Here is a 54,178-nt window from a genome sequence, read left to right on the forward strand (position 1 = left end):
CGTTCAAACTTTTCCTTAGCCATTGCTTAGGCGCCCTTTTGAAATGAGGGGTCGCTTGCCGACCCGGTTTCCTCTGCGCCGGCGGATTATTTGGTTTGCCGGCAAAAATCAACCCGTTCCTGCTTGACAGGGGCGGTTTTCGCGCGCCTCAGCCAGCCGGTTGCGTCTCTGCCGCAGCCGCGTCTGCGCCGGCGCTGGATTCCGCCGCTGCACGCGGGGCAAACCAGCCTTCCGCCTCGTGCTGCTCGGCCATCCACTCCTCGACCTTGTCGGCGATATTTATGGCAAGGCCCTGGATCTGCTCCTGCTTGGTGCGGGCATGGCCGGAGCCCAGCACCGCGCTTTCGCCGGTGGTGCTTTCGAAGATCTGCATCTGGTGCTTCTTGGCGAGGAATTTCTTCTGCGCCACGTCATAGACAAAAACGTTCACCACCACCGCGCTTTTGGGGGAGAACAGCACCGGCACGCCGGGGGGGGCCAGCATGAAACCTTCGAGCGTCACCGCGACGTCGTACTGCTGGGCGCCGTCATAGCGGCGCAGGCGGGTGTTCAGCGCGTTTTCGATCGGCGCAGTCCATTCGCTGTGCTCGGCGTCGCGCGACAGCGGCCATTGCAGCGCTTTCTCGGTGTAGACATGGGTGACGCGGGCCTGGAAGGCGCCCAGATCCTCCGGCGCTTCGTTCAGCTGGGTTTCGCCGCAGGCGGCGAGCAGGGCCAAAGAGGCAAGCACGGAAAGAACGCGGATCATGGAAGTCCCCCAAGAGAAAGTCGGTCCCGCCCAGATAGCCGGGGGCGGCGGCCAGGGTAAAGAGGCGGAAACAGCAACCCCCGCGCGGGTGGCGCGGGGGGCACAGGCAGGCGGCAGGTTTCTGCTGCCTTACTTGAACTTGTAATTGCGCGGGAAGCCGTGCGGCGGGCGCTTGCCCACGCCTGCGCGCTTGCCGAGCCACTGGGTGAGGTCGGCCTCGTGGCGGGTCTTGCCGCCGCCCATTTCCCAGCGCAGGCCATCATCCCAGTTGAAGGTGGTGATGTCGCTGAGACCGCCGTCCAGTTCCAGCGAGCCCTGCTTGCCGCGGGCCATGTTGTACTTTTGCAGGCGCACGCCCTTACCGCGGGTCAGCTCGGGCATTTCCTCGACCGCGAAGACCAGGAACTTGCCGTTCTCGGAGACGATGGCGACGTGGTCGCCCTCCACCGGGATGCAGATCTTGGCGCGGTCGTCGTCCTTGACGTTCAGCACCTGCTTGCCGCTGCGGGTCTGGGCAACGATTTCCTTCTCGGCGCAGATGAAGCCGTTGCCGGCATCCGAGGCCACCAGCAGGCGGCCGTCGGGGTTGTGGATCATCAGGTCGACGATTTCAGCCTCGTTCGGCAGGTCGACCATCAGGCGCAGCGGTTCGCCCATGCCGCGCCCGCCGGGCAGATTGGCGGCCGACAGGGTGTAGAAACGGCCGTTGGAGCCGAACACCAGCAGGCGGTCGGTGGTTTCGGCGTGGAAGATAAAGCGCGGGCCATCGCCGTCTTTGAACTTCAGCTCGCGGTTCAGGTCGATGTGGCCGGTCATCGCCCGGATCCAGCCCATCTGGGAGCAGACCACGGTGATCGGCTCGCGGTCGATCATCGCTTCCAGCGGCACGTCCTCGACTTCGCCCGCCTCGGCAAACAGCGTGCGGCGGGCGCCGCCTGCGTAGTCCTTGCCGAACTGCTTCTTGGTTTCTTTCAACTGCTCGGAGATGCGGGACCATTGCAGATCCTCGGAGGCCAGCAGTTCAACCAGCCCGGCGCGTTCCTCGCGCAGGGCGTCGCGTTCGCGGACCAGTTCGATCTCTTCCAGCTTGCGCAAAGACCGCAGGCGCATGTTGAGGATCGCCTCAGCCTGCACCTCGGTCAGCTCGCCCGCGCCGGGGGCCGGAGAGACATACTCGGCCTCGGTGAAGGCGCGGGGATGGTCCTTGCTCCAATCCTCGCGGATCAGGGCGGCCTTCGGGTCCTCGTCATAGCGGATGATGTCGATCACCCGGTCGAGGTTCAGGAAGGCAATGATGAAGCCTTCGAGCACCTCCAGCCGGTGGTCGATCTTTTCCATCCGGTGGCGCGAGCGGCGCTGCAGCACGTCGCGGCGGTGGTCGAGGAAGGCGCGCAGCACCTCCTTCATCGAGCAGACCTTGGGGGTCACACCGTCGATCAGCACGTTCATGTTGAGGCTGAAGCGGATTTCCAGGTCCGAATTGCGGAACATCATGTTCATCAGAACCTCGGGGTCCACGTTCTTGGACTTGGGTTCCAGGATGATGCGGATGTCGTCCGCCGATTCGTCGCGCACATCGGCGAGGATCGGCACCTTCTTGGTCTGGATCAGCTCGGCGATCTTCTCGATCAGCTTGGATTTCTGGACCTGATAGGGGATTTCGGTGACGACGATCTGCCACTGGCCGCGGCCCAGGTCCTCGACCTCATGCTTGCAGCGCAGGCGGAAGGAGCCGCGGCCGGTGCTGTAGGCCTTGGCGATGTTTTCCTTGGGCTCGACGATGATGCCGCCGGTGGGGAAATCGGGGCCGGGCACATAATTCAGCAGGGTGTCGTCGCGCGCATCCGGCGTCTTGATCAGATGCAGGCAGGCGTCGATCAGCTCGGCAATGTTGTGCGGCGGGATGTTGGTCGCCATGCCGACCGCGATGCCGGCGGCGCCGTTGGCCAGGATGTTCGGGAAGGTCGCGGGCAGCACTGCCGGTTCGGTCAGGCGGCCGTCGTAGTTGTCGCGGAAATCAACCGAATCCTCATTGAGGCCTTCCAGCATCGCCTCGGCCACGAAGGTCATCCGCGCCTCGGTGTAGCGCGAGGCCGCCGGGTTGTCGCCGTCGATGTTGCCGAAGTTGCCCTGGCCGTCGACCAGCGGGTAGCGGACGTTGAAGTCCTGCGCCAGGCGCGCCATCGCGTCATAGATCGCGGCGTCGCCGTGGGGGTGGAAGTCACCCATGGTGTCGCCGGAAATCTTGGCTGACTTGAGGAAGCCGCCGGTGGAGCTGAGGCGCAGGCGGTTCATCGCATAGAGGATGCGCCGGTGCACCGGCTTCAGCCCGTCACGCGCGTCGGGCAGCGCCCGGTGCATGATGGTGCTGAGCGCATAGGTCAGATAGCGCTCGCCAATGGCGCGGCGCAGCGGTTCCAGGATTTCACCCTGTTCGGGGGCAGACGGCATGTCGGGATCTTCTACCAGGTCGGTCATGCATCGGTGATACTTCCGCCGCCGGAATTGGTAAAGCGGGCGCACGCGAAATTCGCACAGTGCAGCGGCGCGCCCACGGGGTTCGGGGGAAGCTTGGGGGAGAATAAGCCGGACTCTCCCCTGTTTCCCCGCCGTTAACTTGCCCTAGATAGAAAGGAACCAGGCAGCCGCGCCGCGCGTTTCTTTTTCAAACCAATGCAATTCAGTGCAGCTGCCCGTGTGGTGGTACTAGGGGGACCGGTTATGTCGCGTTTTATTTTTGTGTCTTTCGCTTTTCTGGGCTGGGGCTTTTACGAACTCAGCGGGGGTGCGGATTTTGAGCCGCGCCAGGAGCGCTCGGAAGCGCTGGAAATTGCCAAGGCGGCATTTTCCGCACCGGATGAAACCCGGCAAGCCAACCGCAGCAGCCGGGCCGGCGAAGACGCCAAATCCCTGATCCGCAACGTGACTTTCCAGCCTGCAGGCAGCACGCAAGAGGCCGCCCGGCCTGCGCGTCCTGCAGCCGACCCGCAGCTGCGCTCGCGGGTGGCGCTGCGGCAGATCACCCAGGCACGCCTGGCCATCAGTGACAGCACAAACGTGTTTCCGGCAGTTGCAGACCAGGGCGCCCAACTGCAGCTGGCATCGCTGGAGGGCGGCATTTCCAGCATTCAGACAGCCGCTGCCGGAACTGAGGTTCAAAACGATGCGTCCGAACCTGCGGGCGCAGCCCTGGCCGAGCCGCAGCCTGAACCGGAGAAGGACATCCGCCGAATCAGAGCGTCGCGCGTGAACATGCGGCAGGGGCCGGGCACCAATTACCCGGTGATTGCGCGTCTGCTGGGCGGTGACGAGGTTGTCGTGTTCGAGGACAGCGGCACCGGCTGGCTGCACCTGCGCGCGCCCGGCAAGGGCAAGGTGGGCTGGATTGCCGCTTCCCTGGTGAGCAAGAAACGCCCATAACTGGTCCCGGAGACTTCCGGGCAGAGGGGCACTCTCTTGAAGAAAACGATTCTGATTACAGGCTGTTCCTCCGGGATCGGCCTGGATGCGGCCCGCGGCATGCGGGAGCGCGGTTGGCGGGTGTTTGCCTCCTGCCGGCAGCAGCGCGACTGCGACCGGATGCGGGCCGAAGGGTTTGAGAGCCCGCGCATTGATTACACCGACCCGGAAAGCATCACCGCCGGCCTGGGTGAAGTGCTGGAGGCCACCGGTGGCACCCTGGATGCGCTGTTCAACAACGGTGCGCATGGGCTGCCGGGCGCAGTGGAGGATCTGCCGACCGAAGGCCTGCGTGCGATCTTCGAGGCCAACTTCTTTGGCTGGCACGAGCTGACCCGGCAGGTGATTCCGGTGATGCGCAAACAGGGGCACGGGCGGATCGTGCAGAACTCCTCAATCCTGGGGTTTGTGACCTTCCCCTGGCGCGGCGCCTATGTGGCAACGAAATACGCGCTGGAGGGGCTGACGGACACCTTGCGAATAGAGCTGAAGGGCACCGGCATCCACATGGTGCTGATCGAGCCGGGACCGGTGACGTCGAAGATCCGGGAAAAGTCGATCCCGCATTTCGAGCGGTTCATCGACTGGAAAGTGTCACCGTTGCGCGACCTGTATGAATCGCGGCTGCTGAAGCGGCTCTATGAGGGCAGCAATGGCCCGGACCGGTTCGAACTGCCGGCCTCCGCCGTCACCGCCAAGCTGGCGCATGCCTGCGAATCCCGCCGCCCGCATCCGCGCTATTACGTCACCACCCCAACCCACATCGCGGGCTTTCTGCGGCGCATCCTGCCGACCAGGGCAATTGACCGCATCCTTGTGAAGCTCGGATAGGGTCGCCATCTGCACCTGCACAGGGTAGATGGAACCCAACGAATTGATGCGCTTTGGGGGACAGGATGAGCGATCCGCTGTATTATCTGGGACTGGCAGCCGTGGCGGCCGTGGTTGTGGCGCTGGTCATCGGCATCGGCGGCTTTGGCAAGGGCGGCGAGTTTAATCGGCGCAATGCGAACAAGATGATGCGGCTGCGCATCCTGTTTCAGTTCATTGCAGTGGTGATCCTGCTGGCCTACGTCTATCTGCGCAGCCAGGGAGGATAATCGGCGATGGTCGTTCTGAACAAGATTTACACCCGCACCGGCGACAAGGGCGAAACCGCGCTGGGGAACGGCGAGCGGGTCGCCAAACACTCGGCGCGGGTCAATGCCTATGGCACCTCGGATGAGCTGAACTCCTTTGTCGGCGTCGCGCGGCTGGAAGCCGACGGCGAGATGGATGCGGCACTGGCGCGCATCCAGAATGACCTGTTCGACCTGGGCGCTGATCTGTGCCGGCCCGAGATGGAGAAGGATGCGGACGCCGAATACCCACCGCTGCGCATTGCGGTGGCGCAGGTCGAGCGGCTGGAAGCCGAAATCGACGTGATGAACAAGGATCTGGAGGCGCTGCGCAGCTTCATTCTGCCGGGCGGCTCCAAGCTGGCGGCGCATCTGCATGTCTGCCGCACCGTGGCGCGCCGCGCCGAACGGCTGGCGACCGACCTCAGCACCGCCGAGGACGTGAACCCGGCGGCGGTGAAATACCTGAACCGCCTGTCCGACTGGTTCTTTGTCGCTGCCCGCACCGCCAACAACGGCGGCAAGGACGACGTTCTGTGGGTGCCCGGCGCCAACCGCTGAGACCCCCTGCCCCAATCTGATCTCGGCCTGATGCCGGTCTGATTCGCCATCTGGCGCCGGATTTTTGCGAATCCGGCGCCAAACGCGTCATGCGGGACCGCCGCGCCCTGCCGTTGCGGCAGGCAGATTTCCCACCGGAAACATTCTTGCAAAAATGATGTTCCAAATGAGCAAACGCGACGTCGGCGTGCGCTAACGTGACGATTTTGCCCTGTTGCGCGCCCGCACCAGCCGGTATCAACGCTTCGAGAGCATAGAGGGGGAGTCGCCCTGGGGCGGCTTGCCGTTTGTTAAGGAGAGAACGCAAAATGAAGGTACTCGTGCCTGTCAAACGCGTGATTGACTACAACGTGAAGGTCCGCGTCAAAGCGGACGGCAGCGGTGTCGATCTCGCCAACGTGAAAATGTCGATGAACCCCTTCGACGAAATCGCTGTCGAAGAAGCCATCCGCCTGAAAGAAGCCGGCAAGGCTGATGAGGTGGTTGCGGTTTCGATCGGCGTCAAGCAGGCTCAGGAAACCCTGCGCACCGCCCTGGCGATGGGTGCGGACCGCGCCATCCTGGTGGTTGCTGCCGACGACGTGCACACCGACATCGAGCCGCTGGCCGTTGCGAAAATCCTGGCCAAAGTGGTCGAGGAAGAGCAGCCGGGCGTCGTGCTCTGCGGCAAGCAGGCAATCGACAACGACATGAACGCAACCGGCCAGATGCTGTCGGCGCTGCTGGGCTGGTCCCAGGGCACCTTTGCATCCGAACTGGACATCGAAGGCGGTAACGCCAAGGTGACCCGTGAGGTCGACGGCGGCCTGCAGACCATTTCCGTGAAGATGCCTGCCATCATCACCGTGGACCTGCGCCTGAACGAGCCGCGCTATGCGTCGCTGCCGAACATCATGAAGGCGAAGAAAAAGCCGCTGGACGAGAAAACCGCCGCCGACTACGGCGTCGACGTCACCCCGCGCCTGGAAATCGTCAAGACCGAAGAGCCGCCGGCACGCGCCGCAGGCATCGTGGTCGGCTCTGTCGACGAGCTGGTTGAGAAACTCAAAGAAGCGGGGGCTGTGTAATGGCTGTTCTTCTCCTTGCTGAAGTGACCGACGGCGCGCTGGCGCTGGACGCGACCGCAAAAGCCGTTGCCGCTGCCTCCAAGCTGGGCGACGTGACCGTTCTGGCCGCTGGCGCCTCTGCTGCTGCCGCTGGCGAAGAAGCCGCGAAAATCGCTGGCGTTGCCAAGGTTCTGGTTGCCGAGGACGCATCGCTGGGCCACCGCCTGGCGGAGCCGACCGCGGCGCTGATCGCTGGCCTGGCGTCCGACTATGAGCACATCGTTGCGCCCGCCACCACCGACGCCAAGAACGTGCTGCCGCGCGTTGCTGCGCTGCTGGACGTGATGGTGATCTCGGACGTGTCCGGCGTTGTCGACGGCAACACCTTCGAGCGCCCGATCTATGCCGGCAACGCGATCCAGACCGTGAAGTCCAGCGACGCCAAGAAAGTCGTCTCCTTCCGCACCGCGTCCTTTGACGCAGCTGGCGAAGGCGGTTCCGCTTCCGTGGAAACCATCTCGGCAGCGGCAAACCCGGGCCTGTCCGAGTGGGTTGAAGACAAGGTTGCCGCAAGCGACCGTCCGGAACTCACCTCGGCCGGCATCGTTGTCTCCGGCGGCCGCGGCGTTGGCTCCGAGGAAGACTTCAAACTGATCGAGAACCTGGCCGACAAGCTGGGCGCCGCTGTTGGCGCCTCCCGCGCGGCTGTCGACTCGGGCTATGCACCGAACGACTGGCAGGTGGGTCAGACCGGCAAGGTTGTTGCACCGGACCTGTATGTCGCTGTCGGCATCTCCGGCGCCATTCAGCACCTGGCCGGCATGAAGGACTCCAAGGTCATCGTGGCGATCAACAAGGACGAAGAAGCACCGATCTTCCAGGTTGCGGACTTTGGCCTGGTTGCCGACCTGTTCGAAGCCGTCCCGGCCCTGACCGAAAAACTGGGCTGAGCCCAGCTGGACAGCTGACCAATAGGAAGGCCCGCCAATTGGCGGGCCTTTTTCCGTTCTGATGGTAAGGGGGATTTGACGCTCAGGCGCGCAGCAGCGGCTCCAGGTCGCCGGCCAGCGCCTCTGCGATTTTCATGTGTTCCTTGGGGCCGATCATGTGGCGGGCAGCCGGCAGCTCCATCGGGCCGAAGATCATGCCGGAAATATCCTGCGCCGCGGCAGCGGAGGCAGCCTTGATTTCGAGGATGCCCTGCACCTTGGGGCGCAGCGCCTCAGCCATGGCGCGGTCGACCAGCACCGGCTCCTCCGGGAAGCCGGCCTCGGCGTCGAGCGCATAGCGCAGCCACAACAGCAGGACACGGCCGTCCAGTTCATCGACCAGCCTGGTCATCCGGTCGATCCAGCTGCGCTGCAGCTGCTCGCGGACCTGCTCAAACCGCTGCGCGGAGATCTCTCGCAGGGAGCACAGCAGGTGCTTGTTGAAGTGGAACTCGGTGAAGTCGACCTCAGGATACAGGGTCTTGAGCGCTGGCTGGGCGGCAAGGAAGCGGTCGTTGCGGCGCGGATGCACCCGGTAATAGGGGTTGGAGATATTCTGCGCGCCCAGCATCTGCACCACGGTCAGCCGGGCGTTGCGGGCAACGCCGATCAGGCTGTCGTCATGCGCGAAACTGTCCAGCCCCGCGTTCACGCTGCCCAGGTTGACGCAATCCATGCCCAGCCGGGCCTGCAGCGAGTCGACAAAGGGAAATTCAACGAATCGCCCATAGACTTCGGTTCCGCCAAGGAAAGCGACATAAGGGTCATCCAGGGACCTTCGCGGCCCCCGCACCAGCAGTCTGGATTGACCATATCTGCATGGTTCCCCCGCAAGCGCCCCCGCGCTTTTGAGTTCATAGCTCATACTACCACCAAATTTTTCACCCGAGACTCACCCTGGCGGGCAACCATTGCAATTTCCCTAAAGTGAGAATTTGCCTCAAATCCGGGTCAGCTGCCCTTGTGCCTGCCCGCGCCCGGCCAGTATGGTTGCCGCAGCTATTTCAGGAGCCTGAGGCATGGAAATTCAGAAGGTTGGAGTGATCGGCGCGGGTCAGATGGGCAATGGCATTGCCCATGTCATGGCGCTGGCCGGATACGAGGTCGTGCTGAATGACGTCAGCCAGCAGGCGCTGGACGGCGCGCTGAGCCTGATTCACAAGAACATGGAGCGCCAGGCCAGCAAGGGGAAGATTTCGGAAGACGATGTGAAGGCCGCATTGGCGCGCATCGTGCCGTCGCTGAAGCTGGCCGACGTGGGTGCAACCGATCTGGTGATCGAGGCGGCGACCGAGCGGGAAACCGTGAAGCAGGCGATCTTTGAGGACCTGCAGCCGCATCTGCAGCCGCATACGATCCTGACCTCCAACACCTCGTCGATCTCGATCACCCGGCTGGCCAGCCGCACTGACCGGCCCGAACGCTTCATGGGCTTCCACTTCATGAACCCGGTGCCGGTGATGCAGCTGGTGGAGCTGATCCGCGGCATTGCCACCGACGAGCCGACCTTCAAGGCCTGCCAGGACGTGGTGGCACGGCTGGGCAAAACCTCTGCCAGCGCCGAGGATTTCCCGGCCTTCATCGTCAACCGCATCCTGATGCCGATGATCAACGAGGCGGTCTATACGCTCTATGAGGGCGTGGGATCGGTGAAGTCGATCGACGAGTCGATGAAGCTGGGCGCCAACCATCCGATGGGGCCGCTGGAGCTGGCGGATTTCATCGGGCTGGACACTTGCCTCGCGATCATGAACGTGCTGCACGACGGGCTGGCGGACACCAAATACCGCCCCTGCCCGCTGCTGACTAAATACGTCGAGGCCGGCTGGCTGGGCCGCAAGACCCAGCGCGGGTTCTATGACTACCGCGGGGAAACCCCGGTGCCGACCCGGTAACAGACGGCACAAACAAAGAAGCGCCCCGCGGGGCGCTTTTTCGTTTCCGGCAAGATGGAGAGCGCAGGCTCAGCCCTGCTTGCCGAGGTTCAGCGTGTGCTCGCGCAGCCAGGCCATGAAGCCGCGCGGGTCGGTCTGCAGCTGCTCCATCTGCTCATCGGTGAGCGGCTTGCCGACCACCGGTGCCTGCGGCTTGTTGCAGGAGCGGACGATTTCATGCAGCAGCAGGCCCTGGCGCAGGATCGGGGAGATTTGGCAGGCGATCTGATACCAGCGCGAGTTCGAGCCGGGGTAAAAGATCGGCACCACCCGCGCGCCGGAGCGGCGGATCAGCTGGGCAGTAAAGACGTTCCATTCGCGCTCAATCGCGGGGCCGAACCAGCTGTCGGACGACATCACAACGCCGGAGGGGAACAGTGCCACGGCCCCGCCCTCCTTGAGGAAGGCCATGGTTTTGGCGCGCATGTCGACCATCTTGCGCTGCGCTTCGGGGTCATGCGGGAAGGGCACCGGGATCATGAAGGAGGTTGCGGCCTCGTCCAGGCCGGTCAGCACCGAGCGGGTCAGGATGCGGTAATCAAGACGGCGGCGGCCGATCAGGTCGGCAAAGATCATGCCGTCGACCATGCCGTGCGGATGGTTGGCGACAATCACCACCGGGCCGTCGGCGGGGATATTGTCAATCTGCTCCTGCGGGGTCTGCAGGTCGATGCCCATGGTGTTGAGCGCACCGCGCCAGAACTTCTGGCCGCGGTATTCGGCGTTGTTTTTCTCGAACTTGTTGACCATACGCAGGATCGTCAGCTTGCCGGTCAGCCATTCGATGGTCTTGATCGCAAGCGAGGTCCAGCGGTCGTCAAAGGAGTTGGCATAGGTCAACGTGCGGCGGTCATAGACCTCGCCCGTTGTCTGCTCAGCGGTGTCCGGCGCGATGCCGGTATTCCTGTCTTGTGCGGTATCCGCCAATGTGCCTTTTCCCGTCCCGTCGCCGGCGCGGGCCTAGTAGCCCTCGCCGAACTTGTCGGCCACCAGAGCCTCCAGCGCATGCGCCAGCGCGTCAGCATCAGGCCCCGAAGTCTCGACGTCAATAGTCGTTCCTTTCGAGGCTGCCAACATCAAAAGCCCCATAATGCTGTCGCCTGAGGCCGACATTCCGTCCTTCAGCACCTCTGCCGTGGCGTCAAACGCTTCGACCACCTCCACCAGCTTGGCAGAGGCGCGGGCGTGCAGCCCTTTTTCGTTGATGATTTTCAGCGTCTTCAGAGCCATTTAATGTGCCTGCTCCCCGTCAGGGTTTACGTTCTGGGCGTTGATATACTTGCGCCCGGCCTCCATCGCCTGCCGCACCGCGTCGGCAACCGGCAGGTGGCGGGATTTTGCCAGTTTGATCAGCATCGGCAGGTTGGCGCCATAAAGAATGCGGCGGTCCGCGGGCGCGCAGGCCTTGAGGCTGAGGTTGGAGGGCGAGCCGCCGAAGAGGTCCACCACCACAACCACGCCGCCGCCGCTATCAACCTTGTCGGCTGCGGCGGCGATTTCCTTCTGCTTGGCACTGCGGTCGTCTTCAGGGCCGATGCCAATGGCCACAAGGCTGGGCTGCGGACCCACAACGTGTTCCACTGCGGCAAGGTATTCCTTTGCCAGTCCGCCATGCGCTACGATCACAATCCCGATCAACCCGGCCTCTCACTTCTTTTGCTGGCCTTGCAGCTCGCGGTGTCTAATTGACACTTGCAAGCCGTCCTCCGCAAGGGCCTTGGCCAGGGTTTCCGCCATTGTCACCGATCTGTGCTGGCCGCCGGTGCAGCCGAAGGCGATGGAAAAATGCGATTTCCCCTCATCCCGGTAGGCTGGCAGCAGCAGCCGGGTCAGGTCCAGCACCCGGTCAAAGAACGGCTGGAACCGGTCGTCGGCACGGACATAGTCCTGCACCGCCGGATCCTGGCCGTTCAGCGCACGCAGGCCCGGGTCCCAATAGGGGTTGGCCAGGAAGCGGCAGTCGAACACCATGTCGATCCCGTGCGGCATCCCGCGCTTGTAGGAGAAGCTTTGCACCGACAGCGCCAGGGTGCGGCCGCCGGGGGCGAACCAGCGCTCGATCTCCGCCTTCAGCTGGTGGACGTTCATGCCCGAGGTTTCCAGCAAGATGTCGGCCCGGTCGCGGATCGGTCCCATCAGGTCCAGCTCGCGGCGCACGCCCTCGCCCGGGGATTCTGCCGGTGCCAGCGGGTGGCGGCGGCGGGTTTCCGAGTAGCGGCGCAACAGCACATCGGGCTGGGCGTCGAGGTAGAGCACGGTCAGGTCCAGCTCTCGGCGGCCCGACAGCATGTCGATCACATCCAGCAGCGCGCGCGGCGAGAAGTCCCGGTTGCGGCTGTCCAGCCCCAGCGCCATCGGGCGCGGCGCTGCGGCGGCATCAAACAGACCGGGCAGCAGGCGCAGCGGCAGGTTGTCAATTGCCTCGAAGCCAAGATCCTCCAGCACGTTGATCGCGGTGGTCCGGCCCGCGCCGGAGGGGCCGGTGACCAGAACCGCCGGGACTGCCTGTTTTTTCTGTTCAGGCATCCGGGTCCAGCGCCCCGCATCTGAGGTATTGCATCAGGGCCGGGGCGAAATGGGCGCCGTCCACGCGTTTGACCCGGACAATCTCCTGCCCCAAGAGCTGGGTGGTGTGGCGCACCGGCAGGCGTTCGGTCTCTGCCTCGTCGAGATCAACCAGCGCCGTCACCGGCACCGGGCTGCGGATCTGCGCCTGCAGAAGGCCCATATAACGCGCCTCGATCAAACCGCGGATCGGTTCCGGCGCGCTGGCGACCAGTTCCCCGTGCAAAAGCTGCACCAGCACCCGGTCGTCAGCCACCAGCTGGGCGCCGAAGGCCATCAGCTGCAGCGCCAGCGCGGATTTTCCCTGGCCGGAGGTGCCGGTGATCAAAAGCCCCTGCCCCTCCAGCGCGACGCAGGAGGCATGCAGGATGAGGCTTTGTGTTTCAGACATGGGCTTGAACCGGGATCAGACAGGCAAGCCTACCACAAAACGCGCGCCGAGTGGCTCGGAAGTGACATCGGCCTCGGTCGGGCGGATGTTTTCGGCCCAGATCACCCCGCCATGCGCCTCGACAATCTGCTTGGAGATCGCCAGGCCAAGGCCGGAGTTATTGCCGAAATGCTCCACCGGGCGCTGCGAATAGAAGCGTTTGAAGATCTTGGAGAGCGCCTGGTCGGGGATGCCTGGGCCGGTGTCTTCTACCACGATCAGCACCCGGTTGGCGCGGCGGCGCGCCCAGACGCGGATGGCGTCGCCCTCCTCGCAGAAGGAAATCGCATTGGTGATCAGGTTCACGAAAACTTGCGCAAGGCGCGCCTCCAGCCCCTGCAGCTGAATCGGCTGTGCGGGCAGATCGGTGATGTAGTCGATGCCCTTGGCGCGGGCATCCTCGCCCAGGTACTGGTTCAGGTTGCCCAGCATGGACAGGAGGTTGAACTCTTCCTCCTCCTCCTTGACCAGTTCGGCGTCCAGCCGCGAGGCGTTGGAGATGTCGCTGACCAGCCGGTCGAGGCGGCGCACATCGTGTTCGATCACGTCCATCAGCTTTTCGCGCTGGTCATCGCGGCGAACCATCCGCAGGGTGCCAACCGCGGATTGCAGGCTGGCGAGCGGGTTCTTGATCTCATGCGCCACGTCCGCGGCGAACTGCTCATTGCTGTCGATGCGGGAATAAAGCGCCTTGACCATGCCGCGCAGGGCACGGCTGAGGCGGCCAATCTCGTCAGGGCGGGCGGACAGGTCAGGGATGCGGATCCGGCCCGGGTTGGATTTACGGCTGCCGCGGTCGCGGCCCAGTTCCGCCGCCTCGGCCAGATCGGCCAAGGGGTTGGCGATGGTCGAAGCCAGCACCAGGCTGAGGCCGACGGAAACCAGAAGCGCCACCACAAACATCTGCAGAACCCGTTCCTGCTCGCCGCGAACGAGCGCGTCTACCTCGCCGGTGGGCGAGGTCAGCGCGATCACCCCGACGGCGGTGCCGTTGTGCATGATCGGGGTAGCCGCGGAGATCACCCGGCTGCCGCTGGTGTCCACCACGGTTTCAACCCCGGTGCCGCGATTCATCGCACGGTCCACAAGGCCGCTGAGCCGTTCCTCCAGCGTCGGGCCAGAAGCCGCATTGGGTGTTTCATCGCCTTCCGTCAATCCCCAGAGCACAGAGAGCGCGTCGCTGATCAGGGTGCGGCTGCGGCCGCTGTCGTTCAGCACGTTCAGCGCATCGCTGCGGTCCACACCCTTGATGCTGGAAATCAGGTTGCCGGTGGTGTCGAACACAAAGGCCTCGACCCCGCCGCGCAGGCTGAGGCGAGCCAAGGTATCTTCCACCTGAATGCCATCGCCGGCAGCAAAGCTGACGGCGCCGGCCGCGGGCATCTCAGCCTCGAACACATCGGCGGCCAGCATCGCCTCGGAGACCAGCGCGCCGGCCCGCTGCTGAACCAGGCTCTGGCGGGAAGAGTTCAGGTAGAGGATGCCGGTGACCATGATGGTCAGCGCAATCAGGTTGAAAGTGATGATCCGGCGGGTCAGCGGCGAGCCCTTGAGCGGCAGGAGCCCGCGGCGGGCGCGCTTGACCTGCATCTCGCGCGTGACCGACTGGTCGGGGGTGACCCAGTCTTCCCCCAAAACCACATCGCCGTCCTGCTGGCGTTGCACTATGCTGGTATCGCGCATCCGCGCCACTCCCTTGGCCGGGGGCAAGAAGCCCCGCTTAGATGTGCCGCTTATTCTTCATTGTAACGGTAACCGATTCCATAAAGGGTCTCGATTGCCGCAAAATCCGAATCCGCGCTGCGCATCTTCTTGCGCAGGCGCTTGATGTGGCTGTCGATGGTGCGGTCGTCCACATAGACCTGATCGTCATAGGCCACATCCATCAGCTGGTCGCGGCTTTTGACGAAGCCGGGCCGCTGGGCCAGCGCCTGCAGCAGCAGGAATTCGGTCACTGTCAGCGACACGTCCCTGCCCTTCCAGCTGACCGCGTGGCGCAGCGGGTCCATCCGCAGGTTGCCGCGCTCCATCACCTTGGCCTCGGGCGAGGCGGTGCCTTCGGCGTCGCTGCTGATGGCCTCCTGGCGGCGCAAGAGCGCCCGGATGCGTTCGACCAGCAGGCGCTGCGAAAACGGCTTCTTGACGTAATCGTCAGCCCCCATGCGCAGGCCCAGCACCTCGTCGATCTCATCATCCTTGGAGGTCAGGAAGATCACCGGCATCTGGGATTTCTGGCGCAGCCGCTGCAACAGGTCCATGCCATCCATGCGCGGCATCTTGATGTCCAGCACCGCCATATCCGGCAGTTTCTTGTTGAAGGCGTCCAGCGCCGCCTGCCCGTCATTATATGTTTCGACCTCAAAGCCCTCGGCCTCAAGCGTCATGGAAACCGATGTCAGGATGTTCCTGTCATCGTCAACCAAAGCAATCTTCGACATCGGAATTGCCCCTAATCTGCTCTGTTATGTTTTGTTTTTACCATGTTCATCGCCGTTCTAGTGCCCCGAATCAATCCCATTTGAAGAATCGGGACAATCTTTGGACACAATTGGGGCAAAAATACCTTAGCGTTCACTGAACAGCCGGGCACATGCCGCGGTGCAGAACAATGGTTGCGCTAAACATTGCCTTGATGGCGCTAACTGGTTGAAACCGGCCTGTTCACCCCCCAAAACGCCATGTTAAGACCGCGCCACCGGCAGCGATGCCGTTTCTATTGCCCCAATGGCGCAGCCGCGCAGCCTGCGTGCCGCCCGCGCCGCCACAGGAGAAAAAACGCATGACATCTGGACGGGTTAACCCGCAATTCCGCCTCGAGGATCAGGGCATCGAGGGTCTGGGCAATGTCTATTACAACTTCATGGAGCCTGCGCTGATCGAAGCCGCGCTGAAGCGCGGCGAAGGCACGCTGGGCAATGGCGGCGCCTTCCTGGTCACCACCGGTAAATTCACCGGCCGGTCGCCCAAGGATAAACATGTCGTGAAAACCGAAAGCGTGCGCGACACCATCTGGTGGGACAACAACGCCGCGATGAGCGCCGAGGGCTTTGACGCGCTCTACGCCGACATGCTGGAGCACATGAAGGGCAAGGACTACTACGTCCAGGACCTGGTGGGCGGCGCCGATCCGGCACATGCGATCAACGTCCGCATGGTGACCGAGCTGGCCTGGCACAACCTTTTCATCCGCACCATGCTGCGCCGTCCCGACCGTGAAGACCTGGATGATTTCATCGCCGATTTCACCGTCATCAACTGCCCGAGTTTCCAGGCCGACCCCAAGAAGCACGACTGCCGCAGCGAGACCATCATCGCGATGAACTTCGACCGCAAGATGATCCTGATCGGCGGCACCGAATACGCTGGCGAAAACAAGAAATCGGTGTTCACCCTGCTGAACTACCTGCTGCCGGAAAAAGGCATCATGCCGATGCACTGCTCCGCCAACCACGCCAAGGGCAACCCGGTCGACACCGCCGTGTTCTTCGGCCTGTCGGGCACCGGCAAGACCACCCTGTCGGCCGACCCGGACCGCGTCCTGATCGGTGATGACGAGCACGGCTGGGCCGACAACGGCACCTTCAACTTCGAAGGCGGCTGCTATGCCAAGACCATCAACCTGAATGCCGAGGCAGAGCCGGAAATCTACGCCACCACCTCCAAGTTCGGCACCGTGATCGAGAACATGGTGTTCGATCCGGAGACCAAAGAGCTGGATTTCAACGACGACAGCCTGACCGCCAACATGCGTTGCGCCTACCCGCTGCACTACATCTCCAATGCATCGGCCAGCGCCCGCGGCGGCCACCCGAAGAACATTATCATGCTGACCTGTGATGCCTTCGGCGTGCTGCCTCCGATCGCGCGGCTGACCCCGGCGCAGGCGATGTACCACTTCCTGTCCGGCTTCACCTCCAAGGTGGCGGGCACCGAGCGCGGCGTGACCGAGCCGGAGCCGACCTTCTCCACCTGCTTTGGCGCGCCGTTCATGCCGCGCCGCCCGGAAGTGTACGGCAACCTGCTGCGCGAGAAGATCGCCCAGCACGGCGCCACCTGCTGGCTGGTGAACACCGGCTGGACCGGCGGCGCCTATGGCACCGGCAGCCGGATGCCGATCAAGGCCACCCGCGCGCTGCTGACCGCGGCGCTGGACGGCTCGCTGGCGGATGCGGAATTCCGCAAAGACGCGAACTTCGGCTTTGACGTGCCGGTGAACGTGCCGGGCGTGCCGGAGCTGCTGCTGGATCCGCGCCGCACCTGGGACGACAAGGACGCCTATGACACCCAGGCGGCCAAACTGGTGCAGATGTTCTCTGACAACTTCGAGCAGTACCTGCCGTTCATCGACGAGGACGTGAAGGCCGCCGCCATCGGCTGATCTATCTGATTAATAGCCCCGGCCACCACCGGGGCTATTTGCTTCTTCCTGTCAGTTCAATTTCAACCAGGAACCCGGTATTCCAAATATCAGCGTTTCCATCGTCCCAGTAGGAAACCTTTACGCCAGGCCGATTGAGCTTAGGCGCTATAGAAAACCTCGCAAAGTGCTGTCGGTTTTTGAGGTTGTTCGGCTGGCCAAGTCCCCATCGCCGGTATGTCAGCGGCTCTCCTGAAGCCCAAACCCACCCCCCTGCAGGTTCGTTTCGCCGGTCTGGCTGGTACAAACCGATATAGGGACCAAAGCGCATTCCGTCATTATGTGCTATGAAGCGCTCATCCGAGGAGAATAGATCAACCACAAATTGGTTTTCTTGCTCACTGTTGATCGACACCAAGTATCCTCCGGCATTCCGCGCCATGTTGTTTGCAGAGGACCAAGCCATCGACCGCCCGTGCACTGCCAGGTAGAGACGGCCGCGGAAATAGCCAAACTTTGTTGGGTACAGCCGAAATACTGAAAGCGCCTTTCGCAACCGCGGTTCAATATCCCCTGTTAGTTCTTCAGGTGAAAACAGCCGGGCTTTGGGCGTCATCAGCTCCTCAATAGCCGGAACATTGGGAAGCACCTTCAGGAGCGCAACATCGACTTCAGAGCCATATCCAATGTTGGTCATTAAACGTGCTTGCGAAATAGCCTTGCGCGTTCGAGGACCGAATTGCCCGTCCGCTCCGCCAGTATCAAACCCCATCATACCCAGTGCTTTCTGCACTAATATCCGGTCATTTGCAGATAGCGTTACGGTGTGTCCGTCTTCTTCAATCGCTGACTTCAGCCAAGGCTCTGCAACCCGGTAGCCCCGGCGCAGATCCAACTCAAGAGACAGCGCGTCACGCCGCTTTGCCGCCAGCGCAACCAGCCGGTGCTCCGGGTAGTCTTCGTATTTCTTCAAAAACCGCTTCCAGCTCCAAACCGTGTTATACCCCGCTGCCTCGGTGAATTCCTCAATCATCTCCTGATCGATTCCCTGAGGCCGCGGGACCGGGGCAGGAGCGGCAACCGGTTGCGGTTTGGGCGGCACCAGAAAGATGTCGTGGCCCGGCAAAGATCCATAGACAAAGGGTTCCTGCTCTCCCTGCGTCGCTGCAAACACTGTGTCGCGGACTTGACGGAACAGCTTGCCAAGCTCAAGCCCCGGGGTTTCGATATGCCGCAGCAGCGCCGCCGCATAGGGGCTGTTGCGTCCGGAACCGTCCAGGGCAAGCGTGCCTCCCTTTGCCGAATATCCAACAAGAACACCGCTGGGTTCAATTATAGCCAGACCGCGGCCGATGGATCTGGTTGCGCCGGCCACTTTCATCTGCTGCTGGAACGGATTGTCCCGGCAGGCATCTACCAGCACGATTTTCAGGCCGCCGGATGACTCCACAGCTGACAGAACGCCGCTCAGCCGGATCGCTTCGAATTCGACGTCCCGGCTGCTTTTGAGTTCCGCATTGACGGGGATCAGGAAATTTGTGTTTTCAATTTCGATGCCGTGTCCTGCGTAATAAACCAAGACCACATCCGCCTGTTCAGCGGTTGCTGAAAAGTCGCGCAGCGCGAGCCGCATACCGCGGTAATCCAGGTTCTCGAATTCAGAGACTTCAAACCCGATCCGCCGCAGGGCGCTTGCAAGATCCGCGGCATCGCGACCCGGGTTTCGGAGTTTGGGAACTGCTGCGTAGTCGGAATTGCCAATGATCAGTGCCACCCGCTTTTCCGGATTTGCCTTCGCGTTTGCAGTGCCGGCTCCAAGCAGCCACAAAGCTATCAGAACCAGCTGCGTGAAAACACGGAAAACGCGCATATCAGTCCCCCCTGAACCTGCACAATCCAAGGTAGCACATTTCCGAAAAACTTCTAACCCGGCGGCTAAGGCCGGATATCCGGCCTAAAGACTGCCTGTCACCATGTCCCGCACCTTGACTGCGTAGCGGTCGGTCATGCCGGAAACGAAATCCGCCAGCGAATGCATGGCTGTACAGGCATCCTCCACCCCGCGCAGATCCAGGTCGACGGCGCGGATCAGCTGTGCCCAATGGGGATGCTCCTTGGCCAGCACCGCCTGATCCCAGCCGCAGGCAGCCAGATCGGTGTAAAGCCCGCGGAAGTGGCCGAGGATGCGGTGCAGCACCTGGCGGCCTGCGACCTCCAGCTCTGTCTTGCGGCGCGCGGCAAAGATGCGTTCCACCGACAGGCGCTGCAATTCGGCAAAGGCGTCCGCCTTGGATGATGCGCCGATCAGGTCACCGTCGAATTCGCCGCTCATGATGGCGTCGTAATTGTCCAGGAAGGCCTGCACAGCGGCGCTGGTGGCGGCACCGATGGAGAGCGCGCGCAGAAGGACGACACGCTCGCCCAGCGGCATGGCGGCGTCTTCCTCGCGGTTGCGCTTGCCGGTGATGTCCTCGAGCACAGCAGCCACATCACCCCGGTCCAGATCGCCCACGGCGCCTGCGTCCTCGATATCCATGATGCGGTAGCAGATGTCATCCGCGGCCTCGACCAGGAAAGCGAGCGGGTGGCGGCGGTACCAGCCCCCTTCTTCGCGGATCATGCCGGTGGCGGTGCAGATTTCATCGAGCAGCGCGGTGTCGGCGGCAAAGACGCCGAATTTCTTGAGACCCGCATAGGGTGCCGGACCGTCGCCGCAGACTGCATCGCGCACCTGGCGGGTACAGGGGTATTTCAGGAAGGCGCCCAGCGTTGCATAGCTGAGCCGCATTCCACCCTCGCGCCGGGCCATTTCCAGACGCCCGGCGATGCGCAGACCTTGGGCGTTGCCTTCAAAATGCGCGAACTCAGCCTGCTGGGCTGCCGGGACCTCGGCGGCGAGCCCTGCACCTGCCTTGAATTGCGCGGCAAACCAGCCGCCGATGCTGTCCTCGCCGGAGTGGCCAAAGGGCGGGTTGCCGATGTCATGCAGCAGGCAGGCGGATTGCACATGGCCCGCGATGCGCAACACCTGATCCGGGGTGATGCGTCCGTCCTTCAGCAGCGCGTGGCCCACGCTCGAACCCAGCGAACGGCCGACGCTGCAGGTCTCCATGCTGTGGATCATCCGGTGGTGCACATGGTCGTGGCTGTAGAGCGGGTGCACCTGGGTTTTCTGCGCCAGCCGCCGGAACGGCTCGGAGAACAGGATGCGGTCATAATCCTGCAGATAGGCCTCGCGCCCCGGGGCCTCGGGGAAGTCCGGCCGGCACAGCCGCCCCGGGTTCAGCAGCCTGTTCCACTCCATCGCCATGTGCCTGCTCCTTTGCCTGTCTGAGGGCGGTTAAACGGGAGGCGGACGGGAATTGCAAACCCTTCAGCGCGGTTCGATGCCGGCGGGCTCCAGCTTGTGCTCCGGCTCCACGTGAATCACCACCTGCGCCTCCGGCAGGGCATCTTTCAAGGCGATCTCAATCATGTCGCAGATGCCGTGGGACGCCCGCACCGTCATGGCGCCGTCCACCACCATATGAAACTCAATAAACAGCGCACGGCCGGCCCGGCGGGTCTTGAGGCCATGCACCTGCAGCGCGCCTGCTGCCATGCGCTGGATGACCTCTTCGATTTTCTGGCGTTCCTCCGCCGGGGCGGCGGTGTCCATCAGGCCGTTCACGGAGGCTGCGATCACCAGCCAGCCCTCGCGCAGGATGTTGACGCCGACCAGCAGCGCCAGCAGCGGGTCGAGCACCGCCCAGCCGGTGACAAGTGCCAGAACCAGCCCAGCCAGCACCCCGGCAGAGGTCCAGACATCGCTCATCAGGTGGCGCCCGCCAGCCGACAGCGCCGGGGACTTCAACCGTGTGCCCGCGCGCAGCAGCACCCGCGCCCAAGCAAGGTTCACCAGCATCGCCAGCGCGTTCACCAACATGCCGGCAGCGCCCCAGGCGGGATCGCCTGCGCGGGTCAGCGCGCTGATGGCTTCGTGCAGGATCACCAGGGCAGCGATCACGATCAGGATGCCCTCGATCACCGCCGAGAAATACTCGGCCTTGTGGTGGCCGTAGGGGTGGCCCGCGTCCGGCGGCCGCTGGGCATAGCGCACCGCGAACCAGGCCATCACCGCGCCGCCGATGTTCACCAGCGATTCCAGCGCATCCGACAGCAGCGCCACGGAACCGGTCATCATCCAGGCAGCAACCTTCAGCGTCATGACCGCCAGCGCGACCAGGATGGAGCCGGTTGCCAGCTGTTCTGCGCTGAGCCGTTGATGCATGACGCCCTGCCTTTCCCCGCTACATCAGCACGCCGCGGCGCAACAGGTTCAGGCCTGCGATCAGCAGCACCACCAGCGTTGCGCGGCGGAACAGCACCTGATCGATGCGGTCATGCAGCTGGCCGCCGACCCACATGCCCGCCACGGCTGGCACGATCAGCGCCAGCGAAAAGGGCGCGGTTTCCACGCGGATCACACCAGACCCGATGTGGGCTACCAGAAGCGCCACCGCACCCAAGCCGTAGATCACCCCCTGCACCCGGATCTGCTCTGTCTTCTCAGTGTTCAGGGCCGTCAAATAGGCCACCGTCGGCGGCCCCCAGACGCCGGACACGCCGCCGATCAGACCCGCAATGCCACCGACCACCGCCTCGCTGCGGCGGGAAGGATTGGCGATGGTGAAGGTCTTGCCCATCAGCTGGATGCAGGCAAAGACAGTGACCGGCAGGCCAATAACCAGGAGCAGAGCCTGCTGCGGCAGCAGCCGCACGGACTGGGCGCTGAGCAGCAGGCAGACAAGCCCGATCAGCAGGAACACGTGGAACTTGCGGATCGAGGCCATGGCCGCCGCGGGCCCCTGCCGCAGCGCCTGCATGCCGTTAGTTACCAGCGTAGGCAGAATCAGCCCGGCCAGCGCCAGGTCCGGCGCCAGGAACATGCTGAGGCCGGAAATGAAGATCATTGGCATGGCAAAGCCCACCAGGCCTTTGACCGTGCCCGCCAGCAGCGCGATGCCAAAGGCCGCTGCCAGCTCAGCCGGGGAAAGAAGCGTAAACAATGCGGTCATGCCTCCGCTCTATCACATCCGCAGCGTGCTGCACGGGCAAAATCGACACGCAAGATTTGATCCAAATGACGCACCCGTGAGTATTTTTGTTGCGCTGCACCTGCAAAATGATTTACCACCGGGCGACCGAAGAAGGATCTGATTCATGGCCCACGACGGACAGGACTTGCATATGAAACCGACTCTCATTCCCGACCTGCTGGCGCTGACCGGCGCAGCGCTGGAACCGCTGGACCAGCTGCTTGAGGCCGCACGGGCCTCCGTCAAGGACATGGTGAGCAGCGACGGCCGTGTCTCCGGCAAGCTGATCGAGGAAAACCAGGTGGCGGCGCATGGTCTGTCCTGGCTTGCTACTTACGTCTACTCGCTGCGGCAGATGCAGAAATGGGCGGAGAAGCTGCAGGGCGAGGGCAAGTTCGGCGAGATGGAGCAGCTGCTGCACCAGATCGGCTTTGGCGAATACCTGTGGCAGGTCTACGGCGGCATCCAGATGAACCAGGGCGAAATCATCCGCTTGCAGGATCTGGGCCTGAGCCAGGACGCCCAGCGTGCGCTTATGGTGCCTGCAGTGATGACGCTGTGCGAGCAGGGCAACAGCCAGGCCGCCCGCACCCGTCTGGTGGAGCTGATGGAGGAACAGGCTGGTTCCACCATGTTCGGCGCCTCCGGCCTGGAGGAAGAGCTGGAGATGATCCGCGACCAGTTCCGCCGCTACGCGGTAGAGAAGGTCGAGCCGAATGCCCATGACTGGCACCTGAAGGATGAGCTGATCCCGATGGAAGTGATCGAGGAGCTGGCCGAGATGGGTGTCTTCGGGCTGACCATCCCGGAGGAATACGGCGGGTTCGGCCTGTCCAAGGCCTCGATGGTTGTGGTGTCCGAGGAACTGTCGCGCGGCTATATCGGTGTTGGCTCGCTGGGCACCCGGTCCGAGATTGCGGCGGAGCTGATCCTGTGCGGAGGCACCGAGGAGCAGAAGGCCAACTGGCTGCCGAAACTGGCCAGCGCCGAGATTCTGCCGACCGCCGTGTTCACCGAGCCGAACACCGGCTCTGACCTCGGGTCCTTGCGCACCCGCGCGGTGAAGGATGAGAACGGCGATTACAAGATCACCGGCAACAAGACCTGGATCACCCACGCTGCCCGCACCCATGTGATGACGCTGCTGGCGCGCACCGATCCGAACACCACCGATCACCGCGGGCTGTCGATGTTCCTGGCGGAGAAGACCCCGGGCACCGACGAGGCGCCCTTCCCCACCCCAGGCATGACCGGCGGCGAGATCGAGGTGCTGGGCTACCGCGGCATGAAGGAATACGAGCTGGGTTTCGACAATTTCCACGTGAAGCAGGAAAACCTGCTGGGCGGCGAGGAAAACAAGGGCTTCAAGCAACTGATGGAGACGTTTGAATCGGCCCGCATCCAGACCGCGGCCCGCGCCATCGGCGTGGCGCAGTCGGCGCTGGATATTGCCATGCAGTACGCGCAGGAGCGCAAGCAGTTCGGCAAGTCGCTGATCAACTTCCCGCGCGTCTCCGGCAAGCTGGCGATGATGGCGGTGGAGATCATGATCGCCCGCCAGCTGACCTATTTCTCAGCCTGGGAAAAGGACCACGGCCACCGCTGCGACCTGGAGGCCGGGATGGCCAAGCTCCTGGGCGCGCGGGTTGCCTGGGCGGCGGCCGACAACGGGCTGCAGATCCACGGCGGCAACGGCTTTGCGATGGAATACAAGATCTCCCGCGTGCTGTGCGATGCCCGTATTCTGAACATCTTTGAGGGCGCTGCCGAAATCCAGGCGCAGGTTATTGCCCGCCGCCTGCTGGGCTGACCGCTGTCAGAGACCACCGCAGGGGAGCAATCCCCTTCTTGCCCGGCGCTCGCGCCGGGCTTTTTTCCGGGTGGCTGAGAACCGCAGCTTATGCGGCCCGCCTGCAACCACGGCACGGAATAAGTCTGTTTCCAATACAGGTTCTTCGATCCTTAACGATTCATGGTTAACAAGAGTGCATGACACTCTTTCGCTGCCTCCTTCTGCCCGCTCTGCTTTTGATCTCCGCCTGCGGCGGAGCCGTGCCGGAGGGACAATCCCCCCGTATTCTGGCGATGGGCGATTCGCTTCTGGCCTGGCACAGCCTGGCCGGCAAATCCATTTCGGACACAGTGGCCCGCGAATTGCAGGAACCGGTCGTTGACCGTTCCGTTTCCGCCGCGCGGATCATCTATAAGCTGCCCATTTCCGGCGCTGCTGGGATGAACATCCGCAAGCAGTACACGCCCGGCGAATGGGACTGGGTGATCGTCAACGGCGGCGGCAATGACTTGTGGCTTGGCTGCGGCTGCTTTGCCTGTAACCGCAAAATGGACAAGCTCATTGCCTCTGACGGGCGCAAGGGTGCTATCCCCGGGATGCTGGCAGAACTGCGCGCGTCCGGCGCCAAGGTGATCTATGTCGGCTACCTGCGCAGCCCCGGCGTGGGGTCGATGATCGAACATTGCCGGGACGAGGGCAACGAGCTGGAGGCCCGGATTGAGCGGCTGGCGGCGCTGGATGAGGGGATCTTCTTCCTGTCAAACAAGGACTTGGTGCCTTACGGCGACCGGTCCTACCACGCGCTGGACATGATCCACCCGTCAGTCAAGGCGAGCAGCGAGATCGGCCGCAAGGTGGCCGAGATTATCCGCACGAACTGAGAGAACCCCGGCCAGGACGCGCGGGTTTCCCGCCCCCCCGCCCGCTTGCACTTGCGGCCTTGCGCTGACCGCGCCACCCCTTCAATGTGGCATCAGAAACTGCCGCCGGAGGTCTAGATGCTGCGTGCTGCCCTGATCGCGTCCCTGCTGCTGCCAACCGCCTGCACCGGAGATGAAAGCCTGTCTGCCTATGGCGCCGCGGGCAAGGAGTGGAAGTTGCAGAGCATTGATGGCAGCGCCTTTACCGCCGCTGCGACCCTCATCTTTCCGGAGCCGGGCAAGATCGCCGGACGCGGGCCTTGCAACAATTTCCTGGGCAGCCAGACCGCGCCCTATCCCTGGTTTGAAACCGGGCCGCTGGCGGTGACGCGGATGGCCTGCCCGGAACTGGAGGCTGAGGACGCATTTCTGAAAGCGCTGCAGGAGATGACGCTGGCAGAGGTTTCCGGCGATGTGCTGATCCTCAGCAATGACGCGGGGCGGGAGATGCTGTTCAAAGACGGCGGCTAAGCAAGTCCATGAGCCGATTGCGCGCCTCCGGCGGTGGGTGATTGCCCAGCGACGGGGCCAGATGCGCATCCAGGAAATGACCTGTGGTACGCAGGGCCTGGAGGATTTCGGCGTCGTTTGCATCGCCCTGCCCCAGCATCACCGGCGGCAGCGGCAGCAGCCGGTCTGCCCAGTCACCGGCCCCTTCACGTGAAACAGCCCGGCCCGTTTTCGGCGACACATAGGCCAGCCCGAACCGGCTGCCGGTCACGGCGCAAACCGTGAGGTCGAGGCCAAAGCCCATCTCCTCCAGGAGCGTCAATTCCCAGCGCAGGTAGGCGAGCGGCCAGAGGTCTTCGTTGCCCAGAAGATCCAGCAGCTGTTCACTGCGGGTATAGAGACCGGCGTGCGGTTCGCGCTCTGGCAGACAAAAGGACAGCATCGCCGTCACTGTGTTGAGCCCGGCCAGTGCCAGCCGGCCAGAGAGCGCTGCGGCTGCGCGGCTGCGCAGGGGTTCGGCGTGATAACTGCCCAAATGGTCCTCGAGCCTTGCTCGCCAGGTCACATCCAGCTGTGCACCGGGTTGCAGGATCGGTGCCATCCGGCGGCCGGCCCCGCCGCGCACCACGCCTGCGTGGCGCCCGTGTTCTTCGGTGAAAACGTCGATGATGGCCGAGCTTTCGCCGTGGCGGCGCACCGAAAGCAATATGCCGTGATCACGCCACTCCAAAGCCGGGCCTCCCTGTTCTGCGGTCCGCCCTACCAGAGCGTATTGCCGGACGGGCTGCAAGCGGCGGGGTCATTCCAGGCCGGGTTCGTCCAGCAGGTGGCGGCCCTGGCGGTCCTCGACCTCGATCACCCAGAGGTCAGGGTCAAAGCTCCGCTGCCGGTTTATTGAAGCATCGACGTCCGTCTCCGCCCCCTCGGCCAGCGCATCCCATTTGCGGTCGCCGCTCATCAGGTCATAGGTGCGGTGAAAGGCGCGGGCCTGGCCGTCCAGCGTGTTGAGCTTGACCAGCACTGCGCCCGCAGTGTCGTCGCCATGGGAGGTGATGAAGGCCGGAATATCTTGGAACCGAAGGCGGGCCAGATAGGCGTCGACCCAGAAGCGGGCGGTGAGGCGGGTCATGCCGCACCCCCGCCTGCGTCAGCGCTCAAGGAGCCTGCGGGAGCCTCCGGCGGGAGTATTTTCACAAAGGTGAAAAGCACGGGGCGCTTCAATTGCCGTCCTTGAAGTCGAGGCCCATTTCGGAATAGCGCTCTGCTTCTTCCAGCCAGTTCGGGCGCACCTTCACCTGCAGAAACAGGTGCACCTTGCGGCCCAGGAATTCCTCCAGCTCGGCACGGGCGGCCTGGGAGACGGACTTGATGGTCTCGCCGCGCTTGCCCAGCACGATGCCCTTGTGGCCGTCGCGGACCACATAGATCATCTGGTCGACGCGGGCAGAGCCGTCCTTGCGCTCTTCCCATTTTTCGGTCTCAACCGTCAGCTGGTAGGGCAGCTCCTGATGCAGGCGCAGCGTCAGCTTCTCGCGGGTCATTTCCGCCGCGATCATCCGCATTGGCAGGTCGGCGATCTGATCCTCGGGGTAGAGCCAGGGGCTTTCCGGCAGCTTGCCCGCCAGCCACTGGCGCAGATCGTCGACGCCATGGCCGCGCTCTGCCGAGATCATAAAGGTTTCGGCAAATGTGTAGCGGCTGTTCAGGTCCTGGGTGAGGCCCAGCAGTTTTTCGGCCGGCACCTTGTCGATCTTGTTGATTGCCAGCGCCACGGTGCGGCCCTCGCCGATTTCGGCAAGGCCTTCGAGGATGGTCTCAACCCCTTCGGTGATGCCGCGGTGGGCCTCCACCATCAGCACGACGACATCGGCGTCCGCGGCACCGCCCCAGGCGGCGGCAACCATGGCGCGGTCCAGGCGGCGGCGGGGTTTGAACAGGCCGGGCGTGTCGACAAACACCAGCTGCGCGTCGCCCTCCATCGCCACGCCGCGGATACGGGCGCGGGTGGTCTGCACCTTGTGAGTCACGATTGAGACCTTGGCCCCGACCATGCGGTTCAGAAGGGTGGACTTGCCCGCGTTGGGCTCTCCGATCAGGGCAACGAATCCGGCGCGTGTGGTCATTTCAACTGGTCCTGTTTGCAGATCAGTGCCTCTACAGGAATTTACCCACAGGGGCCAGAGGCGTTTTCATTGGGCTTCGGCCAGCTTGCCCTATGTCAAAGACCTGTGGCAAATCCCGTGAAAGAACCACCGCGCCGAGCCAGTTCCACAAGCCAGGCCTTTATTCGAGTGCACACAAGGGGGCCAGCCTGATGAACCGCCGGGATTTTCTGATTAGGACTGCTGCATCCGCCGGAGCGCTTGGCGCAGGCAGCTGGGGTTTGGCGGGTACCGGCGGGGCGCAGCGGCTGACCATCCAGCCCGCCAGTTTCGCTTTCCATGAAACACCGACCGAAGGGCTGGTGAGCCTGTCGCCGGATGCGCCGCCGCCGGTTCTGTTTGGCACCCAAGGCACCCCCATGCGGCTGCGGGTGGAGAATGGCACCGAAGATTACACCGCGATGCACTGGCACGGGTTGCGGATTGCCAACGCGATGGACGGGGTGCCGTACCTGACCCAGATGCCGATCGCAGGCGGCGAGAGCTTTGATTATGAATTCACACCGCCGGACGCGGGCACCTATTGGTACCACCCGCATTGCATGACCATGGCGCAGATGGCGCATGGGCTGACGGGAGTGATGGTGATCCGCGAAACGGAGGACCCCGGGTTCGACGCCGATCAGGTAGTTAACCTGCGGGATTTCCGGCTGGATGATGCGGGCGCGTTCCTGCCCTATTACACTGCACGCGGCGCGGCCCGCGGCGGGACGCACGGCAATGTGCTGACTGCAAACTGGCTGCAGGCGCCGGTTTATGATCACCCTGCGGGCGGGTTGGTTCGGCTGCGGGTGGTGAACACCGACACCACGCGGATCTACAAGCTGCACCTGAGCACCGCTCAGTCGCTGATCATTGCCTGGGACGGGCATCCGGTGGCGGTTGAACTGCCCCTGCCCTCGGCCAAGGAGCCGTTGCTGGTTGGCCCCGGACAGCGGGTGGATTTCGCGGTGCGGATGCCTGCGGGCGAAGGGCAGACGGCGGAGCTGCTTGCAGAACTTCCAGGCCAGCCCACCCGCACCATGGCGCGGCTGCGGTCTGTTGGCGCGGACCTGGCACGGGATCTGCGGGAGCTGAAACCGCTGCCTGCCAACCCGGTTGCCCGGCCTGATCTGGCAAACGGCGAGGTGCATGATTTTGTCTTTGGCTGGACGCCGGAGGGCGGTCCGCCGAATGACGGCTATTGCGGCTCCATGGGCTACAGCTTCTGGTCGATCAACCGCACGCCCTGGGCCGGAGATGCGGCCAAGGGCACAGGCCCGCTGGCCGTGCTGGAAAGGGGCAAGAGCTATGTGCTGCGGCTGAGGAATGAATCGCCAAACCTGCATCCGATCCATCTGCACGGGCTGGCGTTCATTCCGATCCGCTCCAACCTGCGAAAACTGCCGCCGCTGGTGACGGATACCATGCTGCTTTTGAAAGATGAGGTGGCCGAGATCGCCCTGGTCGCCGACAATCCCGGCGACTGGGCGTTCCATTGCCATGTGATCGAGCACCAGAAAACCGGTCTTGCCGGTTACATCCGGGTGGTCTGAGTTTTAGCTGAGCTGTTCCAAAAGTGCCTTGGCGGCGGCCTGCTCGGCCTGCCGCTTGGAGCCTGCGGTGGCCTGTGCTTCGGTGCCGTCCTGCAGGCGGACAGCAATGGTGAAGACCGGTGCGTGGTCCGGGCCGCTGCGGGAGACCTCGGCATAGACCGGCACTTTCTGGCCGCGGGCCTGCGCCCATTCCTGCAGCGAGGTCTTGGCGTCGCGCGCGTCGGTTTCCACCTGGTGGATCCGGCTGCCCCAGAGGCGCAGGATCACCTCCGCCGCGGCGTCAAAGCCCGCGTCCTTGTAAACCGCGGCAATCACCGCCTCCATCGCGTCGCCCAGCAGCGCCTGCTTGCGGCGCCCGCCGGACATCATCTCGGAGCGGCCCAGTTTCAGCACCGCGCCCAGGTCGATTTCCTTGGCAACATCGGCGCAGGCCTCCTTGCGCACCAGCGCGTTGAAGCGCGGTGCCAGCTGGCCCTCGGTGGCGGTCTTGTCATGCTCCAGAAGTGCGGTAGCCATCACCAGCCCCAGCACCCGGTCGCCCAGAAACTCCAGCCGCTGGTTGTCCTTGCGGGTGGAGGAGGAGACGGAGGCGTGTGTCACGGCGCGCTGCAGCAGGTCGGGGCGGGCAAATTTATGCCCGATCCGCTCCTCAAACGCGCGCAGTTCCTTGGACAGTTTCACTGGATCCCCTTGAAGAAACGGTCGCTGCGCCAGGTCCAGAAGTAGAGCATGGAGCGCCCGGCGGAGGAGAACATGATCCGGTCGGCGCGGCCGATCAGGTTTTCGTACGGCACGAACCCAACCCCGCCCGCGGACTGCGGCAGGCGGCTGTCCGAGGAGTTGTCGCGGTTGTCGCCCATGAAGAAGTAATGGCCCTCGGGCACTTGATAGACGCTGGTGTGATCGACGCCCTGGTTGGTGATGTTGAGCACGGTATGCTCATTGCCGCCGGGCAGGGTCTCGATCTGGCGCGACTTCTTGCAGACAGCGCCCTGACCCACCGGAGCGTTTTCACAGCGCGGCATCGAGCCTTGCGGGCCCTGCCGCTCCATCACTTCCTCGAACTCGCCCGCGTCCTGCAGCTTCACCGCTTCGCCGTTGATGAACAGCACGCCGTTCTTCATCTGAATCTTGTCGCCCGGCAGGCCGACCAGACGCTTGATGAAGTCGTTGCCATTCACGGGGTGGCGGAACACCGCGACATCGCCGCGCTCCGGCTCGCTGCCGATCAGGCGGGTGTTGTCACCATCCAAGAAGGCGCAAATCTTCTTGGCATCGATGTTCACCCCGACCGCCGGGAAGCGGAGGCTGGGGCAGGACGCGTAGGAATAGCCGTAGGCCATCTTGTTCACGAACAGGAAATCCCCGATCAGCAGGGTTTCCTTCATCGATCCGGAAGGGATCCAGAAGGGCTGGAAGAACAGGGTGCGGAAAACACCGGCAATCAGCAGCGCGTAGACGACGGTCTTGATCGTCTCGATGATCGAACTGCTGGTCTTTGCTTTGGCCGTCATCAGGCTCTCCGGTTTGGTAACAGGGTCCGGGGCTACATGCGGGCCTGAGGGGGGCAAGTCAAGTTCCGGCGGATGATTCCGCCGGGTTCGCCGGGATCGGGCGTGCTTCGATCAGCACAAAGGCCTGCGCCCAGGGGTGATCATCGGTCAATGTCACGTGAATCACCGCCTCATGGCCGGGCGGGGTCATCTGTTGCAGCCGGTCGGCGGCCCAGCCGGTCACATGCATCACCGGCTGGCCGCTCCGCAGGTTGCTGACCGCCATGTCCTTCCAGGCGATCCCCATGCGCAGGCCGGTGCCCAGTGCTTTGGAACAGGCCTCCTTGGCGGCCCAGCGTTTGGCATAGGTGCCGGCCACATCGCGGCGGCGCTCGGCCTTGCGCTGCTCCACCTCGGTGAAAACACGGTTGCGGAAACGGTCGCCGAACCGGTCCAGCGTGCGTTGGATACGTTCGATATTGGCGAGGTCGGTTCCGATGCCCAGGATCATTCTTCCAGCCGCTTCAAACCCAGTTTGATGCCATGGCCCAGGAACAGCCGGTTGACCATCAGGATGACCGCCAGCAGCAGCAGGAAGATCCCGGCGAGGAAAACAATCGGAATTGTCTGCCGCGCCTCAGCAACCATTGGACTGTTCCAGTAGAGCGGCAGCTGGATAATGGTCAGCAGTGCCACAACCGCGGTCATCGCCGCCGCACAGACCCAGGCATCCCTGCCCGGCAGCGGCGCGCGGGTGGCCTGGGCGATGCGCATGCCCTCCACGACCGACGCCACCATCGGCGGCAGCACCGTTGCCAGCCCGGCCGGCATGCCGATACCGAACTGCGCCAGCAAAAGACCTGCCAGCAGCATCGCCACTGAGGCCCCCATCCACCAAAGACCGTAACGGACTAGATTGACCTGCATATTCACTCCCCCCCGGCATCACAGCCATCCGGCCGCGCCTTTTCCGTCCTGCCCGGCTCATGCTCCTGGCAGATCTGTGTTGTTTCCTCGTCCCGAAGCGGCACATCCAGCAGCGCGCAATGGGCGCCCTGAGCAGACGCCCGGTGATGCCGGCAGCTGCGGCACAGACCGAAACTGCGCCCGCCGCGGGCCGCAATCATGCCCCTGACCAGCTGCTGCAGCGCATCCCGGACTTCTTCCATCTGGCTGGCTGGCAGGTCCACTTGCGGTGCAGCGTCCAGGGCCCCGGCCACGGCTTGGCCTTGCGGCGTGAGATCATAGCGCCGCGAGCGCCGGTCGCTGCCGCCTGGCCCTTCTTGCGCCAAACCCTTGGCAGCCAGCGATTTCAGCGTCTGGGAGACCGTGCCGCGGGTTGCTGACAGGTAGTCGGCCACCGCCGACGGGGTCCGGGAGAACCGGTTGGCCCGCGCCAGATAATCCAGCGCCGACGCCTGCGCCGGGTTGAGCCCGGCAGCCCGGCGCCCGGTGCCATGCAGGCGCGAGAGCCGGTCGAGCAGGCTGGCGATTTCATGTGCCGCAGTCATGCAAGCTTGATAGCGAGTCAAAATTACCATTGCAATACTTTCGACTCGACACTATCAAATGGCATCGAGTCGACACCAAGGAGGTTGAAATGAAATTCGCATATTATCTGGCGGCGATTGCCGCTCTGGGTGCGGGGCAAGCAGCACAGGCCGGCGGCAGCCACGCTGCAACCCATGCAGAACCGCTGCTGTCGGACGCCAAGGAGGGGATAGCGCCGGACACTGACATCCGCAGCGTTCATGCCAGCCGCACTGGCGGGCATGTCACGTTCCGGATGGAAACCGGGGGAGAGGCCGGCAGCTCCGTGCCACCTGCCACAGGTTCCTTGGGTGGCGCCGGGGTGCAGGCCTATGTCTGGCCGCTGTCGCTGGATCCCTCAGCCGCGGGTTTTGAAGCCGGCAGCGGCACGCTGGCGCTGGTTGCCACCGCGCATCCGGACTTTGACGACACGCCGCTGTTCGACGAAAACGGCGATGGCGATTTGGCCAACGATGGTGCCGGCTGGCACAGCCATTGGGTGGTGCTGACCCCCAACGATGGCTGCGGCGAAGGCATGCTGTCGGTCAAGGACATCCCCGAAGGTGCCACCCCGGCGCTGCCGCCGACCTGGCCGGGACTGCCGCTCTACATCGACAGCCCCGGCTATTCGCCGGTCCTGAACGGCAAAGAAGTCAGCCTGACGGTTCCACTGGCAGAAGAGGCGCTGGCATTTGACGGGGTGACGGCCGGGTTGAAGGTCAATGCGAACATCCACGCGCCGCTGTTGTGCGTGACGGATGTGTTCGATATCGCTTCTGGCGACCTGAGCCTGCCCGGCAAGCTGGAATGACCTGATCTGCGGGAGTTAATCTGGCCCGGGGCAGTGATATGCCTTGCCCCGGCCCGTTTCTGGCTTACCGCTGTCAGCCGCGCGCGGCGTCCATCAGGCGGCGCATTTCCTGCACTGCCGGGGTGAGCCCGCGAAAGATCGCCTCGCCGATCAGGAAGTGGCCGATATTCAGCTCGCGCACTTCCGGGAAGGCCGCAACCGGCTGCACGCTGTCATAGGTCAGCCCGTGACCCGCGTGCACTTCCAATCCCAGCGAATGGGCATAGGCGGACATCTCCCGCAGCGCCTCCAGCTCGCGGTCGCGGTCTTCAAACCGGCCCTCAGCGTGATAATCGCAATAGGCGCCGGTGTGCAGTTCGATTACCTCCGCGCCGATGCGGTGTGCGGCGTCGATCTGTTTCCGGTCAGCGGCGATGAAAATCGACACGCGGCAGCCGGCATCCCGCAACGGAGCGATGAAATGAGCGAGGCGGTTTTCCTCGCGCGCCACTTCCAGCCCGCCTTCGGTGGTACGCTCTTCGCGCTTTTCCGGCACAATGCAGACTGCGTGCGGTTTGTGGCGCAGGGCGATCTTCTGCATTTCCACCGTCGCAGCCATCTCAAAGTTCAGCGGTACGCTCAGCGCCTCCATCAGCGCATCAATATCGCTGTCGGTGATATGGCGGCGGTCTTCACGCAGATGTGCGGTGATGCCGTCAGCGCCGGCATCTTCGGCCAGCTTTGCGGCGCGGACCGGGTCCGGATAGGCGCCGCCGCGGGCATTGCGCACGGTGGCGACGTGGTCGATGTTCACGCCCAGGCGCAGCTGATTGTCTGTCATGAGAGCACTCTCATCCGTCTGAAGTCAAAGCCTTGTCTCAAAGACTAGACAGACAAACTGCAAGAGCAAGCCTGCAGGCAATAATGGTACAATCAGGCAGACGCCTTAAAGCCCGGTGTCGACCTCGGCGCGTTTCTTGATGGCCTCGAACTTGGCCTTGATCTTGGCCCGGCGGCGCTGCTGGTAGACCCGGATCACCGGCAGGCTGAGCACATAGCAGACAGTTGCGCAGATGATGCCCGGAATCACCCCGCCGATCATGTAGGGATAGAACACCTCATTGTAGAACAGGTGCAGCCCTTGCCAGTCGGCAGGGCGGTCCATGAACAGCGCAATCAGGTTGTCCTTCAGATCACCGCCAGCAGCCAGGAACTTGCCCACCAGGGATTTGTCGACTTCCTGGTCAAACTCCGTCCCCAACAGCCAATGCCCGGTCTGCAGCGACGCGACGCCAATCGGCACATAGGTCAGCGGATTGCCAAAGAACGTGGCGCTGAGCGAGGCCAGGATATTGCCGTTCATCATCCGCGCAATGATTGCAGCGACAAAGAAATGCAGGCCGTAGAATGGCGTGAAGGTGGTGAACACCCCCGCCCAGATGCCGCGGGCGATGCGTTCGGGCGAATCGGGCAGGCGCCGGACCCGGTGCTTCACATACAGGAACGCCCGCCCCCAGCCGCCGCGCGGCCAGAGGAAGTCCGCCAGCGCCCGGAGGGGCGGACGTCTGTCCCGGCGCCTGAATACCAAAGCTGTCCGTCCTTCCCAGTTCCCGGCCCAGTTCCCGGCTCAGAGTTTCAGCGGTTTACCCCGGAAAGTGGCGCTCTTCCGGCTTTTCCCGGAACCGCGCCACCGCGGCGACATCGCTTTCTGCTTCGAGCGTCAGCATCAGCGAGTGCAGCTGCTCCACATCCCGCAGCTCCACATTGATCATGAGCCGGTAAAAGTCTGGTTTCCTGTCTACAAATTCCAGGTCCGAGATATTGGCCTTTTTCTCGCCAATCAATGTGCAAATGCGTCCCAGCACGCCAGCGTCATTGCCGATGGTCAATTCCAGCGTGGTGCCATAGGCGGCCGGGTGGGTGCCGCTGTGCCACTGGACGTCCATCCAGCGCTCCGGCTGGTCCTCGAATTCGCCCAGCTTGTCGCAATCGGCGGCGTGCACCACCACCCCGCGGCCGCGGTAGGTGATGCCGATGATGCGCTCGCCCGGCAGCGGCTGGCAGCAGGTTGCGCGCTCAAAGCTCTGGCCTGGCTCAAGGCCAATCACTGCACGGCGCGGAGAGATTTCGTCGCCATCGCCGGTTGTGGTCAGTTCCGGGTAGACCGACTGCACCACATCATGCGCAGTGATTTCCGCGGCACCCAGCCGCGCCAGAAGCTCGTCCACGCCGCTGGCACGCAGGGCGCGGGCGGCGGTTTCCAGGGCCTTGTCGGTGGCCTTCTTGCCGACGTGCTCAAAGGCGGAGCGCGCCAGCTCGTGGCCCAGCTTGACGAACCGCGCCCGGTCCGCCTCGCGCAGGGCGCGGCGGATGGCGGTGCGGGCCTTGCCGGTGGTGGCAATTTCCAGCCAGCTGACCTGCGGGGTCTGCCCCTCAGCGGTGATCACATCGACCGACTGGCCATTGCGCAGCCGGGTCCACAAGGGCACCCGGATACCGTCCACCTTGGCGCCGACGCAGGAGCTGCCGATACGGGTGTGGATGGCATAGGCAAAGTCGATCGGCGTCGCGCCCTTGGGCAGCTTGATCACGTCGCCCTTGGGGGTGAAGCAGAACACCTGGTCCGAATACATCTCAAGCTTCACAGCTTCGAGGAATTCGTCGTGATCGTCCTCAGCGTCGAACTGTTCAGTCAGCGAGGCGATCCATTTTGCCGGGTCCACAGCAAAGGGGTTTTCGGTGCGCACGCCGTCCCGGTAGGACCAATGCGCCGCCACGCCTGTTTCCGCCACATCATGCATCTGGCGGGTGCGGATCTGCACCTCCACCCGCTTGCCGTCGCGGCCCGAAACGGTGGTGTGGATCGACCGGTAGCCGTTGGATTTCGGCTGGCTGATGTAGTCCTTGAACCGGCCCGGCACGGCCCGCCAGCGCTGGTGGATGGCGCCCAGCGCGCGGTAGGCATCCTCTTCGGACAGGGTGATCACCCGGAAGCCATATATGTCCGAAAGCCGCGAAAAGCCCTGATCCTTGGCCTGCATCTTGCGCCAGATCGAATAGGGTTTCTTGGCGCGGCCAAAGACCTCTGCCTCTATGCCCGCTTTTTCCAGTTCCAGCCGCATATCACCGGTAATCCGGTGGATCACGTCGCCGGTTTCGCGTTGCAGGGTCACAAAGCGGCGGATGATCGACTGGCGCCCTTCCGGGTTCAGCACGCGGAAGGCCAAGTCCTCCAGCTCCTCGCGCATCCACTGCATACCCATGCGGCCTGCCAGCGGCGCATAGATGTCCATCGTCTCGCGCGCTTTCTGGGCCTGCTTCTCCGGGCGCATCGCCTTGATGGTGCGCATGTTGTGCAGACGGTCGGCGAGTTTGACCAGAATGACCCGCAGGTCCTTGGACATCGCCATGAACAGTTTGCGGAAGTTCTCCGCCTGCTTGGTCTCACGGCTGGAAAGCTGCAGGTTGGTCAGCTTGGTGACACCATCGACCAGCATCGCCACCTCTTCGCCGAAACGGCGGGAGACTTCCTCGTAGTTGGCTTTGGTGTCTTCGATGGTGTCGTGCAACAGCGCGGTGATGATGGTTGCATCATCCAGGCGCTGTTCGGTCAGGATGGCGGCCACCGCCACCGGATGCGTGAAATACGGCTCGCCCGAGTGGCGGAACTGCCCGTCATGCATCTGCTCGCCAAACGCAAAGGCGTCCGCGATCCTGTCCGCGTTTGTTTTGGGATTGTAGTTGCGGACCAGAGCAATCAGGTCGTCAGGGGAAATCATGTCCGGTCCGCAGCCTCAATAGTCCAGACGCGCGCCTCAGCCCTGGCCCTGGGCCTCCATCAGTGCGCGCAGCAGTTTCTCTTCCGACATGTCATCGTCAGCCGGCTTGTCGTTGTCAGCGCCCATCAGCAGAGCCATGGAATCTTCTTCCGGCTCGTCAACTTCGATCTGGGTCTGGTTGCTCTCGATCAGGCGCTCGCGCAGGTCGTCGGCGCTCTGGGTCTCGTCGGCGATTTCACGCAGGGACACAACCGGGTTCTTGTCGTTGTCGCGCTCGACGGTGATCGGGGCACCTGCCGAGATCTCGCGGGCACGATGCGCAGCCAGCATCACCAGCTCAAAGCGGTTGGGCACTTTATCGACGCAATCTTCAACCGTCACGCGGGCCATCAGCGACTCTCCATATCATTCCTGGTCCAGAAGGCAGACATTTACGCCCATATCTTTCTCTTGACAAGGGCGGAAAACACCGCATTGCGCGGCTCAGAGCGGAGTCACTTCGGCCACGTCCTGCGCTGGCAGCTCCGCCAGCATCTCTGTCACGGTTTTCTGCAGCACCGGGTGGCGCCAGCGCGGCGCGATGTCGGTCAGCGGCACCAGCACAAAGGCCCGGTCCTGGATGCGCGGGTGCGGCAGGATCAGCTGCCCCGGTGCTTCCTGCATCTGTTGCTCCAATGGCAACCCCTGCCAGCGGGCATAGGCCGCCGCATCGGGCAGCACGGCGCCGTCATAGTCCACCAGGTCCAGATCCAGCGTCCGCATCCCCCAGCGCTGCTCCCGCACCCGTGCGAACTGCGCCTCGACCTGATGCAGCCGCGCCAGAAGGTCACCTGCGGACAGCGCGGTTTCCAGGGAAACCGCAGCGTTCACATAGTCCGGCCCGGCGCCGGCCGGGAAACAGGGGGTTTGAAAGAACCGCGACACGCAGCGCAGGGAAATCTCCTCCGACTGCAGCGCCCGGATGGCCTTTGACAGGGTGATCTGAGGCGCATCAGCGTCAGCTGGCAGGTTGCCGCCAAGAGCAATCAGCGCCGTTTTGCGGTTTACGGCCATCTTTGACCCTATTCAAACGGACAGTATACTTGCGGCAAATGACAAATAACTTACATTAAGTCTACCCGTTTCGCCGATTTCAAGCATTCACTCACGGAACCCCCGGCCGAGACGGATATACCGGAAGGAAAATTTTGATGTTTTACAAGGACGAACGGCTCGCGCTGTTCATAGACGGGTCAAACCTGTACGCCGCGGCCAAGGCGCTCGGGTTTGATATCGACTATAAGCTTCTGCGGCAGGAATTCATGCGCCGCGGCAAGCTTCTGCGGGCCTTTTATTACACCGCTCTGCTCGAGAACGACGAGTATTCACCGATCCGGCCTCTAGTCGACTGGCTGCATTACAACGGCTTCACCATGGTCACCAAACCGGCCAAGGAATACACCGACAGCATGGGCCGCCGCAAAGTCAAAGGCAACATGGACATCGAATTGACCGTCGATGCCATGGAGCTGGCACCGCGGGTGGACCATATCGTGCTGTTCTCGGGCGATGGGGACTTCCGCCCGCTGATTGCCAGCCTGCAGCGCCAGGGCGTGCGCGTTTCGGTGGTCTCGACCATCCGCAGCCAGCCGCCGATGATCTCTGACGACCTGCGCCGCCAGGCCGACAATTTCATCGAGCTGGAAGAGCTGCGCGACGTGATCGGCCGCCCGCCGCGCGAGCAGAGCGAACCGCGTTCCGCAACAGCCGCCCACGGCTGACCGGAGACGCTGGAAACAAACCGGAACAGGCATCAGATGGGGTGGCGCCTGTTCCGGAAACACTTAGTCGTGCGCGTGACCCTGGCTGTTGATCTGGTTGTGGCGCGCGATGACATCTGCGGGCCAGCGGCTTTTGACATAGGCGAGCACTTGACGCAGTTCCGCGTCGCTCAGCACGCCGCCGAAGCCTTCCATGCGGCTTTTGTAGCCACCGCCAGCAATTGCCGCCACGCCTTTCCTGACCACTTCAAGCAACTGCTCATCCGGATGGTGCCACGCATGACCGGTCCCGTCCAAGGGCGGCGCGGGCAGATAGCCCTCGCCGTCCCGCGTCTGCCAGTCAGCCTCCCCCTGCAGGTCGCCGCCATGACAGCTGGCGCAGTTTTCCTCATAGACCGCACTGCCTGCTTCAACCTCAGCCGGATCATCATACGGCAGGATACTTGCGGGCCCGGCGCCTGCAGCGGAGAAGCCAAAACCCGCTTCGCCCGCTAGAACCAAAACCGCAGCCCGCGTGAATGCCCGTATCATTTCTGCCTCCCGTCCTGGCGTGCCGCAAAACTATCTGCCGCCTTCCGGCGCTGGAAGCTGAAATCACACTCGCGTGAGGCGCCCGCGGCACTGGACCTTGCCGCTCGAAGCGCTTACCTCTGGCGCGCAAGGAGACGCCCATGACCAAGCCAGCCCTGACCCTCTACCTCGCCGCGCCGCGCGGCTTCTGCGCCGGCGTGGACCGCGCGATCAAAATCGTTGAAATGGCGATCGGCAAATGGGGCGCGCCGGTCTTTGTGCGCCATGAAATCGTGCATAACAAATTCGTGGTCGACAGCCTGCGCGAAAAAGGCGCGGTATTTGTCGAGGAGCTGGATGAATGCCCGGATGACCGCCCGGTGATCTTCTCCGCGCACGGGGTGCCGAAATCTGTGCCCGCCGCGGCCGAAGCACGCGAGATGATTTATGTCGATGCCACTTGCCCGCTGGTCTCCAAGGTGCACATCGAGGCCCAGCGCCACGCCGAGGCCGGGCTGCAGATGATCATGATCGGCCACAAGGGCCACCCCGAAACCATCGGCACAATGGGCCAGCTGCCTGAGGGCGAGGTGTTGCTGGTTGAGACCGCCGCAGACGTGGCGACGGTTGAGGTGCGTGATCCGGACCGGCTGGCTTATGTAACCCAGACCACCCTGTCGGTGGATGACACCAAGGGCATCGTTGCAGCGCTGGAAGAACGGTTTCCCAACATCATCGGCCCGCACAAGGAAGACATCTGCTATGCCACCACCAACCGTCAGGAGGCGGTGAAATCGGTGGCGCCCAAGGCCGACGCCCTCTTGGTAGTCGGCGCGCCGAATTCCTCCAACTCCCGCCGCCTGGTCGAAGTCGGTGCCAAGAACGGCTGCGAGTATGCCCAGCTGGTGCAGCGTGCCGAGAACATCGACTGGCGCGCGCTCGAAGGCATCCGCTCGGTTGCCATCACCGCCGGCGCTTCGGCCCCGGAGCTGCTGGTCAACGAGGTGATCGACGCTTTCCGGGAGCGCTATGAGGTGACCGTGGAAGTCGTGGAGACCGCGGTGGAAACAGTGGAATTCAAGGTGCCCCGCGTGCTGAGGCAGCCTGCGTGAGCGCACAGACCAGAGTGCATACTAAGTGACAGAAATTACACCCGCTTCAGGCGAACCGTGGTACGCCTAAGGTCCCGGGCATTTTTCTGGAGCCGTTTTCATGATCACGCTGCACTTTCTGATTACCGCCTTTGTCGTCGTCCTCGCACCGGGCACGGGTGTCATCTACACGCTGGCGCTTGGTCTCGGCCAGGGCTGGCGCGCTTCCATCTGGGCCGCAATCGGCTGCACCTTCGGTATCCTTCCGCATCTGGCCGCGGCCACGCTGGGGCTGGCGGCGGTGCTGCACAGCTCTGCTCTCTTGTTCCAGATCGTCAAGGCCGCGGGCGTGGCCTATCTCGTGTACCTCGCCTGGCAGGCGCTGCGCAGCGGCGGCGCGCTGGCTGTGTCCTCGAAACGCACCAGCCAGCCCGGCTGGAAAATCGCCTGGCGCGGCGCGCTGATCAACATCCTGAACCCCAAACTGTCGGTGTTCTTCCTGGCCCTGCTGCCACCGTTCCTGAGCGGCAATCCCGCCAGCGCCACGCTGGAAATGTCGGTACTCGGGCTGGTGTTCATGGTGATGACCTTTGCCATCTTCGTGCTCTACGGGCTGTTTGCCGCCCAGGCCCGCACTTACCTCTTGAACAGCGAGCGGGTGCTGAAGTGGCTGAACCGCGGCTTTGCGGCCGTCTTTGCAGGCCTTGCTGCCCGGCTGGCCATGGAACGCGCCTGACCCTGCCCGGGAGAGATCCAGATGAGTGATGACAGAACCATCAGCGTCTACGACGACCGCGCGGCGGATTACGCCGAGCTTTTCACCGGCAGAACGGACCCGGGGGAGGAGGCTGATTTTCAGGCCTTCACTGCACGACTGCCCGAAGGCGGCACATTGCTGGACCTTGGCTGCGGCCCCGGCCATTGGGCTGCGCGTTTCCGGGATGCCGGCTTTCGGGTAGCTGCGCTTGATGCCTCGCCGGAAATGGCAGAGGCGGCTCGCGCGGCCTATGGGATTGAGGTCATTACCGCCGGGTTTCACGCGCTGGATGCAGAGGCGGTGTTTGACGGCATCTGGGCCTATTTCAGCCTGCTGCATGTGCCGCGGGAGGAACTTTCCGTTCACCTGACCGCCCTCCGCCGGGCGCTGACCGAAGGCGGCACGCTATGCCTGGCAATGAAACTGGGCGAGAGCGAAGGCCGCGACGAGCTGGGCAGGTTCTATGCGTACTACAGCGAGGACGAGCTGCGCGAAAAACTCGAAACCGCCGGCTTCACCCTGCTCGGCGCCCGCCGCGGGACAGGCAAAGGACTGGCTGGCACTGCCCAGGAGTTCGTAGTACTGACGGCGCATGCCTGAATTATTTGCTTATACCGACGGCGCCTGCTCTGGAAATCCCGGCCCCGGCGGCTGGGGTGTTCTGCTGCGCGCCATGGACGGTGACACCATCGTCAAAGAAAAAGAACTGAGCGGCGGCGAGGCGGAGACCACCAACAACCGGATGGAACTGCTGGCCGCAATCAACGCGCTGGAAAGCCTGGCGCGGCCGTCCACCATCACCGTGGTCACCGACTCGGCCTATGTGAAGAACGGCGTCACCGGCTGGATCTTCGGCTGGAAAAGGAACGGCTGGAAGACGTCCAGCAAGAAACCCGTGAAGAATGTCGAGCTGTGGCAGCGCCTGGACGAAGCGCAAGCCCGCCACAAGGTGACCTGGGAATGGGTCAAGGGCCACGCAGGCCACCCTGAAAACGAGCGCGCGGATGAGCTGGCGCGCGCAGGCATGGCGCCCTTCAAGAAGAAGAAAAGCGCCTGATGCGCAGGGTTGCCGTATGACCTTTCTGGCGCTGCTGGACTATGCCTCGGTGCTGGTCTTTGCCCTTTCCGGCGCGCTGGTCGCCAGCCGGGCGCAGCTGGATATTGTCGGCTTTGCCTTTGTTGCCTGCCTGACCGCGCTTGGCGGCGGCACGTTGCGCGATCTGCTCTTGGACCGCAACCCGGTGTTCTGGATCGGCAACCCCAACTACATCCTGCTGGCCGCGCTGGCCGCCGTGGCGGTGTTCTTCACTGCGCATCTCTTGGAAAGCCGCCTGCGCTGGGTGGTCTGGCTCGACAGCTTTGCCCTTGCCATTGCTGTACCTGCCGGCACCGGTGCCGCGATCTCGCTGGACAGCCCGCCGGTGATCGTCGTGCTGATGGGTATGGCCACCGGCACCATGGGCGGGCTGATGCGCGACGTGGTCTGCAACGAGGTGCCGCTGGTGCTGAAACAGGGCGAGCTTTACATCACCTGCGCCATGGCAGGCGCCATCACTGCCGTTGCGGCCATCTGGCTGGGGTTTGAGCTGAAGTTCGCGCTGCTGGCCTGCGCCGGGGTCTGCTGGGTGCTGCGGGCAGGCTCCATCCTGTTTGGCTGGCACCTGCCGGTCTACAAAAGCCGCCCGCCGCGCAGCTAGGAAAGGCGTCTAGCGCTGGACGTATTTCTGCCAGAGCCAGATCAAAACCAAGGCGCCCAGCACCGCGCCTATGAAACCGGCCATGAAGCCCATCACCGCCAGCAGTGCGCGCAGCACCAATCCGCCGATCAGTGCCCCGGCCATACCGATGCAGACCGTGGTGATGATATCGGTTTCGAGTTTCATCAGCCTGGTTGCCAGAAAGCCTGCCGCGGCGCCGATGATGATCAGGGCAATGATGGGCATCAGACCCTCCGGTTACAGGCGGCTGCCCTTGGGAACCGGGAAGCCGCGCAGGAATACATCGGGATCCTGCGCGCTTTTGCCCGCCCGTTGCAAGCGCAAGAGCTGCACTGCTCCCTCGCCGCACGCCACGATCAGGCTGTCGTCCAGCACCTCTCCGGGCGCGCCCTGCCCCTCCGCCAGCCGTGAGGCCAGCAGCTTGACCCGCTGGCCTTCGATCTCGCACCAGGCACCGGGGAAGGGCGACAGGCCGCGGATCTTGCGGTCCACCTCCGCCGCCGGACGCGTCCAGTCGATCTGCGCCTCCGCCTTGTCAATTTTTTCGGCATAAATGACGCCATCTTCCGGCTGCACTTCCGGTGTCAGCTCCGGCAGGCGGCTCAAGGCTTCGGTGATCAGCGCTGCACCCATTGCAGACAACCTGTCGTGCAACTGCGCGGTGATTTCTTCCGCACCGATGGCAGTGGCCTCGCGCAACAGCACCGGACCTGTGTCGAGCCCCGCCTCCATCTGCATGATGCAGACGCCGGTTTCCGCGTCGCCCGCCATGATCGCGCGGTGAATCGGCGCCGCACCGCGCCAGCGCGGCAAAAGGCTGGCGTGGATGTTGAGGCAGCCATGCGCGGGCGCGTCCAGCACCGCCTGCGGCAGGATCAAGCCATAGGCCACGACCACCGCCACATCTGCATTCAAAGCGGCAAAGGCCTCTTGCTCCTCCGCGCCTTTCAGCGAGACCGGGTGGCGCACCTCCAGCCCCAAGGCCGCGGCGCGGGCGTGGACAGGGTTTGGACGGTCCTTCTTGCCGCGGCCCGCAGGCCGGGGCGGCTGGCAATAAACGGCGGCAACCTCGTGCCCGGCCTCCACCAGCGCATCCAGCACCGGCACTGAGAAGTCAGGCGTTCCCATGAAGATAATGCGCATCAATGCCTCCGTAGGGTGGGCAATCTGCCCGCAAATCCCTGCCCCGATTGCCCGGCAGCCTGCTGCCAGGGCGCGAACCGGACCGCAGGCGATCCGGGAATTTAGATCAGCCTCAGCCGTTCAGCTTCTTCGCCTTGCGGATCAGCATGTCGCGTTTCACCTTGCTGAGGCGGTCAAAATACATCTTGCCATTCAGGTGGTCGATCTGGTGCTGCACCGAGGTCGCCTCGATACCGACGAAATCCTTGCGGTCCACCGTGCCCTGCTCATTGATGAAGCGGACGGTCACCGCCCGCGGACGTTTGATCTTGGCGGAGACGCCGGGCAGGTTCGGGCTGGCCTCGTCATGCTCGCGCAGCTCGACCGAGGCGTGCAGGATCTCCGGGTTCGCCAGCTTCACCGCGCGGCCGCGCTCGGTGGAGCCGTCCACGACGGCCAGCCGCAGCATCACGCCAATCTGATTGGCGGCCAGACCCACACCCGGCATTGCCTCCATCGTGTCGACCATGTCGTTCCAGATTTCGCGGATCTCGTCGGTGATCTCTGTCACCTCATCAGCCTTGGTGCGCAGGCGCTTGTCGGGCCAGGGCAGGCAGGTGCGGACGGTCATGTCTGGTATTTCCTCAGGCGCGGGCGCGTTCGCGCTTCAGCTTCTGCATCTTGCGGGTGATCATCTGGCGCTTCAGCGGCTTCAGGTAATCGATGAACAGCTTGCCGTTCAGATGGTCGATCTCATGCTGCACGCAGGTCGCCCACAAGCCGTCAAAGGTTTCCCGCTGCGCGTTGCCGTCGCGGTCCATCCATTCGACCTCCACCACCTTGGGGCGGGTGACCTCGGCGTATTGATCCGGGATCGACAGGCAGCCTTCCTCATAGACGTTGGTCTCGTCCGAGGAAGAAATGATCTGAGGGTTGAACATCACCAGAGGGCGCGGGTCGCCATCCTCTTCCTTGACGCAATCCAGCACGATCAGCCGCTGCAGGATGCCGATCTGCGGCGCTGCCAGGCCAATGCCGGGCGCGGCGTACATGGTTTCCAGCATGTCGTCCGCCAGCACGCGCAAGTCATCGCTCAGGTCCGGCACGGGCACGCAAACCTTTTTCAGGCGGGGATCGGGATGGATCAGGATCGGTCGTTTCATGCGCTTCATGTATGCGATTGCAGGCCCCATCGCAACGCCCCCCTTGCGCACGCTGCCGCAGTGGTTAGCTTCGCATCCAACGATACGGGAGTTCACAGATGAATTTTGACAAACCCACAGACCGCCGCGGCACCCACAGTTCGAAATGGGACAAGATGGAGCAGCTGTTCGGCGTGTCCCCTGAGGATGGCCTGGCGATGTGGACGGCGGACTCCGACTATGAAACCGCGCCCTGCGTGATCGAGGCCGTCAAAAAGGCCGCGGAGCATGGCGTGTTCGGCTACTCCTGGCAGCACCCCGAGTATCTGCAGGCGGTGCAATGGTGGATGAAGAACCGCCACAGCTGGGACATTGAGACCGATTGGATCCTGACATCCCAAGGTCTCGGCAACGCCATCGCGCTTTGCCTCGATGTCTGGAGCCAGCCAGGCGACGGCGTGGTGATCTTCTCGCCCGTCTATCATGAGTTTGCCCACAAGGTGAACAAGGCGGGCCGCAAGGTGTCCGAATGCCCGCTGGCACGGGACGGCGACACCTACAATCTGGACCTGGACGATGCACAATCGCGCCTGAACGGGACGGAGAAGCTGCTGCTGTGGTGCTCTCCGCAGAACCCCTCGGGCCGGGTCTGGACGCCGGAGGAACTGCGCGCGGTGGCCGAATTCGCCAAGCGCAACGGGCTGATCCTGGTCTCGGATGAAATCCACCACGATCTGGTCTATCCGGGCAGCACCTTTGTGCCGATGGACGTGGCCGCGCCGGACGCTCGGCCCTGGACTGTGACCCTGACCGCGCCCTCCAAAACCTTCAACATCGCAGGCCAGCGCACCGGCAACATGATCATCCCCGATCCGGACCTGCGCGCAGCCATGCGGCACCGCCAGGCCACGCTGGATTATGATCCCAGCGGCCTCGGCGTGGCGATGATCATGGCCGCCTATTCGCCCGAAGGGGCAGAGTGGGTCGATGCACAGATCGCGCATCTGGAAGGGAACAAGAAACTGTTTGACGAGACGGTCAACGCCCTTCCCGGCCTCAAATCCCTGCCGCTGGCCTCCACTTATCTGGCCTGGGTCGATTTCTCCGGGACAGGCATGAGCCGCGAAGAATTCATCAAGCGCCTGCGCGAAGTCGCGAAAATCGCCACCTCTCCTGGCGATGGTTTCGGCACCGGCGGCGAACTCATGGAGCGGTTCAATCTGGCGACCCAGCGGTCGCGGGTGGAGGAAGCCTGCCGCCGGCTGACCGCAGCCTTCTCGGACCTGCAATAAGCATGAAGCGCCTGCTGCGCCTCTTGGCGCTGGTTGCTTTGACCGGCGCCGCCTGGATGGCCTGGCAGGCCTTTGCCCCGCGTCCCGTGCCGCCGCCGCAATCTGCGGCGGTGGACCGGATCGACCGTATCCTGATCGAGAAATCCGCCCGCCGACTGACCGCCAGCCGGGATGGCGAGATGGTCCTGGAGTTCCCTATCGCGCTTGGCTTTGCCCCTGCTGGCGATAAGGAACAGGAAGGCGACGGCAAGACGCCGGAGGGCATCTTTCGGATCGACCGGCGCAATCCTAACAGCGCCTATCACCTGTCGCTGGGAATCAACTATCCGCAGCCCGATGACCGTGCCCGCGCGCAGGCGGCAGGTGTTAGCCCGGGCGGCGATATTTTTATCCACGGGCAGCCCAATGCAGTGGGCAATCTGGTCACCCTACCCGGCGACTGGACCGCCGGATGCATCGCTGTCAGCAATGAACAGATGGAAACGCTCTGGCGCCTGGCAGAGATAGGAATTGAGGTTGAAATCCGCCCCTGAACCGCTTCAAATCTTGCCCTGCGACTGGTCGAAAGGGATAAGCCCCGCAGGCGCATCCGGCGACTTGTAGAAATCCACCGGCGCCTTGTCGGCGGTAGGGGTGGAGCGCTTGAATTCATAACGCATCTCGCCGCCCTCTTCCTCGCCAGCCACGATCAGGCATTGCGACACATGACGGGCGCCGTCGTAGATATCAACCAGCCCGCGCAGCATCGGTGCGGTTTCCGCCTCGACCGAGAAACCGGTCTTCCACAGCCGCAGCACCGGATAGAGCTCATTATCCGCCATCACCCGCAAACGGCTCTTGCGCCGCATCCCCTGCAGGCGGGCGGTGTCCAGCGCTTCCTGCACGGCTTTGGGTACGTAGGTGTTCATGTCAGCGGCCTTCCAAATGCTTCGGTTTACACGGGTCCTTCTTTCAACGGTGCGTCACAAATATATAAAATCAAGTAAACATTTTCGAAAATTTGACGGCCGCGCAATTTTGTTGCTGCTGTGCAGGAGTGCAGAAGGCCTGCGCGCTGGCCTGCATAGGCGCACGCCCCTTGCCCGCATATGTTTGCCAAGCACAGCAGCAGGAGCAGACGCGATGGGCCTTTTGATCGACGGAAAATGGCACGACCAGTGGTATGACACCGACTCTACCGGTGGCGCCTTTAAGCGCAGCGAATCGCAGTTCCGCAACTGGATCACCGCCGACGGCAGCGCGGGCCCGTCAGGCAAGGGCGGCTTCCCGGCGGAAAGCGGGCGCTATCATCTTTACGTCTCGCTTGCCTGCCCCTGGGCGCACCGCACGCTGATCTTCCGCCAGCTGAAGGGGCTGGCAGAGCATATCTCTGTCTCTGTCGTGCACCCCGACATGCTGGGTGAAGGCTGGACCTTTGAAACCGACGAACATGGCGCCACCGGCGACGGCCTGTTCGGCAACTCGCATATGCACCAGATCTACACCCGCGCCGATGCGGAATACACCGGCCGGGTGACGGTGCCGGTGCTGTGGGACAAGGAGCAGAACACCATCGTCTCCAACGAAAGCGCCGAGATCATCCGCATGTTCAATTCGGCCTTTGACGGGATCACCGGCAACAGCAATGACTACTGGCCCGAGGAACTGCGCGAGCCGATTGAGGCCGTGAATGCCCGCGTCTACAGCACCATCAACAACGGTGTTTACAAATGCGGCTTTGCCACCTCGCAGCAAGCCTATGACGAGGCCGTCGCGCCGCTGTTCGAAAGCCTGGACTGGCTGGAAGATCTGCTGTCGCAGCACCGCTACCTGCTGGGTGAGCGCATCACCGAGGCCGACTGGCGGCTGTTCACCACCCTGTTGCGTTTCGATCCGGTCTATCACACCCACTTCAAGTGCAACCGCAAACGGCTGATGGATTACCCGAACCTCTGGGCCTACACCCGCGAGCTGCACCAGTGGCCGGGTGTGGCGGAGACGGTCGGCATGCAGCACATCGTGCGCCACTATTATTACAGCCATGACACCATCAATCCGCATCGGATCATCCCCACCAACCCGGATATCAACTGGCAGGAACCGCACGGACGCGGCTGACTCACGCGATTGCGTCTGCACCACCGTAAATAGGGAGTTCACGCCCCGCACAGCATAGGTTAATACGCGCAGTGCCTCAGATGGCAGCCGGCCCTGGCCGGTGTGAACTCTCACCGGTGGCGACTGCGATGCATGACCTCTCTCACGACCCCGCAACCCAGCCCCGCGATCACGGCGGCAATCTGAGTGCAGCGATCGCCGAATTCGGCGGCAGCCGCGACGGCTGGATCGACCTTTCCACCGGCATCAACCCGCACCCCTATCCGCTGCCGCAGTTCAGCGCCGGTGACTGGGGCGCGCTGCCGGATGCGGATGCGCTGGCCGGTCTGGAACAGGCCGCCCGCAGCTTCTGGAATATCCCGGAGGAGGCCGCTGTTCTTGCCGCCCCCGGCGCCTCTGCTCTGATTGCCGCCCTGCCTGCGCTGGCCGAGCCGCGCTGGGTGCAGATCACCAAGCCCACCTACAACGAACACGCCGCCGCATTTGAGGCCCGCGGCTGGATTGTCCGGGTGCATGGGCCTGCGGAGGCCAAGGTGGCTGTGCATCCCAACAACCCGGATGGCCGGATGTGGCGCGAGGACGAGCTTACCGCACCGCTGACGATCATCGACGAAAGCTTCTGCGATGTGTGTCCGGGTGAAAGCCTGATCCGCATGGCTGCCCGCCCCGGCGTTGTCGTGCTGAAGAGCTTTGGCAAATTCTGGGGCCTGGCCGGGATGCGGCTGGGCTTTGCCATCGGCGACCCCAAGCTGATTGCGCAGCTGGCCACCTGGCAGGGCCCCTGGGCGGTCTCCGGCCCGGCCCTGCGCACCGGCACATTGGCCTTGCAGGACAATGCCTGGGCCGAAGCCACTCGCACCCGGCTGCATCAGGATGCCGCCCGGCTGGACGAACTTGTGCTCGCCAAGGGTGCCAGCTTGGCCGGCGGCACCGACCTGTTCCGGCTTTACCATGTGGATGATGCCGCTGCCTGGCAGCAAAAGCTGGCCAGCGCCCATATCTGGAGCCGCATTTTCCCCTATTCCAAGACTTTCCTGCGCCTTGGCCTGCCGCCTGCGGACGGCTGGGACCGTCTGGAGGCCGCGCTGTGACCACCGCCGGAATGCTTGCCGTGGCCCTGCTGCTGGACGCCGTCCTGGGCGAGCCGAAATGGCTGTGGTCGCGCCTGACCCACCCTGCGGTGCTGATGGGCAGGCTGGTCGGTTTCCTTGACCGTAAGCTCAACACCGGCCCCAGCCGCCGCCTCAACGGCGTGCTTGCGGCAGCGGCCCTGGTTCTGGCAGGCCTCATCGCGGGCAAGCTGCTGGCCCTGCCCGGTACACTGGTCGAAATTCTGGTGGCGGCCGTCCTGATCGCCCAGCGGTCCCTGACCGAACATGTTGCCGCGGTTGCCAAGGGCCTGCGCAGCAGCCTGGAGGAGGGCCGCCAGACCGTGGCCATGATCGTTAGCCGCGACACTGGTGCCATGACCGCACCGCAGGCCGCGCGCTCCGCCATCGAAAGCGGTGCTGAGAACCTGTCGGATGGCGTCATTGCGCCTGCCTTCTGGTTTCTGATCGCCGGGCTGCCGGGGCTGATCATCTACAAGATGGTCAACACCGCCGACAGCATGATCGGCTACCGCAACGACCGCTACCGGGACTTTGGCTGGGCCGCCGCCCGGCTGGACGACCTGCTGAACCTGATCCCGGCCCGGCTGACCGGGTTGATGATCGCCGCCGCCGGCGGCCAGTTGCGCCACTGGCGTGCCATTGCCGGGGATGCCCGCAAGCACCGCTCTCCCAATGCCGGCTGGCCGGAGGCCGCGATGGCGCGGGCGCTGGATACATCGCTGGCAGGCCCCCGCTCCTATGACGGCGAAATGCGCGATTTCGCCTGGGTGCACGCCAAGGGCACCAAAAGCGCCAGCGCCGAAACCATCACCCGTTCCGTTGCGCTCCTTTGGCAAACCTGGGCGCTTGCGCTGGCCCTGACGGTTGCCATCGCCGCAGTTTTCTAGCACATAAGTTCCTGTGGGAGCGGTAAGACCAAGGAGCGCCAGAACCATGCGCCTATTGCCCTTTGTCCTCGCAGCGGCCCTGCTGCCTGCGGCAGCGGCGGCCCAATGCGGCGGCGGCTTTCAGAATTTCGTGAAACTGATGAAGGACGAGGCGGTTCAGGCCGGGTATGACAACGCCACGGTCAATGCTTTCTTTGCCGGCACCCGTCAGGACCCCCGCGTGCTCAAGGCCGACCGCGGCCAGGGCGTGTTCCAGAAACCCTTCATCGACTTCTCCCGCCGCCTGATCTCGCAGAACCGGCTGAAAACAGGCCGCCAGATGGCGCAGAAACACGACACCACCTTCCAGCGGATCGAAAGCACCTATGGCATCGACCGCGGCGTGCTGCTGGCCTTCTGGGCGTTCGAGACCGACTACGGCGGCTATCAGGGCGATTTCAACACCCGCGACGCGCTGGTCACCCTGGCGCATGATTGCCGCCGCCCGGAACTGTTCCGCCCGCAAGTGTTTGCCGCGCTGGAAATGTTCAAGCAGGGCAACTTCGACCCGAAACGCACCACCGGCGCCTGGGCAGGCGAGATCGGCATGGTGCAGATGCTGCCGGGAGACATCCTGCAGCACGGCGTTGATGCCGATGGCGACGGCAAGGTCAGCCTGAAATCCTCTGCCCCCGATGCGCTGATGTCCGGCGCACGGATGCTGTCGCATCTGGGCTGGCAGCCGGGCCAGCCCTGGCTGCAGGAAGTCACCATCCCCGAAGATCTGGACCTGTCTCTCAGCGGCACTGCACGAAAAAAGTCGGTTGCCCAATGGCGTAAGCTGGGTGTCTCCGCCCGCGACGGCAGCCTGCCGGATCCGTCGATGCGCGCCTCGCTGCTGCTGCCGCAGGGCCACAAGGGGCCGGCCTTCCTCGCCTATCCGAATTTCGACGTCTATTTCGAGTGGAACCAGAGCTTCACCTATGTGCTGACCGCCGCCTATTTTGCCAACCGGCTGCAGGGCGCGGATGTCTATGAGGCCGGCAGGCCCGACAATGGGCTGAACGGCGCCCAGATGAAGCAGCTGCAGCAGAAACTGCAGGCCCGCGGCCACAATGTCGGCGACATTGACGGCATCCTTGGCGCCCGCACCCGGGTTGCGGTGCAAAAGGAGCAGCAGCGCCTCGGCCTGCCTGCCGACGCCTGGCCCACGCCCGCGCTGCTGAAGAAGCTTTAACGCACCGGGAACCTTTCGCCCTTTTCGGTGATCAGGATGATCCGGCTGCCGTTGCGGACAAACAGGTCGCAGCGCCCGAACCCGTTGGTAAAGTCCACGCAGATGCTGCCATCGCCGGCAATCCGGTAGGTACCCCAGGCGGTGCCGCCGCCGTTCTCCGAGGAGTAGGTATAGGCATAGGCCCCGCCGCTGCCGTATTGCGACTCGCCCCCGTCAAAAAAGCGGAAGGACTGTCCAGGCAGCGCGTCCAGCTCCGCTTGCGCAAAGGGCGTGTCGCCGGGGCGCAGCTGCCAGCTGTCCGCCGCGGCGGTCCCAGCGGGCAGGCAAAGGAAAAGGGGCATGATCCATTTCATGCCCCCACCCTAGCGATTGATCCTGCAATCCGCTGTCACGATCCGGTGACAGGCCGGTTTACCAGTCGATGAATTCTTCAAACTCCTGCAACGCCCGGTTCCATTTTCCGACGGCCAGGGCAAAATCATCCGAAGTCATGCCGTCATTCCCAAGCAGCACATCCATCTCGATCCGGGCAGAGCCTTCCTCGGAGACATAGGCACGGGCAAAACGGTTATTGGTGTTCCATTCGTTGATCTTGGACAGGCGCACGCTGCCGTCTGTCTGGTAGCCGGAGAAGAACTGGATCGCATCACAGTTGGCGTTGTCCTCGCAGCCGTAGTAGTAGACGGAAAAATCGTTGCCGTAATATTCGACTTTCAGGTTCGGATCACCAACGCTGTCGGTGGTCACTTCGACCTTGGCGCCTTCGTCCTTAAAAAAGTTGGCGACGCTGTCGCCTGTCTTGGCCACCACATTGCCAGCCATCGCGGCAGCCGGGGTCATCAGCACCGCAGCAGCGGCAATTGCTTTGAGCATATTCATTTGTCACTCCACAAAACTTTGTCTTTGCAAACAGGCCCCGGCACAGATCCCCCCTGCGCCAGCCAGACCTCAGGCCACCATCGCCTCTGCCTTCTTGAGGTCAACCGAAACCAGCTGGCTGACACCCTTTTCCTGCATGGTGACGCCAAAAAGACGATCCATCCGCGCCATCGTTACCGCGTGATGGGTAATGATGAGGAAGCGGGTGTCGGTCTGGCGGCACATCTCGTCCAGCAGATCGCAGAAGCGGGTGACGTTGGCGTCATCCAGCGGCGCGTCGACCTCGTCCAGCACACAGATCGGTGCCGGGTTCGACAGGAACACCGCAAAAATCAGCGCCATCGCGGTCAGCGTCTGCTCGCCGCCCGATAGCAGCGACAGGGTCGACAGTTTTTTGCCCGGCGGCTGGCACATGATCTCAAGCCCCGCATCCAGCGGGTCGTCGCTTTCGACCATCACCAGATTGGCCTCGCCGCCGCCGAACAGATGGGTGAACAGCATCGCAAAGCTGTTGTTCACCTGCTCAAACGCGGTCAGAAGCCGCTCGCGGCCCTCTCGGTTGAGGCTTGAAATGCCGTCACGCAGGGTCTTCACCGCGCCTTCCAGGTCCAGCTTTTCAGCCACCAGCGTGTCATGCTCGTTCTGCACCCCGCGGGCGTCTTCCTCAGCCCGCAGGTTGACCGCACCCAAGGCGTCGCGCTGACGCTTGTAGCGGTCCACATCGTGCTCCAAATCATCCGAGGCCGGCATCTCATCCGGCGACACGCCCAGCTTCTCCAGCAGTGCCTGCGGGGTGATCTGCTGCGCCTCGATGATCCGGCCCGCCGCCTGCGTGACGGCTTCCTTGGCCGCATCGCTGCGTGCCTCGGACCGTGCCCGCGCCTCGCGCGCTTCCGACGCCAGCCGCTCGCATTCGCGCTCCTTATGGACAGCCTCGCGCAGTTCTGCCTCAGCTGCGATCAGCGCCTCGGTCGCTGCGGACTTGCGCGCTTCAGCCTCAGAGATTGCCTCGTTCAGCTCTTCGCGTTTCTCGGCAATTTCCGCCGGGACCGCATTGGCCTCTTCCAGTTCCTCCTGCGAGGCCTCGCGACGCTCCGCCAGCTCCTCGATCCGCGCCTCGGCGCTTTCCAGGCGGTGGCGCCAGCCGGACAGCTCCTTGGTCACTTCCTGCCCGCGCTTGGTGCGGGCCTCGCCCTCGCGGCGCAGCTCGTCATGGCTGGAACGGTGGGTCAGCATGGTGATCCGCGCCGCCTCAACCGACTGCTTGATATCCTCAACCGTAGTGCGGGCCTGGTCCAGATTCCCCAGCTCTCCCAGGGCCTTCTCAGCCTCTTTCAGCTGCAGGCCGGCGCTCAGCGCATCTTCCTCGTGGCGCGACACCGCGATGCCCAGGGTTTCCAGCTTGCCCTCGGCCAGGTTGCGGTCGGCCTCGGCCCGGCTGAGCGCACGGGCCGCATCGGCCACCCGCTGATCTGCCACCCGGCGCGCCTGGCGGGCGTTCTGATCGGCCAGCGTCACCTCTTCCAGCTTGCGCAGCAGCATCTCATGCGCGGCGCGGGCACCGTCGGCAGTGGCGCTGACACGCTCCATTTCCTGCTTCAGCGCTTCCAGCTTATTGAGCTGTTCCAGACGCAAGGCAGCGGCACTCGGCGCGTCCTCGGCCCAGGCGCGGTAGCCGTCCCAGCGCCACAGATCGCCTTCCAGCGTCACCAGCCGCTGGCCGGGCTGCAACTGCACCTGAAGGCCCGCTGCAGCATCGCCATCCACCAGTCCGATCTGCGCCACCCGGCGCGACAGGGCATCGGGACCGGAGACAAACAGTGCCAAGGGCTGCGCACCCTCCGGCAGTGCCGCGTCGC

Annotated in this window: 61 protein-coding genes (1 of these 61 only partly in view); 25 read left to right on the top strand and 36 right to left on the bottom strand. The window is 63.6% G+C overall.

The features are described from left to right. Positions 1 to 148 precede the first annotated feature (148 nt). Both GC1_RS17345 and GC1_RS17350 read right to left on the bottom strand, forming a co-directional pair. Positions 149 to 748: a hypothetical protein gene (locus GC1_RS17345; protein WP_019296569.1), complete on the bottom strand. Its 600-nt coding sequence runs from the start codon at positions 746 to 748 to the stop codon at positions 149 to 151. A 129-nt stretch (positions 749 to 877) separates the two neighbouring features. Next, positions 878 to 3,226, bottom strand: a complete 2,349-nt coding sequence (locus tag GC1_RS17350; RefSeq protein ID WP_019296570.1) for a DNA topoisomerase IV subunit A — start codon at positions 3,224 to 3,226, stop codon at positions 878 to 880. Between the two features lie 243 nt (positions 3,227 to 3,469). Here GC1_RS17350 and GC1_RS17355 point away from each other — a divergent pair, with 243 nt between their 5' ends. The 6 genes from GC1_RS17355 to GC1_RS17380 all read left to right on the top strand — a co-directional run bounded on the left by GC1_RS17355 (position 3,470) and on the right by GC1_RS17380 (position 7,882). Further along, entirely contained in the window at positions 3,470 to 4,168 is a 699-nt protein-coding gene (locus tag GC1_RS17355) for an SH3 domain-containing protein (protein ID WP_019296571.1), read from the top strand. A gap of 36 nt (positions 4,169 to 4,204) precedes the next feature. Next, the gene (locus tag GC1_RS17360; protein WP_019296572.1) at positions 4,205 to 5,038 is read left to right on the top strand and encodes an SDR family NAD(P)-dependent oxidoreductase; all 834 of its coding nucleotides are present in this window, start codon (positions 4,205 to 4,207) and stop codon (positions 5,036 to 5,038) included. 65 nt (positions 5,039 to 5,103) lie between these two features. Continuing rightward, on the top strand, positions 5,104 to 5,307 hold the full coding sequence (locus GC1_RS17365; RefSeq protein WP_019296573.1) for a twin transmembrane helix small protein: 204 nt from the start codon (positions 5,104 to 5,106) through the stop codon (positions 5,305 to 5,307). A 6-nt stretch (positions 5,308 to 5,313) separates the two neighbouring features. Beyond that, on the top strand, positions 5,314 to 5,886 hold the full coding sequence (locus GC1_RS17370; RefSeq protein ID WP_019296574.1) for a cob(I)yrinic acid a,c-diamide adenosyltransferase: 573 nt from the start codon (positions 5,314 to 5,316) through the stop codon (positions 5,884 to 5,886). A 308-nt stretch (positions 5,887 to 6,194) separates the two neighbouring features. Then, positions 6,195 to 6,953 (top strand): electron transfer flavoprotein subunit beta/FixA family protein, encoded by a 759-nt coding sequence (locus tag GC1_RS17375; protein WP_019296575.1) that lies wholly within the window; start codon positions 6,195 to 6,197, stop codon positions 6,951 to 6,953. Further along, positions 6,953 to 7,882, top strand: coding sequence for an electron transfer flavoprotein subunit alpha/FixB family protein (locus GC1_RS17380; RefSeq protein ID WP_019296576.1), 930 nt, complete (start codon positions 6,953 to 6,955; stop codon positions 7,880 to 7,882). The genes GC1_RS17375 and GC1_RS17380 overlap by 1 nt, the downstream gene beginning before the upstream one ends. An 82-nt stretch (positions 7,883 to 7,964) precedes the next feature. Here GC1_RS17380 and GC1_RS17385 read toward each other — a convergent pair whose 3' ends face one another. After that, positions 7,965 to 8,786 carry a DUF6473 family protein gene (locus GC1_RS17385; protein WP_019296577.1) on the bottom strand — a complete coding sequence of 274 codons (822 nt, stop codon included), beginning with the start codon at positions 8,784 to 8,786 and terminating at the stop codon, positions 7,965 to 7,967. 154 nt (positions 8,787 to 8,940) lie between these two features. Here GC1_RS17385 and GC1_RS17390 point away from each other — a divergent pair, with 154 nt between their 5' ends. Next, entirely contained in the window at positions 8,941 to 9,816 is an 876-nt protein-coding gene (locus tag GC1_RS17390) for a 3-hydroxybutyryl-CoA dehydrogenase (protein WP_019296578.1), read from the top strand. Between the two features lie 69 nt (positions 9,817 to 9,885). On the opposite strand, the gene GC1_RS17395 is transcribed toward GC1_RS17390, so the two are convergent. Genes GC1_RS17395 through GC1_RS17425 form a run of 7 tightly spaced genes read right to left on the bottom strand, consistent with a single transcriptional unit; the run spans position 9,886 to position 15,288 of the window. Further along, on the bottom strand, positions 9,886 to 10,782 hold the full coding sequence (locus GC1_RS17395; protein WP_019296579.1) for a lysophospholipid acyltransferase family protein: 897 nt from the start codon (positions 10,780 to 10,782) through the stop codon (positions 9,886 to 9,888). Positions 10,783 to 10,815: 33 nt separating this feature from the next. After that, positions 10,816 to 11,085, bottom strand: coding sequence for an HPr family phosphocarrier protein (locus GC1_RS17400; RefSeq protein ID WP_019296580.1), 270 nt, complete (start codon positions 11,083 to 11,085; stop codon positions 10,816 to 10,818). Continuing rightward, positions 11,086 to 11,493: a PTS sugar transporter subunit IIA gene (locus GC1_RS17405; RefSeq protein WP_019296581.1), complete on the bottom strand. Its 408-nt coding sequence runs from the start codon at positions 11,491 to 11,493 to the stop codon at positions 11,086 to 11,088. It abuts the gene before it with no gap. A 9-nt stretch (positions 11,494 to 11,502) separates the two neighbouring features. Further along, positions 11,503 to 12,381 (bottom strand): RNase adapter RapZ, encoded by an 879-nt coding sequence (rapZ, locus tag GC1_RS17410; protein ID WP_019296582.1) that lies wholly within the window; start codon positions 12,379 to 12,381, stop codon positions 11,503 to 11,505. After that, entirely contained in the window at positions 12,374 to 12,811 is a 438-nt protein-coding gene (locus GC1_RS17415; RefSeq protein WP_019296583.1) for an HPr kinase/phosphorylase, read from the bottom strand. Before GC1_RS17415 ends, rapZ begins: the two co-directional genes overlap by 8 nt. 15 nt (positions 12,812 to 12,826) lie before the next feature. Continuing rightward, positions 12,827 to 14,533, bottom strand: coding sequence for a sensor histidine kinase (locus GC1_RS17420; RefSeq protein ID WP_019296584.1), 1,707 nt, complete (start codon positions 14,531 to 14,533; stop codon positions 12,827 to 12,829). A 50-nt stretch (positions 14,534 to 14,583) separates the two neighbouring features. Beyond that, on the bottom strand, positions 14,584 to 15,288 hold the full coding sequence (locus GC1_RS17425) for a response regulator transcription factor (RefSeq protein WP_019296585.1): 705 nt from the start codon (positions 15,286 to 15,288) through the stop codon (positions 14,584 to 14,586). 341 nt (positions 15,289 to 15,629) lie between these two features. Between GC1_RS17425 and GC1_RS17430 the strand changes: the two genes are divergently transcribed. Continuing rightward, on the top strand, positions 15,630 to 17,228 hold the full coding sequence (locus tag GC1_RS17430; protein ID WP_019296586.1) for a phosphoenolpyruvate carboxykinase: 1,599 nt from the start codon (positions 15,630 to 15,632) through the stop codon (positions 17,226 to 17,228). Positions 17,229 to 17,262: 34 nt separating this feature from the next. Here GC1_RS17430 and GC1_RS17435 read toward each other — a convergent pair whose 3' ends face one another. The 4 genes from GC1_RS17435 to GC1_RS17450 all read right to left on the bottom strand — a co-directional run bounded on the left by GC1_RS17435 (position 17,263) and on the right by GC1_RS17450 (position 22,264). After that, positions 17,263 to 19,077, bottom strand: a complete 1,815-nt coding sequence (locus GC1_RS17435; RefSeq protein WP_019296587.1) for a caspase family protein — start codon at positions 19,075 to 19,077, stop codon at positions 17,263 to 17,265. Positions 19,078 to 19,161: 84 nt separating this feature from the next. Beyond that, positions 19,162 to 20,517 (bottom strand): dGTP triphosphohydrolase, encoded by a 1,356-nt coding sequence (gene dgt, locus GC1_RS17440; protein ID WP_019296588.1) that lies wholly within the window; start codon positions 20,515 to 20,517, stop codon positions 19,162 to 19,164. Between the two features lie 63 nt (positions 20,518 to 20,580). Then, a complete protein-coding gene (locus GC1_RS17445; protein WP_019296589.1) occupies positions 20,581 to 21,477 on the bottom strand; it encodes a cation diffusion facilitator family transporter in 897 nt (298 codons plus the stop codon). A 19-nt stretch (positions 21,478 to 21,496) separates the two neighbouring features. After that, positions 21,497 to 22,264 (bottom strand): sulfite exporter TauE/SafE family protein, encoded by a 768-nt coding sequence (locus GC1_RS17450; RefSeq protein WP_019296590.1) that lies wholly within the window; start codon positions 22,262 to 22,264, stop codon positions 21,497 to 21,499. Positions 22,265 to 22,409: 145 nt separating this feature from the next. On the opposite strand from GC1_RS17450, the gene GC1_RS17455 reads away from it, so the two are divergent. The 3 genes from GC1_RS17455 (at position 22,410) to GC1_RS17465 (ending at position 25,468) form a co-directional block, all read left to right on the top strand. Continuing rightward, the gene (locus GC1_RS17455; protein WP_019296591.1) at positions 22,410 to 24,095 is read left to right on the top strand and encodes an acyl-CoA dehydrogenase family protein; all 1,686 of its coding nucleotides are present in this window, start codon (positions 22,410 to 22,412) and stop codon (positions 24,093 to 24,095) included. Positions 24,096 to 24,274: 179 nt separating this feature from the next. Further along, the gene (locus GC1_RS17460) at positions 24,275 to 24,958 is read left to right on the top strand and encodes an SGNH/GDSL hydrolase family protein (RefSeq protein ID WP_029204848.1); all 684 of its coding nucleotides are present in this window, start codon (positions 24,275 to 24,277) and stop codon (positions 24,956 to 24,958) included. 117 nt (positions 24,959 to 25,075) lie between these two features. Further along, a complete protein-coding gene (locus GC1_RS17465; RefSeq protein ID WP_019296593.1) occupies positions 25,076 to 25,468 on the top strand; it encodes an META domain-containing protein in 393 nt (130 codons plus the stop codon). Here GC1_RS17465 and recO read toward each other — a convergent pair. The 3 genes from recO to era form a co-directional block, all read right to left on the bottom strand. Beyond that, complete coding sequence (gene recO / locus GC1_RS17470; RefSeq protein WP_019296594.1) at positions 25,452 to 26,177, bottom strand: DNA repair protein RecO; 726 nt, start codon at positions 26,175 to 26,177, stop codon at positions 25,452 to 25,454. The two genes, GC1_RS17465 and recO, sit on opposite strands and share 17 nt — an antisense overlap. Before the next feature lie 69 nt (positions 26,178 to 26,246). After that, complete coding sequence (locus GC1_RS17475; protein WP_019296595.1) at positions 26,247 to 26,576, bottom strand: DUF1491 family protein; 330 nt, start codon at positions 26,574 to 26,576, stop codon at positions 26,247 to 26,249. 88 nt (positions 26,577 to 26,664) lie between these two features. After that, on the bottom strand, positions 26,665 to 27,570 hold the full coding sequence (gene era / locus GC1_RS17480) for a GTPase Era (RefSeq protein WP_019296596.1): 906 nt from the start codon (positions 27,568 to 27,570) through the stop codon (positions 26,665 to 26,667). A 191-nt stretch (positions 27,571 to 27,761) separates the two neighbouring features. Between era and GC1_RS17485 the strand changes: the two genes are divergently transcribed. Further along, a complete protein-coding gene (locus GC1_RS17485) occupies positions 27,762 to 29,144 on the top strand; it encodes a multicopper oxidase family protein (RefSeq protein ID WP_019296597.1) in 1,383 nt (460 codons plus the stop codon). Positions 29,145 to 29,147: 3 nt separating this feature from the next. On the opposite strand, the gene rnc is transcribed toward GC1_RS17485, so the two are convergent. Genes rnc through GC1_RS17510 form a run of 5 tightly spaced genes read right to left on the bottom strand, consistent with a single transcriptional unit; the run spans position 29,148 to position 32,148 of the window. Continuing rightward, positions 29,148 to 29,825, bottom strand: coding sequence for a ribonuclease III (gene rnc, locus GC1_RS17490; protein ID WP_019296598.1), 678 nt, complete (start codon positions 29,823 to 29,825; stop codon positions 29,148 to 29,150). Next, a complete protein-coding gene (gene lepB, locus GC1_RS17495) occupies positions 29,822 to 30,658 on the bottom strand; it encodes a signal peptidase I (RefSeq protein WP_019296599.1) in 837 nt (278 codons plus the stop codon). The genes rnc and lepB overlap by 4 nt, the downstream gene beginning before the upstream one ends. Before the next feature lie 58 nt (positions 30,659 to 30,716). After that, positions 30,717 to 31,148 carry a holo-ACP synthase gene (acpS, locus tag GC1_RS17500; RefSeq protein ID WP_019296600.1) on the bottom strand — a complete coding sequence of 144 codons (432 nt, stop codon included), beginning with the start codon at positions 31,146 to 31,148 and terminating at the stop codon, positions 30,717 to 30,719. Then, positions 31,145 to 31,564: an ABZJ_00895 family protein gene (locus tag GC1_RS17505; RefSeq protein ID WP_152612487.1), complete on the bottom strand. Its 420-nt coding sequence runs from the start codon at positions 31,562 to 31,564 to the stop codon at positions 31,145 to 31,147. The genes acpS and GC1_RS17505 overlap by 4 nt, the downstream gene beginning before the upstream one ends. A 2-nt stretch (positions 31,565 to 31,566) precedes the next feature. Further along, a complete protein-coding gene (locus GC1_RS17510; RefSeq protein ID WP_019296602.1) occupies positions 31,567 to 32,148 on the bottom strand; it encodes a MarR family winged helix-turn-helix transcriptional regulator in 582 nt (193 codons plus the stop codon). Positions 32,149 to 32,237: 89 nt separating this feature from the next. Here GC1_RS17510 and GC1_RS17515 point away from each other — a divergent pair, with 89 nt between their 5' ends. After that, a complete protein-coding gene (locus tag GC1_RS17515) occupies positions 32,238 to 32,978 on the top strand; it encodes a hypothetical protein (RefSeq protein ID WP_019296603.1) in 741 nt (246 codons plus the stop codon). Between the two features lie 73 nt (positions 32,979 to 33,051). Here GC1_RS17515 and GC1_RS17520 read toward each other — a convergent pair whose 3' ends face one another. The 5 genes from GC1_RS17520 to folK all read right to left on the bottom strand — a co-directional run bounded on the left by GC1_RS17520 (position 33,052) and on the right by folK (position 37,789). Further along, entirely contained in the window at positions 33,052 to 33,798 is a 747-nt protein-coding gene (locus GC1_RS17520) for a pyridoxine 5'-phosphate synthase (protein WP_019296604.1), read from the bottom strand. Between the two features lie 105 nt (positions 33,799 to 33,903). Next, positions 33,904 to 34,545 (bottom strand): DUF2062 domain-containing protein, encoded by a 642-nt coding sequence (locus GC1_RS17525; RefSeq protein ID WP_019296605.1) that lies wholly within the window; start codon positions 34,543 to 34,545, stop codon positions 33,904 to 33,906. A 55-nt stretch (positions 34,546 to 34,600) separates the two neighbouring features. Next, entirely contained in the window at positions 34,601 to 36,736 is a 2,136-nt protein-coding gene (locus GC1_RS17530; protein WP_019296606.1) for a RelA/SpoT family protein, read from the bottom strand. A gap of 36 nt (positions 36,737 to 36,772) precedes the next feature. Further along, positions 36,773 to 37,126, bottom strand: a complete 354-nt coding sequence (gene rpoZ / locus GC1_RS17535; RefSeq protein ID WP_019296607.1) for a DNA-directed RNA polymerase subunit omega — start codon at positions 37,124 to 37,126, stop codon at positions 36,773 to 36,775. Between the two features lie 93 nt (positions 37,127 to 37,219). Continuing rightward, positions 37,220 to 37,789 (bottom strand): 2-amino-4-hydroxy-6-hydroxymethyldihydropteridine diphosphokinase, encoded by a 570-nt coding sequence (gene folK / locus GC1_RS17540; RefSeq protein WP_019296608.1) that lies wholly within the window; start codon positions 37,787 to 37,789, stop codon positions 37,220 to 37,222. A gap of 137 nt (positions 37,790 to 37,926) precedes the next feature. Here folK and GC1_RS17545 point away from each other — a divergent pair, with 137 nt between their 5' ends. Next, positions 37,927 to 38,496 carry a LabA-like NYN domain-containing protein gene (locus GC1_RS17545; protein WP_019296609.1) on the top strand — a complete coding sequence of 190 codons (570 nt, stop codon included), beginning with the start codon at positions 37,927 to 37,929 and terminating at the stop codon, positions 38,494 to 38,496. A gap of 63 nt (positions 38,497 to 38,559) precedes the next feature. On the opposite strand, the gene GC1_RS17550 is transcribed toward GC1_RS17545, so the two are convergent. Further along, complete coding sequence (locus tag GC1_RS17550; protein ID WP_019296610.1) at positions 38,560 to 39,027, bottom strand: c-type cytochrome; 468 nt, start codon at positions 39,025 to 39,027, stop codon at positions 38,560 to 38,562. A gap of 140 nt (positions 39,028 to 39,167) precedes the next feature. Between GC1_RS17550 and ispH the strand changes: the two genes are divergently transcribed. The 5 genes from ispH to GC1_RS17575 all read left to right on the top strand — a co-directional run bounded on the left by ispH (position 39,168) and on the right by GC1_RS17575 (position 42,551). Then, positions 39,168 to 40,118, top strand: a complete 951-nt coding sequence (ispH, locus tag GC1_RS17555; protein WP_019296611.1) for a 4-hydroxy-3-methylbut-2-enyl diphosphate reductase — start codon at positions 39,168 to 39,170, stop codon at positions 40,116 to 40,118. Between the two features lie 100 nt (positions 40,119 to 40,218). Further along, positions 40,219 to 40,833, top strand: a complete 615-nt coding sequence (locus tag GC1_RS17560; RefSeq protein ID WP_019296612.1) for a LysE family translocator — start codon at positions 40,219 to 40,221, stop codon at positions 40,831 to 40,833. A gap of 21 nt (positions 40,834 to 40,854) precedes the next feature. Further along, positions 40,855 to 41,454: a class I SAM-dependent DNA methyltransferase gene (locus GC1_RS17565; protein ID WP_019296613.1), complete on the top strand. Its 600-nt coding sequence runs from the start codon at positions 40,855 to 40,857 to the stop codon at positions 41,452 to 41,454. Then, a complete protein-coding gene (rnhA, locus tag GC1_RS17570; RefSeq protein ID WP_019296614.1) occupies positions 41,447 to 41,911 on the top strand; it encodes a ribonuclease HI in 465 nt (154 codons plus the stop codon). Before GC1_RS17565 ends, rnhA begins: the two co-directional genes overlap by 8 nt. A 16-nt stretch (positions 41,912 to 41,927) precedes the next feature. Next, complete coding sequence (locus GC1_RS17575; protein WP_019296615.1) at positions 41,928 to 42,551, top strand: trimeric intracellular cation channel family protein; 624 nt, start codon at positions 41,928 to 41,930, stop codon at positions 42,549 to 42,551. 9 nt (positions 42,552 to 42,560) lie between these two features. Here GC1_RS17575 and GC1_RS17580 read toward each other — a convergent pair whose 3' ends face one another. From GC1_RS17580 to def (GC1_RS17595), 4 genes are all read right to left on the bottom strand, one after another. Continuing rightward, a complete protein-coding gene (locus GC1_RS17580) occupies positions 42,561 to 42,797 on the bottom strand; it encodes a GlsB/YeaQ/YmgE family stress response membrane protein (protein ID WP_019296616.1) in 237 nt (78 codons plus the stop codon). Between the two features lie 12 nt (positions 42,798 to 42,809). Beyond that, positions 42,810 to 43,715, bottom strand: coding sequence for a methionyl-tRNA formyltransferase (gene fmt, locus GC1_RS17585; protein ID WP_019296617.1), 906 nt, complete (start codon positions 43,713 to 43,715; stop codon positions 42,810 to 42,812). Between the two features lie 112 nt (positions 43,716 to 43,827). Further along, entirely contained in the window at positions 43,828 to 44,325 is a 498-nt protein-coding gene (gene def, locus GC1_RS17590; protein WP_019296618.1) for a peptide deformylase, read from the bottom strand. A gap of 13 nt (positions 44,326 to 44,338) precedes the next feature. Next, complete coding sequence (def, locus tag GC1_RS17595) at positions 44,339 to 44,857, bottom strand: peptide deformylase (RefSeq protein WP_029204849.1); 519 nt, start codon at positions 44,855 to 44,857, stop codon at positions 44,339 to 44,341. A gap of 98 nt (positions 44,858 to 44,955) precedes the next feature. Between def (GC1_RS17595) and GC1_RS17600 the strand changes: the two genes are divergently transcribed. Next, positions 44,956 to 46,128: a MalY/PatB family protein gene (locus tag GC1_RS17600; protein WP_019296620.1), complete on the top strand. Its 1,173-nt coding sequence runs from the start codon at positions 44,956 to 44,958 to the stop codon at positions 46,126 to 46,128. Between the two features lie 2 nt (positions 46,129 to 46,130). Then, positions 46,131 to 46,661 (top strand): L,D-transpeptidase family protein, encoded by a 531-nt coding sequence (locus tag GC1_RS17605; RefSeq protein ID WP_019296621.1) that lies wholly within the window; start codon positions 46,131 to 46,133, stop codon positions 46,659 to 46,661. A 6-nt stretch (positions 46,662 to 46,667) separates the two neighbouring features. Here GC1_RS17605 and GC1_RS17610 read toward each other — a convergent pair whose 3' ends face one another. Beyond that, on the bottom strand, positions 46,668 to 47,036 hold the full coding sequence (locus GC1_RS17610) for a hypothetical protein (protein ID WP_019296622.1): 369 nt from the start codon (positions 47,034 to 47,036) through the stop codon (positions 46,668 to 46,670). Between the two features lie 214 nt (positions 47,037 to 47,250). Here GC1_RS17610 and GC1_RS17615 point away from each other — a divergent pair, with 214 nt between their 5' ends. From GC1_RS17615 to GC1_RS17630, 4 genes are all read left to right on the top strand, one after another. Further along, positions 47,251 to 48,225, top strand: coding sequence for a glutathione S-transferase family protein (locus GC1_RS17615; protein ID WP_019296623.1), 975 nt, complete (start codon positions 47,251 to 47,253; stop codon positions 48,223 to 48,225). Between the two features lie 128 nt (positions 48,226 to 48,353). Next, a complete protein-coding gene (locus tag GC1_RS17620) occupies positions 48,354 to 49,316 on the top strand; it encodes a threonine-phosphate decarboxylase (protein ID WP_019296624.1) in 963 nt (320 codons plus the stop codon). Next, complete coding sequence (gene cbiB / locus GC1_RS17625; RefSeq protein ID WP_019296625.1) at positions 49,313 to 50,224, top strand: adenosylcobinamide-phosphate synthase CbiB; 912 nt, start codon at positions 49,313 to 49,315, stop codon at positions 50,222 to 50,224. Before GC1_RS17620 ends, cbiB begins: the two co-directional genes overlap by 4 nt. Positions 50,225 to 50,270: 46 nt before the next feature. After that, positions 50,271 to 51,440 (top strand): lytic murein transglycosylase, encoded by a 1,170-nt coding sequence (locus GC1_RS17630; protein ID WP_019296626.1) that lies wholly within the window; start codon positions 50,271 to 50,273, stop codon positions 51,438 to 51,440. On the opposite strand, the gene GC1_RS17635 is transcribed toward GC1_RS17630, so the two are convergent. From GC1_RS17635 to GC1_RS17645, 3 genes are all read right to left on the bottom strand, one after another. Next, on the bottom strand, positions 51,437 to 51,781 hold the full coding sequence (locus GC1_RS17635) for a hypothetical protein (RefSeq protein ID WP_237754626.1): 345 nt from the start codon (positions 51,779 to 51,781) through the stop codon (positions 51,437 to 51,439). The two genes, GC1_RS17630 and GC1_RS17635, sit on opposite strands and share 4 nt — an antisense overlap. Before the next feature lie 70 nt (positions 51,782 to 51,851). After that, positions 51,852 to 52,319, bottom strand: a complete 468-nt coding sequence (locus tag GC1_RS17640; RefSeq protein ID WP_019296628.1) for a YbjN domain-containing protein — start codon at positions 52,317 to 52,319, stop codon at positions 51,852 to 51,854. A gap of 69 nt (positions 52,320 to 52,388) precedes the next feature. Continuing rightward, positions 52,389 to 54,178: the 3' portion of a chromosome segregation SMC family protein gene (locus GC1_RS17645; protein WP_019296629.1), read on the bottom strand. Its footprint extends 1,666 nt past the window's final position; 1,790 of the gene's 3,456 nt are visible here — the last part of the coding sequence; its start codon lies beyond the right edge, outside the window; the stop codon is at positions 52,389 to 52,391.

This window comes from Leisingera sp. ANG1 (assembly GCF_000203975.2).
Taxonomy (GTDB): Bacteria; Pseudomonadota; Alphaproteobacteria; order Rhodobacterales; family Rhodobacteraceae; genus Leisingera.

Excerpts from the sequence above, each read along its gene's own strand:
- GC1_RS17345 (WP_019296569.1), bottom strand. The coding sequence starts at position 748 with ATGATCCGCGTTCTTTCCGTGCTTGCCTCTTTGGCCCTGCTCGCCGCC.
- GC1_RS17350 (WP_019296570.1), bottom strand. The coding sequence starts at position 3,226 with ATGACCGACCTGGTAGAAGATCCCGACATGCCGTCTGCCCCCGAACAG.
- GC1_RS17355 (WP_019296571.1), top strand. The coding sequence starts at position 3,470 with ATGTCGCGTTTTATTTTTGTGTCTTTCGCTTTTCTGGGCTGGGGCTTT.
- GC1_RS17365 (WP_019296573.1), top strand. The coding sequence starts at position 5,104 with ATGAGCGATCCGCTGTATTATCTGGGACTGGCAGCCGTGGCGGCCGTG.
- GC1_RS17370 (WP_019296574.1), top strand. The coding sequence starts at position 5,314 with ATGGTCGTTCTGAACAAGATTTACACCCGCACCGGCGACAAGGGCGAA.
- GC1_RS17375 (WP_019296575.1), top strand. The coding sequence starts at position 6,195 with ATGAAGGTACTCGTGCCTGTCAAACGCGTGATTGACTACAACGTGAAG.
- GC1_RS17380 (WP_019296576.1), top strand. The coding sequence starts at position 6,953 with ATGGCTGTTCTTCTCCTTGCTGAAGTGACCGACGGCGCGCTGGCGCTG.
- GC1_RS17385 (WP_019296577.1), bottom strand. The coding sequence starts at position 8,786 with ATGAGCTATGAACTCAAAAGCGCGGGGGCGCTTGCGGGGGAACCATGC.
- GC1_RS17390 (WP_019296578.1), top strand. The coding sequence starts at position 8,941 with ATGGAAATTCAGAAGGTTGGAGTGATCGGCGCGGGTCAGATGGGCAAT.
- GC1_RS17400 (WP_019296580.1), bottom strand. The coding sequence starts at position 11,085 with ATGGCTCTGAAGACGCTGAAAATCATCAACGAAAAAGGGCTGCACGCC.
- rapZ (WP_019296582.1), bottom strand. The coding sequence starts at position 12,381 with ATGCCTGAACAGAAAAAACAGGCAGTCCCGGCGGTTCTGGTCACCGGC.
- GC1_RS17415 (WP_019296583.1), bottom strand. The coding sequence starts at position 12,811 with ATGTCTGAAACACAAAGCCTCATCCTGCATGCCTCCTGCGTCGCGCTG.
- GC1_RS17420 (WP_019296584.1), bottom strand. The coding sequence starts at position 14,533 with ATGCGCGATACCAGCATAGTGCAACGCCAGCAGGACGGCGATGTGGTT.
- GC1_RS17425 (WP_019296585.1), bottom strand. The coding sequence starts at position 15,288 with ATGTCGAAGATTGCTTTGGTTGACGATGACAGGAACATCCTGACATCG.
- GC1_RS17430 (WP_019296586.1), top strand. The coding sequence starts at position 15,630 with ATGACATCTGGACGGGTTAACCCGCAATTCCGCCTCGAGGATCAGGGC.
- GC1_RS17435 (WP_019296587.1), bottom strand. The coding sequence starts at position 19,077 with ATGCGCGTTTTCCGTGTTTTCACGCAGCTGGTTCTGATAGCTTTGTGG.
- dgt (WP_019296588.1), bottom strand. The coding sequence starts at position 20,517 with ATGGCGATGGAGTGGAACAGGCTGCTGAACCCGGGGCGGCTGTGCCGG.
- GC1_RS17445 (WP_019296589.1), bottom strand. The coding sequence starts at position 21,477 with ATGCATCAACGGCTCAGCGCAGAACAGCTGGCAACCGGCTCCATCCTG.
- GC1_RS17450 (WP_019296590.1), bottom strand. The coding sequence starts at position 22,264 with ATGACCGCATTGTTTACGCTTCTTTCCCCGGCTGAGCTGGCAGCGGCC.
- GC1_RS17455 (WP_019296591.1), top strand. The coding sequence starts at position 22,410 with ATGGCCCACGACGGACAGGACTTGCATATGAAACCGACTCTCATTCCC.
- GC1_RS17460 (WP_029204848.1), top strand. The coding sequence starts at position 24,275 with ATGACACTCTTTCGCTGCCTCCTTCTGCCCGCTCTGCTTTTGATCTCC.
- GC1_RS17465 (WP_019296593.1), top strand. The coding sequence starts at position 25,076 with ATGCTGCGTGCTGCCCTGATCGCGTCCCTGCTGCTGCCAACCGCCTGC.
- GC1_RS17475 (WP_019296595.1), bottom strand. The coding sequence starts at position 26,576 with ATGACCCGCCTCACCGCCCGCTTCTGGGTCGACGCCTATCTGGCCCGC.
- era (WP_019296596.1), bottom strand. The coding sequence starts at position 27,570 with ATGACCACACGCGCCGGATTCGTTGCCCTGATCGGAGAGCCCAACGCG.
- GC1_RS17485 (WP_019296597.1), top strand. The coding sequence starts at position 27,762 with ATGAACCGCCGGGATTTTCTGATTAGGACTGCTGCATCCGCCGGAGCG.
- lepB (WP_019296599.1), bottom strand. The coding sequence starts at position 30,658 with ATGACGGCCAAAGCAAAGACCAGCAGTTCGATCATCGAGACGATCAAG.
- acpS (WP_019296600.1), bottom strand. The coding sequence starts at position 31,148 with ATGATCCTGGGCATCGGAACCGACCTCGCCAATATCGAACGTATCCAA.
- GC1_RS17505 (WP_152612487.1), bottom strand. The coding sequence starts at position 31,564 with ATGCAGGTCAATCTAGTCCGTTACGGTCTTTGGTGGATGGGGGCCTCA.
- GC1_RS17510 (WP_019296602.1), bottom strand. The coding sequence starts at position 32,148 with ATGACTGCGGCACATGAAATCGCCAGCCTGCTCGACCGGCTCTCGCGC.
- GC1_RS17515 (WP_019296603.1), top strand. The coding sequence starts at position 32,238 with ATGAAATTCGCATATTATCTGGCGGCGATTGCCGCTCTGGGTGCGGGG.
- GC1_RS17520 (WP_019296604.1), bottom strand. The coding sequence starts at position 33,798 with ATGACAGACAATCAGCTGCGCCTGGGCGTGAACATCGACCACGTCGCC.
- GC1_RS17530 (WP_019296606.1), bottom strand. The coding sequence starts at position 36,736 with ATGATTTCCCCTGACGACCTGATTGCTCTGGTCCGCAACTACAATCCC.
- rpoZ (WP_019296607.1), bottom strand. The coding sequence starts at position 37,126 with ATGGCCCGCGTGACGGTTGAAGATTGCGTCGATAAAGTGCCCAACCGC.
- folK (WP_019296608.1), bottom strand. The coding sequence starts at position 37,789 with ATGGCCGTAAACCGCAAAACGGCGCTGATTGCTCTTGGCGGCAACCTG.
- GC1_RS17545 (WP_019296609.1), top strand. The coding sequence starts at position 37,927 with ATGTTTTACAAGGACGAACGGCTCGCGCTGTTCATAGACGGGTCAAAC.
- GC1_RS17550 (WP_019296610.1), bottom strand. The coding sequence starts at position 39,027 with ATGATACGGGCATTCACGCGGGCTGCGGTTTTGGTTCTAGCGGGCGAA.
- ispH (WP_019296611.1), top strand. The coding sequence starts at position 39,168 with ATGACCAAGCCAGCCCTGACCCTCTACCTCGCCGCGCCGCGCGGCTTC.
- GC1_RS17560 (WP_019296612.1), top strand. The coding sequence starts at position 40,219 with ATGATCACGCTGCACTTTCTGATTACCGCCTTTGTCGTCGTCCTCGCA.
- GC1_RS17565 (WP_019296613.1), top strand. The coding sequence starts at position 40,855 with ATGAGTGATGACAGAACCATCAGCGTCTACGACGACCGCGCGGCGGAT.
- rnhA (WP_019296614.1), top strand. The coding sequence starts at position 41,447 with ATGCCTGAATTATTTGCTTATACCGACGGCGCCTGCTCTGGAAATCCC.
- GC1_RS17575 (WP_019296615.1), top strand. The coding sequence starts at position 41,928 with ATGACCTTTCTGGCGCTGCTGGACTATGCCTCGGTGCTGGTCTTTGCC.
- GC1_RS17580 (WP_019296616.1), bottom strand. The coding sequence starts at position 42,797 with ATGCCCATCATTGCCCTGATCATCATCGGCGCCGCGGCAGGCTTTCTG.
- fmt (WP_019296617.1), bottom strand. The coding sequence starts at position 43,715 with ATGCGCATTATCTTCATGGGAACGCCTGACTTCTCAGTGCCGGTGCTG.
- def (WP_019296618.1), bottom strand. The coding sequence starts at position 44,325 with ATGACCGTCCGCACCTGCCTGCCCTGGCCCGACAAGCGCCTGCGCACC.
- def (WP_029204849.1), bottom strand. The coding sequence starts at position 44,857 with ATGAAACGACCGATCCTGATCCATCCCGATCCCCGCCTGAAAAAGGTT.
- GC1_RS17600 (WP_019296620.1), top strand. The coding sequence starts at position 44,956 with ATGAATTTTGACAAACCCACAGACCGCCGCGGCACCCACAGTTCGAAA.
- GC1_RS17605 (WP_019296621.1), top strand. The coding sequence starts at position 46,131 with ATGAAGCGCCTGCTGCGCCTCTTGGCGCTGGTTGCTTTGACCGGCGCC.
- GC1_RS17610 (WP_019296622.1), bottom strand. The coding sequence starts at position 47,036 with ATGAACACCTACGTACCCAAAGCCGTGCAGGAAGCGCTGGACACCGCC.
- GC1_RS17615 (WP_019296623.1), top strand. The coding sequence starts at position 47,251 with ATGGGCCTTTTGATCGACGGAAAATGGCACGACCAGTGGTATGACACC.
- GC1_RS17620 (WP_019296624.1), top strand. The coding sequence starts at position 48,354 with ATGCATGACCTCTCTCACGACCCCGCAACCCAGCCCCGCGATCACGGC.
- GC1_RS17630 (WP_019296626.1), top strand. The coding sequence starts at position 50,271 with ATGCGCCTATTGCCCTTTGTCCTCGCAGCGGCCCTGCTGCCTGCGGCA.
- GC1_RS17635 (WP_237754626.1), bottom strand. The coding sequence starts at position 51,781 with ATGCCCCTTTTCCTTTGCCTGCCCGCTGGGACCGCCGCGGCGGACAGC.
- GC1_RS17640 (WP_019296628.1), bottom strand. The coding sequence starts at position 52,319 with ATGAATATGCTCAAAGCAATTGCCGCTGCTGCGGTGCTGATGACCCCG.